The sequence below is a fragment of the Roseomonas sp. 18066 genome (assembly GCF_902706185.1).
Lineage (GTDB): Bacteria > Pseudomonadota > Alphaproteobacteria > Acetobacterales > Acetobacteraceae > Pseudoroseomonas.
The window spans coordinates 1-55,565 of sequence record NZ_CACSJM010000019.1; the positions used below are offsets into that span (position 1 = coordinate 1).

Sequence of the window (55,565 nt, forward strand, 5' to 3'; positions counted from 1 at the left end):
CCCTATGCCCAGCGCGGCGAGGGCTGCTGGCTGACCGACCTGGACGGCCGCCGGCAGCCCGCCGCCGATGATCTTTCCCAGCGCCACCAGATCCGGTGCGACGCCGAACAGCGTATGCGCCCCGGCATAGTGCAGGCGGAAGCTGATCACCTCGTCGAAAACCAACAGGAAACCGTCGCGGGCGCGGGCTTCCTGCAGCACCTCGAGCAGCGCTGACGTCGCCGGCACCATGCCGATGCGCGACGGCAGCGGGTCGATCACCACCGCCGCCAGCCGGCTGCCCTGGCGGCGCAGGATCTCGCGGCAGCGCTTCGGATCGCCGAAGGGCAGCACGACGGTCTCGGCCAGCAGCGTCTCCGGCGTGCCGCGGCAATAGGCCACCGAGGCCGGGTTGCCGTCCGGCCCGTCCCAGTTCTGCGGGTTGCAATCGTAGGAGACCTCGAGCGCGTCATAGGTGCCGTGATAGGCGCCCTCGAACTTGGCGATGGCGCTGCGCCCGGTCAGCGCCCGCGCCGCCTTGACCGCGAACATCACCGCCTCGGTGCCGGAATTGCAGAAGCGGACCTGCTCCAGCAGCGGCGCGCGATGGGTGATGATCTCGGCGAGCTCGGTCTCATAGGGCGTCGGCAGGCCGAAGGCGGTGCCTTGCGCCGCGGTTTCCCGAATGGCCTCGATCGCCGGCGGGAAGGCATGCCCGTGGATGAGGGAAAAAAAGTTGTTGGAGGCGTCGAGCAGCCGGCGGCCGTCCAGGTCGGTCAGCCAGCAGCCCTCGCCGCGCTGGGCATAGGGCGGGTGCGGCGCGAACCAGGAGGAGGGGCGCATGCTGCCGCCCGGGATCACCGCGCGGGCGTCGCGATAGGCGGCTGCCGAGCGCGACAGCGGCGGCGTCAGGCCGTCCTGGTTCGGCAGCTTCGCGGGGTGCCGGTGGATCATGCGCGCCTCGGGTCCAAAAGGGCTCAATTCCTTGCGAGGTCGATCAGAACATATGCTTCTCATGACTGCAACATGGATCATTTGGATTGAACATTGCCTTTTCCGCATAAAGCGTCAGCATGACAATATGACCCCGGCAGAACCCGTCTCCGACGCGCTGGCCGCGCTGCTGCCCGCGCTGTCCGGCCCGATCGCCGCGGCGGCGCGGCATATCCTGGCCCATCCCGAGGATGTCGCCGTCTTCTCGATGCGCGAGCTGGCGCGGCGCATGGAGGTGCCGCCGGCGACGCTGGTGCGGCTGGCCCAGCGGCTGGGCTTCGCCCGCTACGACGCGCTGCGCCAGGGCTATGTCGAGGGCGTGCGCCAGGGCCATGCCGGCGGCGTCGCCACCCGCAACCGCAGCAGCGCCCGGGCCCTGGCCGCCGCCGACCCGCGGGATTTCGCCGAGGCCTTCCTGGCCGCCGAGCAGGAGGTGCTGCGCCAGGCGCTGCGCGGCCTGGCGGCGCCGGCGGTGGAGGAGGCGGTGGCGCTGCTGGCCGGCGCCCGCCGTGTCCATGTCGCCGGCCGCCGCACCGCTTTCTCCACCGCCTATGCCCTGGCCTACACGCTGCACAAGGCGCGGCCCGACGTGGTGCTGGTCGGCGACATGGCCGGCGTGTCGGAGGCGGCGCTGCAGGACGTGGTGCCCGGCGACGTGCTGGTGGTCATCACCGCGGCGCCTTTCTCGCGGCCGGTCATCGGCATGGCCGAGCGCGCGGCGGCGGCCGGCGCCCGCATCATCGCCATCGTCGAGGCCGCCATCCCGCCGCTGAAGAACCTGGCGGGAGCGCTGATCTTCATCGCGCCGGCCCAGGGCGCGGCCTTCCCCGAATCGACCAATGGCGCGCTCGCCATCGCCAACCTGCTGGTCGCGCGGGTGGTGGCCCGCCTCGGCGCCGCCGCCGAGCGCCGCATCGCCGCCGATGAGCGCCGCATCCTGGCCAGCGGCGAGTTCCTCCTCGCCGGACCGCGTTCCGACAAGTGGGGCCGCGCAAAGCCTGGCGGCAGCGCCTGAGATTTCGCCGGCGGCGGGCTTGCCAGCGCCCCCGCCCGCGCCGATGCTGCGCCGCCCTTGCCCAGGCGCCGCGACAGACGGAGGCCGGGACGGGGGTCAGGGACCCAGCAGGCGCGGCGACACCGGATAGTCGGAGGCGCCCGATGCAGCGCAGAGATTTTTTCACGAGCATGGCCGCGGCGGGCGCCGCGCTGGCCGCCGGCGGTGTCGCGGCGCCGGCCCTGGCCCAGGGCGCCAATGCCCGCACGCTGCGCTTCGTGCCGCAGGCGGATCTGGCGAATTTCGACCCGATCTGGGGCAGCCAGTATGTGGTCCGCAATGCCGGGCTGCTGGTCTGGGACACGCTCTACGGCGTCGATGCCACGATGACCCCGCGCCGCCAGATGGTCGAGGGCGAGACGGTCTCGGCCGATGGCCTGACCTGGACCTTCACCCTGCGGCCGGGCCTGAAGTTCCATGACGGCACGCCGGTGCTGGCGAAGGACGCGGTGGCCAGCCTGGTGCGCTGGTCCGCCCGCGACCCGATGGGCCAGATGATCCGCGCATCCCAGCAGGAGCTGGTCGCCCTCGACGACCGCAGCTTCCGCTGGGTGTTGAAGAAGCCGTTTCCAAAGATGCTGCTGGCGCTGGGCAAGAACAACGCACCTTGCACCTTCGTCATGCCGGAGCGGATCGCGAAGACCGATCCCTTCACCCAGATCACCGAATATATCGGCTCCGGCCCGATGCGCTTCGTCCGCGACGAATGGATCCCCGGCGCCCGCGCCGTCTTCCAGAAATTCGATGGCTACGTGCCGCGCGAAGAACCCGCCAGCTGGCTGGCCGGCGGCAAGCGCATCCTGGTCGACCGGGTCGAATGGGCCATCATCCCCGACGCCGCGACGGCCGCCGGCGCGCTGCAGAGCGGCGAGGTCGACTGGCTGGAAACCCCGCTGCCCGACCTGATCCCGGTGATGAAGCGCAACCGCGCCATCGCCGTCGACATCGCCGACCCGCTCGGCAATATCTGCGCCTTCCGCATGAACCACCTGCATCCGCCCTTCAACGACGTTCGCGCCCGCCGCGCCGTCATGATGGCGCTGCGCCAGGAAGACTACATGCGCGCCATCGTCGGCAGCGACGACGCGCTGTGGAAGCCGCTGCCCTCCTTCTTCACCCCCGGCACGCCGCTCTACACCGAGGCCGGCGGCGATATCCTGAAGGGGCCGCGCAACCTGGACGCGGCGAAGAAGCTGCTGGCGGAAAGCGGCTATGCCAACCAGCCGGTGACCTGCATGGTCTCGCAGGACCTGGCGCCGCACAAGGCGATGGGCGACGTCACCGCCGACCTGCTGCAGCGGCTGGGCATGAATGTCGACTTCGTCGCCACCGACTGGGGCACCGTCGTCGGCCGCCGCGCGCAGAAGACGCCGCCGGGGCAGGGCGGCTGGTCGATGTTCCACACCTGGCACTCCGGCGCCGACTGCGCGACGCCGGCCGGCTACGCGGCGCTGCGCGGCAATGGCGAGCAGGCCTGGTTCGGCTGGCCCACCAGCCCGGGCACCGAGGCCGGCATCGCCGACTGGTACGCGGCCACCAGCCTCGACGAGGAGAAGGCGGCCATCGCCCGCACCAACACGGCGGCGATGAACGACGTGGTCTACGCGCCGGTCGGGCTGTTCATGGCCTACCAGGCCTGGCGCACCAATGTCTCGGGCATCGTCAAAGGGCCGGCGCCGTTTTTCTGGAACGTCGCGAAGTCATAAGAAAAAAAGGCCGGGGGAAGGAATTCCCCCGGACCCCCATCTTCTTTCTGATCTTCAAGCAGCAGCGAGAAACTGCACGGGAGGAATGAACGGCAGGGTCGCCGCGGCGCGAGCAAGCAGCGCCACGCGACGCTCGGCCGACACGAAAGGACAGGCCTCCAGCAAGGCCCGCACATCGATGATCGGGATCGCCTGGCGCTTCTCGCCCATCAGCGACAGCGCATTGGTCTCGGCCCCGACAGGGATCGCCCGCGCCTCGGGCCAGCCGACCGAAGCCCAGTAGTCGCGGAACTTGAAGCCGTCGCCCAGCGGCCGGTCGCTGAAGCTGATCCAGCTCGCCGGCACGCCATAGGCATGCGCCGCGATCAGCCCATGCAGCGAGCTCGACACGATCTCCCGGCAGGACAGGATCGCGTCCAGCACCTCGGTGATGCCGCCGGTGATGTCGATGATCCTGACCTTCAGCCCGGCCGGGATGCGCGGTAGCGGATCGACCCCCGCCTCGCGGAAATGCTGGATGATGCCCAGGTCGTGTTCCACCGCCACCGCCGGCCGGTAGAACATCGGCATCAGCAGCGCCGGGTCGCCATAGACCGCCGGGCAGTCGCGCCCGGCGGCGATCAGCTTGGCGCGCGTCAGCGGGCCGCGCACGGCATGGATGGCGCGCAGCGCGGGGACCTTGTCCTTGCTGGCGATGAAGCCCGAGCCCCAGATGACATAGCTGTCCAGGCTGCTGCGGATGCCGCTGCCGATGACGCGGACGACGTCGCGCTGCGGCTCGCTCTGACCATGGTCGACATGCAGCACCGGCGCTTCGCTCAGCAGCCGGATCAGCGGCGGATTGAGCTTGTCGCCCCAGTTCTGCCCGACCGTCCCCTGCCGCGGCCAGTCGGCGATCACCGGCGGCAGGGCGCCGCTGTCCTCGACGGGCGCGACCCGCCGCAGCCCGGGCGGCAGCGCGCCGGCGGGCGGGCCGGGCGGCAGCGCCGCGAGGCGGTCATAGACGGCGCGGAGCTCCGCGGCGATGGCCGCGGGACGCAGCCCCCGGGCCACCTGCAGCCCCAGCCGCCGGCAGTCCTGGCGCTCCTCGTCGCTCAGCGCCAGCACCTGGCTGACGATCATCTGCAGGTCGACGGCATCGCCATCCTGGTACAGGAAGCGCTGCAGCGCCGGCGGCAGCAGCTCCCGCATCTGCGGCACGTCGGGCGCCACCAGGATGCCACCGCAGCTCAGCGCCAGCAGGGCCACGCCCGAGGTCAGGAACCGCGCATAGGCCAGCACGACGCAGGCGGAATCGCGGATCAGCCCCGGCACTTCCTCGTCGGGCACATGGCGGAAATCCCACAGCACGTCGCCGCGCGCGGCCAGGCTGCGCCGCAGCGCCCGGGCGCCGCGCCCGCCATGGCCGCTGATGCGCAGGCTCGCCTGCTCGGCGGCCAGGAACTCGGCCGGCAGCATCGCCACCAGCCGGTCGAAGCCCTTCTGCTGCTGCACCCGGCCGAAGCCCAGCACCTGCCGCGACGGCGGCGTGCCCAGCGCGGCCTCCGCCGCCGCCTCCGGCTCGTAATGGCCGAGATAGGAGGGGTGCGGCAGCACCCGGATGCGGGCGCGATCCACCGTCACCTGCGCCGCGAGGAAGGCGGCCGCATGCGCGCTATGCACCAGGATCGCCTCGGCATGGGTGGCCAGCCAGCGGCGCAGCGCCATGAAGGCGTCGACATGCGGGACCCGGTGCGGGATGCCGTTATGCACCGTCCAGACCAGCCGGCCGCCCCGCTGGCGCAGCGCTTCCAGCTGCTGCAGCACCAGCCGGGCCAGCGCCCCGGCTTCCGCGGCGGTGGTGGCCGGGCGCAGGAAGAATTCCTCCCACTGCACATGCAGCAGCACCGGCAGCCCGGCCTCGCGATGCGCGATCGCCTGCAGCAGCTGCGGATGCGGCGTCACCGGATCGTCGGCTTCGGCCGGCGCCGCCTGCTCGACGAAGAGCGGCGTGTAGTCCGGGGCCAGCGGGGTCATGAGGAGCTTCGCGTAGATGCTGTTGCTCGAGACCGGGCAGTGGAAGACGAACAAGGCGCATCCTCGCGATCAGGCCTGTTCCCGGATAGAGATCCCCGCCCGGCCCCACAACCCCCGCGGGATGTTGTTACGCGACCGTGTACCATCGCGGGTGGATCAGCGCCGCTGCCTGTGCTTTGGGCGCGCGCGCCGGGGCTCTGCCCGGTTTCGTGCCATCGCCGCGCCGGGCCGGCTCGATGCCCTGCCTTGCCGGCTCCCGCCCGGCGCGGTTTTGCGGGAAGCTGCGCGGATGTCCGATACGCCTCCCGCTCCGCCAGGACAGATCCGCCCGCCGCTCTGGCTCCTGGTGATGATCACCACCTCCGGCACGGTGGGCATCCATATCTTCGTCCCCGCCCTGCCGCAGGCCGCGGCCGAGTTCGGCGTCTCCACCGGCGCCATGCAGCTGACCATCAGCCTCTATGTGCTGGGCCTCGCCCTCGGGCAGCTCGGCTATGGGCCGATCTCCGATGCGCTGGGGCGCAAGCCGGTGCTGCTGGCCGGGCTCGCGCTCTACGCCGCGGCCGGGCTGGCGGCGGCGCTGGCCCCGGATGTGCGCTTCCTGATCGGCGCGCGGCTGCTGCAGGCGCTGGGCGGTTGCGCCGGCCTGGCGCTGGGGCGTGCCATGGTGCGCGACACTTCCGGCCCCAAGGAGGCCGCCTCCCGCCTGGCCATGCTCAACCTGGCCGTCTCCATCGGCCCCGGCATCGCGCCGTTCCTCGGCTCGCTGCTGGCCGAGACGCTGGGCTGGCGGGCGGTCTTCGCCACCCTCGCCGCCGTCGGCGCCCTGACCACTGGCCTGGCGCTGTGGCGCCTGCCGGAGACCGGCCGCCGCGCCGAGGGCCGCGGCCTGGCGGCGCTGGCCCGCGACTACCGGCAGCTGGTCACCATGCCGGCCTTCCTCGGCTATGCCATCGGCGGCGGCTGCGCCACCACCAGCTGGTATGCCTATCTGGCGGCGCTGCCCTTCATCATGGTGCAGCAGCTCGGCCGGCCGGTGCATGAGATCAGCCTGGTCTATGTGCTGCTGGTCGCCGGCACCGCGCTGGGCAACATCCTGGCCAACCGGCTGGTGGCGCGGATCGGCATCGCCCGGCTGCTGCGGCTGGGCAGCGGCGGCGGCTGCCTGGGCGCGCTGCTGTTCTTCGGCGCGGTGCTGGCCGGGCAGCTCAACCTGGTCACCGCCGTGCTCGGGCCGCTGATCTTCGCCATCGGCGTCGGCCTGGCCAGCCCGCTGGCGCTGACCCGGGCGGTCGGGCTCAATCCGCGGGTGATCGGCTCGGCGGCGGGGCTCTATGGCTTCAGCCAGATGGCGGTCGGCGCGCTCTGCACGGCGCTGGCCGGGCTCGGCAGCAACCCGGCGGTGGCCGCCGCCGTGGTGCTGGCGGGGGCGGCGCTGCTCGGCCAGGTCGCCTTCGCCGTGGCCCTTGCCAGCGAGCGCCGCTGATCCCCCCTTGCGCGGCCCGGCGATCCGCGCCCTGCTGGCCCTCCAAGGGAAGCAGGAACGGACAGGACCATGGACCTGGGATTGAACGGCAAGCGGGCGCTGGTCACCGGCGCCTCCCGCGGCATCGGCCGCGCCACCGCGGGCGTGCTGGCCGCCGAGGGCTGCGACCTGCTGCTGGTCGCGCGTGACGCGGCGAAGCTGCAGGCGGCCGCCGAGGAGCTCCGCGCCCGCCACCAGGTGTCGGTGGATGTGCTGGCCGTCGACCTGTCGCAGCAGGCGGAAGTCGAGCGGCTGGCGCAGGCGGCCGGCCGGGTGGATATCCTGGTCAACAATGCCGGCGCCATTCCGCCCGGCGACCTGCTGGCGGTGGACGACGCCACCTGGCGCGCCGCCTGGGACCTGAAGGTCTTCGGCTTCATCAGCCTGACCCGCGCGCTCTATCCGGCGATGAAGGCGCAGGGCGGCGGCGTCATCGTCAATGTCATCGGCGCGGCGGGCGAGAAATTCCCGCCCGGCTATATCGCCGGCGCCACCGGCAATGCCGCGCTGATGGCCTTCACCAAGGCCCTGGGCAAGGCGGCGCCGAAGGACGGGCTGCGCGTCGTCGCCATCAGCCCGGGCCCGGTCGCCACCGAGCGGCATGAGATGCTGGCCCGCCATGCCGCCGCCCAGAAGGGCGATGAAAGCCGCTGGCGCGACCAGTATGCGGCCATGCCGTTCCAGCGCGCCGCCAAGCCGGAAGAGATCGGCCAGGCCGTCGCCTTCCTGGCCAGCCCCTGCTCCGGCTACACCTCGGCCAGCATCCTGACCATCGATGGCGGCGCCGGCTAGGGCATGTCGCCGCCCGCGTCGATCGCCTCGCCGATCGCGTAGAAATGGCCGCCGGCGACGTAGTGCAGGCTGCGCAGCGCCGGGTCGGCGGCCTCGAAGCGCCAATGGCCCTCGGCGAAGACGCGGGCATCGGCCCAGGCGCCGGTGACCTCGCCGATGAACAGGTCGTAGGCGTCCTGGATATGCGGCTCCGGCAGCAGGCGGCAGGCGAGCCAGGCCGAGCAGCCCTCGACCAGCGGTACCGGGTGGCCCTCGGCCTCGAACAGGGTGACGCCGGCCTGCGCCAGCTTGTCGGGCAGGGTCGCCAGGCTGGTGGTGCCCACTGCCCGGGTCAGCCGGGTCTGCGCCACCACCGGCACCTGGATGGCGAAGACGCCGCTGGCCTCGACCAGCCCGCGCGTCGCCGTCATCCGGTCCAGCACCACGGTCAGCTTCGGCGGCGAGAAGTCCAGCGCGCAGCACCAGGCCGCCGCCATGACATCGGTCACGCCCGCATGCCGGGCCGAGACCAGCACGGTCGGGCCATGGTTCAGCAGGCGATAGGCCTTCTCCAGCGGCACGGGACGGATCGGCTCGTTCATCGCAGCTCCTGACGCGGCGGTGGCCGCAGGACTCCGGGGGGATAGGCGGGGCAGCAGATTCGGCGCAATCTGCGAGGCCTTTTCCGCCTGCCAGGAGCCTGCCGCCTATGCCCGATTTCGACCTCGTCATCCGCAACGGCCGGGTGGCGACCGCCAGCGAGACCTTTCTGTCCGACATCGGCATCCGGGATGGCATGGTCGTGGCCCTGGCGCGCAACCTGCCCGCCGGCGCGCGCGAGATCGACGCCACCGGCAAGCTGGTGCTGCCCGGCGGCGTCGACACGCATTGCCATGTCGACGAGCCGCGCGCGCCGCCGACGGCCAGCGCCGACAGCTTCGCCAGCGGCAGCGCCTCGGCGGCGGCGGGCGGCACCACCAGCCTGATCTGCTTCGCCAAGCAGGGGCCCAGCATCTCGGCGACCGACGCGGTGGCGGCGCATCACGAGCGCGCCCGCCGCGCCCGCATCGACTATTCGTTCCATATCACCCTGACGGACCCGACGCCCGAGGTGTTGGAGCAGCAGCTGCCGGCGCTCGTCGAGGCTGGACACCGCAGCTTCAAGATTTTTCTGACCTATTCGGGCTCGCGCATCACCGACGGGCAGGCGCTCAAGGTCCTGGCGGCGGGGCGCAAGCTGGGCGCGCTCGTGTGCATCCACGCCGAGCATCATGAACTCATCGAGTTCTACACCGAGGCGCTGGTCGCGGCCGGGCTGACGGCGCCGAAGTACCACGCCTGGGCCAAGCCGATGATCGTCGAGCGCGAATGCGTCCACCGCGTCTGCGCCCTGGCCGAGGCGCTGGACACGCCGATTCAGGTCTTCCACGTCTCCGGCGCCGCGGCGGCCGAGGAGATCGCCCGCGCCCAGGGCCGCGGCCTCAAGGTCTGGGCCGAGACCTGCCCGCAATACCTGGTGCTGACCGAGCAGGACCTGGACCGCCCCGGCTTCGAGGGCGCCAAGTTCATCTTCAGCCCGGCCGGCCGCACCACCGCCGACCAGGAGGCGCTGTGGGAGGCGATCCGCCGCGGCACCATCTTCAACGTCACCTCCGACCATGCGCCGACCCGCTATGCCGGGCCGGACGGCAAGCTGGCCTTCGGCGCCGACGCCCCCTTCACCAAGGTGCCGAACGGCGTGCCGGGCCTGGCCGCCCGCCTGCCGATCCTGTTCAGCGAGGGCGTGGCCAAGGGCCGCATCGACCTGCAGACCTTCGTCGCCATCACCGCCACCAACCCGGCCAAGCTCTTCGGCCTGGCGCCGCGCAAGGGCACCATCGCCATCGGCGCGGATGCCGACATCGCCATCTGGGACCCGGAGCGGCAGGTGACGCTCACCAACGACCTGATGCTGCACGACAACGACCACACCCCCTATGAGGGCATGCAGGTGACCGGCTGGCCGGAGATCACCCTGGTCCGCGGCGTCCCCGTGGTCGAGCATGGCAAGGTGGTGGCCGCCGAGGGCCATGGCCAGTTCCTGGCGCGCGGGCCTTACGACTTCATCGCCCCGCGCGGCGTCTTCCCGACCCCCTTCAACCCGGTCGACCGCGTGGTCGTGGGCTGAGATCCGGCCGGGCCGCGTCTCGACAGCGCGGCCTGGCCGCCCAATATCTGGCGCCGAACCAGCACAGGAGGCCTCCCTCATGGACACCGCGACCTATCCGGTGACGCGCTCCGACGCGGAATGGCGCCAGCGCCTGACGCCCGAGCAGTATCGCATCATGCGCGCCCATGGCACCGAGCGCCCGGGCAGCTGCGCCCTGCTGCAGGAGAAGCGCTCCGGCACCTTCTCCTGCGTCGGCTGCGACACCCCGCTCTTCGCCAGCAACGGCAAGTTCGAGAGCGGCACCGGCTGGCCCAGCTTCGGCGCGCCGATCGAGGGCTCGGTCGAGACCACCACCGACCGCAGCCATGGCATGCTCCGCACCGAGGTGCATTGCGCCACCTGCGGCAGCCATATGGGCCATGTCTTCCCGGACGGCCCGCCGCCGACGTTCCAGCGCTACTGCATCAACGGCGTCGCCCTGAACTTCCAGCCCGACGCCTGATGCCCCGCGCGGCGCCCCGTGACGCCTTCCGCCGCCTGCTGGCGGCGGAGGGCTGCGTCCACCCGGCCTCGGTCTGCGACCCGCTGGCCGCCCGCATCGCCGACGCGCTCGGCTTCGAATGCGGCATCCTGGCGGGGTCCACCGCGGCGCTCGCGGTGCTGGGCTCGCCCGACCTGGTGCTGCTGACCCTGACCGAATTCGCGGAACAGGCCCGCCGCGTCACCCGCGCCGCGGACCTGCCGCTGCTGGTCGATGCCGATCACGGCTATGGCAACGCCCTGTCGGCGCAGCGGACGGTGCAGGAGCTGGAAGCCGCCGGCATCGCCGCCATGACGCTGGAGGACACGGCGCTGCCCGCGCCCTATGGCAGCACCGCGCCCCAGCTCACCTCGGTCGAGGAAGGCGCCGGCAAGCTGCGCGCGGCGCTGGCCGCCCGGCGCGACCCCGGGCTGGTGATCCTGGGCCGCACCGGGGCGCTGGCCATTTCCGGGCTGGACGACACCCTGGCCCGGGTCCGCGCCTATGCCGCCACCGGGGTCGATGGCCTGTTCTTCTCCAGCGTTTCTTCCCGTGAGGAGATCGCCGCCATCCGCGCGGTGACCGAGCTGCCGCTGGTCGTGGCGTTCAACGGCGCCGCCGTCGCCGACCGGGACTGGCTGGCGGGGCAGGGGGTGCGCATCGCCCTCCAAGGCCATCAGCCGATCATGGCCGCGACCCAGGCGGTCGAGGCCACGCTGCGGGCGCTGCGCGAGGGCACGGCGCCGGGCGACCTGCCCGGCCTGGCCCCCGCCGCCACCATGGCGCGGCTGACCCAGGCCGAGGAATACCGCCAGAAGGCCCGCGACTACCTGGGCGGCTGACTCCCCTGGCGTCTGCCCGGCCCGGACGGCACACTGCCGCCCGAAGCAGGGAGGACCGCCAGAATGGCGTTGGATGTCAGGAATTTCGGGCCCGAGGGCTGGCCTGTCGCGCGCTTCGGCATGGGCTGCGGCGGCGTCGGCGGGCTGATGGTCCGCGGCGCCCCGGCCGACCAGGACCGCGTCATCGGCCGCGCGCTGGAGGCCGGCATCACCTATTTCGACACCGCCGTGCAGTATGGCAACGGCGCCTCGGAGGAAAACCTCGGCCGGGTGCTGCGCGCGCTGAAGCCGCGCCAGGCGCTGGTCGGCACCAAGGTGCGCATCCCCTCGGCCGAGTTCGGCGACATCGCCGGCTGGATCACCCGCTCGCTGGAGGGCAGCCTGGCCCGCCTGCAGCGCGACCAGGTCGATATCTTCTATCTGCACAACGAGATCGGCCTGGCCGGGGGCGGCGAGACGCTGTCCGTCCGGCAGGTGCTGGAAGAAGTGGTTCCCGCCTTCCAGGCGCTGCAGGCCGCCGGGAAGTTCAGGCTGCCGGCGATCACCGCGCTGGGCGAGACGGCAGCGCTGCAGCAGGTGCTGGACACCGGCTTCTTCGGCGCGGCGCAGGTGGTCTACAACCTGTTGAACCCCTCGGCCGGGGCCGATGTGCCGGCCGGCTTCCCGGCGCAGAACTACGAGAAGCTGCTGCTGCGCTGCCAGGCGGCGCGGATCGGCACGGTGGGCATCCGCGTGCTGGCCGGCGGCGCGCTCAGCGGCACCACCACGCGGCATCCGGTGGCCAGCGCCGCGCCGCCGCCGCTCGGCTCCGGCCGCAGTTTTGCGGAAGACATCGCCCGCGCCGCCGATCTGGCGCCGCTGGTGACCGAGGGCTTCGCGGCCTCCCTGCCGGAGGCGGCGATCCGCTTCGCCCTGACGCCGCCCGGGCCGGACGTGCTGCTGGTCGGCACCGCCAGTCCGGAAGAATTCGACGGTGCGCTGGCCGCCATCGCCCGCGGCCCGCTGCCGCCCGAGGCGCTGGCGCTGGTGCAGAAGATCGAGGCGGCCTTCTAGCCTTCGCCCAAGGGGCGGCGCGCGGCCTGGCCGGGGTCATAGGTCACCGAGACCAGCCGCGCCTTGCCGCGCCCGTGCCGCACGAAGCCATGCGGCACGCGGCTGTCGATATAGAGGCTGTCGCCGCGCCCCAGCAGCAGCGGCGGCTGGCCCTGCAGATGCACCTCGACGCTGCCCTCGAGGACGAACAGAAATTCCTCGCCGGCATGGCTGCTCCATTCGCCGGCGGCGGGCGGGGCGGCGCTGTCGATGGTCATGACGATGGGCAGCATCGCCTTGGCCTCCAGCTGCGCGGCATGCATGGCATAGGCATAGCGCGCATGGCGGAAATCGGCGGTGTCGCCGGCGCGGGTCAGCACCTGCGCCGGGCGCGGCGCCTCGGCGGGCTGGTCGGCGATCAGCTGCTCGAAGGGGATGCCGAGGCCGACAGCGATCTTGCGCAGCGTGCCATAGACCGGCGAGACCTGCCCGTTCTCGATTTTCGACAGCGTGGAAATGGCGACGCCGCTGCGCCCGCCCAGCGCCACCAGCGTCATCCCCTGCAGGCCGCGCAGCCGCTTCAGCCGCGCGCCAAGTTCTTCACCCTTCATGCCGCCAGGCTAGCACGCGCGCCGATTTTCTTTTAGGAAAATTCTGCATTGACCGGTGCCGGGCCGCGGCCCATGCTCGGCCCGACGACGCTGCCGGCGGGGAGGCCGTGCCCGATGACCACCCGCTACGCCCCCGGCAGCATGACCGCCCAGGCCGCCCCCGTGGCGCCGGCGGAGGCCGAGGCGATCTTCGCCCGCGAATTCGGCGCCCCGGGCCAGGCGAAGCGCCTGATCGGCGAGCGCGACCAGAATTTCGCCCTGACGACCGAAGACGGCCGCGCGGTGATGCTGAAGCTGATCCACCCGGCGGAAGACCCGGCGGTCACCGATTTCCAGACCCAGGTGCTGCTGCAGGTCGAGCGCGCCGATCCCACCATCCCGGTGCAGCGGGTGATCCGCGCGACCGACGGCGCCGCCGACAAGCCGGTGGTGCTCGCCGATGGCAGCACCCGCCGCCTGCGCATGGTTTCTTTTCTTCCCGGCCGCATCCAGCGCGGCCTGCCGCCGAGCGCCCCGCGAGGGCGGGAACTGGGAGAAATCCTGGCGCGCATCCAGCTGGCCCTGGCCGATTTCGCGCATCCCGCCGACAGCCACGAGATCGCCTGGGACATCGCCTACACCGACCGCCAGCGCGTCGTGGTGCCCGAGATCGAAGATCCGCATCGCCGGGCGCTGCTGGTGGAGGGCCTCGACCGCTTCGACGCGATCCGTCCGGCGATGGCAGCGCTGCGGCGCCAGGTCGTGCACAACGACCTCAGCTACGACAATGTCGTGGTGGACGAGCAGAATCCCGACCGCGTCGCCGGCGTGCTGGATTTCGGCGATGCGACGCGCACCGCGGTGGTCAACGACCTGGCCGTCGCCTGCGCCTACAACCTGGCCGAGGCGGGCGACCCGCTGGACGGCGTGCTGCCGCTGGTCGCCGGCTTCCACGCCACCCGGCCGCTGCTGCCCGAGGAGGTGGCGCTGCTGGCCGAGCTGACCATCGCGCGCATGGTGGTGCGGGTCGGCATCACCGAATGGCGGGCGGTCCGCTTCCCCGAGAACCGCGACTATATCCTGCGCACCACGCCGATGACCTGGCGGCTGCTCGAGGTCCTGCTGCGTCAAGATCCGCAGCAGCAATGGCAAAAAATGCTGCGCGCCTGCGCGATGGAGGAGATCCGATGACCCTGATCAGTGGCGGCATGGTCAATGCCTTCGATCCCGCCGGCGCCGCCGGGCTGGATGACGACCGGCGCAGCATGGTCGAGCGCCGCGCCAGGCTGCTCGGCCCCGGCTACAAGCTGTTCTACGACGAGCCGGTGCATTTCGTGCGGGCCCAGGGCGTCTATCTCTATGACGCCCAGGGGGAAGAATATCTCGACGTCTACAACAACGTCCCCTCCGTCGGGCATTGCCATCCGCGGGTGGTGGAGGCGGTGTCGCGGCAGCTCGGCATCCTGAACACCCACACCCGCTACCTGCATGATTCCATCCTGGATTATGCCGAGCAGCTGCTGGCGACATTCCCGGCCGAGATCGGCCATGTGATGTTCACCTGCACCGGCAGCGAGGCCTCGGACCTCGCCATGCGCATCGCCCGCCACGTCACCGGCGGCAGCGGCTTCATCGTCACCGCCAATGCCTATCATGGCCACACCATCGCCGTGTCGCAGGTCTCGCCCTCGATGGGCGAGCATGTGCCGCTCGGCGTGCATACCCGCGTCGTGCCGGCGCCCGACGCCTATCGCAGCGAGGGCGATCTGGGCGCGGTCTTCGCGGCTCAGGTCGAGGCGGCGATCGCCGACATGCGCCGCCACGGCATCCGCTTCGCCGGTTTCCTGGCTGATTCGCTGTTCTCCAGCGACGGCATCCTCCCCGGGCCGGCCGGCTTCCTGAAGCCGGTGGCCGAGGTGGTGAGAAAACATGGCGGGCTCTATATCGCGGACGAGGTGCAGCCCGGCTTCGCCCGCACCGGCGACGCCATGTGGGGGTTCCAGCGGCACGGCATCACGCCCGACCTGGTGACCATGGGCAAGCCGATGGGCAATGGCATCCCCATCGGCGGCGTCGCGGCGCGGCCCGAGCTGCTCGAGGATTTCGGCCGCAACACCCGCTACTTCAACACCTTCGGCGGCAGCCCGATCTGCATTGCCGCGGCCCAGGCGGTGCTCGACGTCATCCGCGACGAGAAGCTGCAGGAAAACTCCCGCATCGTCGGCCGCGCCATGCTGGACGGCATCCAGGCGCTGGCCGAGAAGCATTCTTCCATTGGCGATGTCCGTGGCGCCGGGCTGTTCGTCGGCGTCGATTTCGTCCGCGACCGCGCGACGCGCGAGCCCGATGCCGCGCTGGGCCTCAAGGTGGTCAACCGGCTGCGCCAGAAGCGGGTGCTGATCAGCGCCTCCGGGCGCGAGGGCAACGTGCTGAAGATCCGCCCGCCGCTGCCCTTCTCGCTGGCCGACAACGACCGCTTCCTCGGCCTGCTGGCGGAGACGCTGGCCGAGCTCGCCTGAACCTCAGGAGCCTCAGCCTCAGGGGCCTCAGGGGCCTCAGCCTCAGGGCCCTCAGCCTCAGGCGCCGGCCGCCGACTGGTTCTCGAAGCTGGCCGGCACGGCGCTGAGCGGAAAGCGCAGCACGCAGCGCAGCCCGTCCGGCAGGAAGTCCAGCCGGGCGACCATGCCCGACTGGCCGGTCAGGCCGCGCTGCAGCAGCCGCATGCCGAAGCCGCGCCGGCCCGGCTCGCTGGCCACCGGCGGGCCGCCCTGCTCGACCCATCGGACCAGCTGCGCGGCGCGGCCGGGCTCGACCTGGCAGGTCACCGTGATATGGCCGCCGGGGCGTGACAGGGCGCCGTGCTTCACCGCATTGGTGGTGAGCTCGTGCAGCGCCATGGCCAGCGACAGCGCCTGGGCGGGGTTCAGGATCTCGCCGTCGCCGCAATCATGCAGGTCGAGATGGATGCCGGTGGCGGTGGCCAGCGCCGTCTGCACCACCTCGCCCAGCCGCGCGCCGTGCCAGTCGGTCTGTGTCAGCAGGTCATGCGCGCGGGCCAGCGCGATCAGCCGCGCCTGGAAGGTGGGGCCGAAGGTCGCGAGGTCCGTGGCGCTGCGCACCGTCTGCAGCGCCATGGCCTGCACCATGGCCAGGGTGTTCTTCACCCGGTGGTTCAGCTCCCGCGTCATCAGCATCTGGCGGATCTCGGCCGCGGCGCGCTCCATCGCGCCCCAGGCACGCTCGGCGGCGCCCCGGGCGAAGCCGACCTCATCGGCGCTCCATTCGCGCGGCGTCGGGTCGTGCAGGAACAGGAAGGCGACGGCGTGGCCCTCGGCGGTGACCGGCACCAGCATGAAGGCGCCCACATGGATGGCGGCATAGGCCCCGGCCTCGGCGGCGGTGCGCGGGTCGTCGGCGACGTCGTTGACGCAGATCACCGGCGCCGCCGCATCGGCCGCGCCCTCGGCCCGGTGCCAGAGATCGGCGAAGCGCCAGGCGGAGCCGTATTGCCCGGCGATATGGCCGACGCTGCCATCGGTCCAGTCGCGCTCCACCCGGCTGCCGCCATCCTGGCCGATGATGGCATAGCCGGCGCGGCTGGCGCCCAGCGCGCGGCCGATCACCTCGGCGGCGGCGACGGCGATCTGCGAGGGGTCGTGCAGCCCGCGCAGCCGGTCGCCCAGCTGCAGCAGCGCCAGCAGCCGTTCCTCGTTGCGCTGCAGCTCGCGCAGGTCGCGGGTGGCGGTGCCGTAGCCGCAGATTTGGCCGGTCGCGTCGCGCATCAGCAGCATGTTGTACCAGACCGGCAGCAGCTCGCCGGTGGCGAAGCTGCGGAACTGCATCTCGCCCTGCCAGGTGCCGTGCTCATGCACCGCCGGGATGACGACACGGCGCAGGAAGTCGTGCTGATCGGCGGGGAAGTAGTCCAGCACCGAGGTTTGCAGCGCCGCCGCCAGGTCGGGCAGCCCGACCAGCCGCAGCCCCGAGGGATTGACATAGACCGCCGAGAAATCGAGCCGGGCGATGCCGAGGAAGTCGGTGGACTGCTCGACCAGGTCGGCCAGCTGGCGGCAGGCATCCTCGTGCCCGGCGCGGGCGGTGATGTCTTCGACCATCGACAGGGCGCAGACGAAGCGGCCCTCGGCATCGCGCAGCGCCGCCATGCGGATCTCGGCGCGGAACGGGCGGTGGCCGGGGGCGGCATGGTCGCGGCGCTCCAGATAGCCATGCGTCTCGCCCTCCACCAGCGCCTGGAAGCGCGCCTCGGTGGCCGGGCGCTCGGCCGGGTCGGCGATCAGCTCCTGGAAGCGGCGGCCGAGCAGCGACGCCTCGTCGCAGCCGCAGAGCAGCTGGAAGGGCGGGCTGACCGACAGGTAGCGGCCCTCGGCATCGAGCTCCTGGATGCCCAGCGGCAGGCCCTGGCGCATCGCCCGCAGCCGGTGCGCGGCGCGGTCCAGCGCCTGCGGCAGCTGCGGCCCGGCCGCGGCATCGCGCAGCAGCTTCAGATAGCCGCTGACGGCGCCGGCGCCGTCGCGCAGCGGCAGGGTCTCGCCCATCACCTGCAGCACCTGGCCGTCGCGGGTCAGGCAGGGATGCGCGGCGGCGGCATGGCCGTCCTCCCGCGCCTCGGCGAGCTCGCCGGCGGGCTGGCCGGCGGCGCGGGCCTCGGGCGGCCAGAGCATGGCGATGTCCTGGCCCAGCACCTCGGCCGTGCTCCAGCCCAGCATCAGCCGGGCGCCGCTGTTCCAGCCGGTGACGCGGCCGGCGGCATCGGTGGCGATGACCGCCAGCGTGGTGGCGCCGTCGCGCAGCAGCCAGCCCAGCGCCGGGTCGGGACCCGTGCCGGTGCCGGCGCCGTTGCCGGCGGGCGGCGCTGCTGACAGGGCGACCTGGGCAAGTTGTGCCCGCAACTGCTCGAGCTCGGCCAGCAGGCCTCTGCGGGTCGCGGCCGCCCGCGCCTTGGCACCCATGGATCGTCGCCTCGCCCGGTTGGCGCCGGCATTGGCATCCGGCTCATCACCATAAGCGAACGATCGGCCGGGGCGGACGGGCAGAAGCGTTGCCCACACGCAATGGTGCTGACCCGGTTCCTCGCAAGGCCTTCCGGCTGGCCCAGGCGGTCAGTCCAGGGGGGGCTTAGCCCAGCGGATCGGTCCGGTGCAGGGTGACGCGCAGCCCGCCATGCGGCACCGGGGGGCCAGGCGGCAGGAAGGGCAGGCCGGTCGCCTTGGCCAGCTGCGGCTCGCTGGTCAGCAGGCCGACGCGCCAGCCGGCGAAGCGCGTCTTCAGCACCTGGCCGATGGCGCGGTACAGCGGCACCAGCGCCCGCTTGTCGCCGATGCGGCTGCCATAGGGCGGGTTGAGGATGACCAGGCCCGGCCCTTCGCCCTCGGGCGGGGCCACCTCGCTGATGGCGGCCTGGCGGAACGAGCAGAAAGCATCGACGCCGGCGCGGGCGGCATTGGCCTGGCTCATGGCGATGGCGCCGGCATCGCGGTCGCTGCCGTGGAAGCGGGCGGCGGGTTCCCTCTGGCTCTGCACCGCGCGCATCTTCGCCCAGGCCTCGGCGTCGAAATTGGCGAATTGCTCGAAGGCGAAGCTTCTCGCGCGGCCTGGGTTGAGCCGGGCGGCGATCTCGGCGGCCTCGATGACGAAGGTGCCGGAGCCGCACATCGGGTCCAGCACCGGCCCGGCCCCGTCGAAGCCGCATTGCTGCAGGAACAGCGCCGCCATGGTCTCGCGCAGCGGCGCCGCGTTGATCGCCTGCTTGTAGCCGCGCTTGTGCAGCAGCTCGCCGGAGGTGTCGAGGCTGATGGTGCAGAGGTCGTTCTCGATGCGGGCGCGGACCAGCACCGAGGCTTCCGGGGCCGCATCCGGGGCGGGAGTCGCGCCCAGCGTCTCGCGGATGGCGGTCTCGATGCGCTCGGCGGCGGCGCCGGAATGGTAGATGCGCGACGACGCGCAATCCGCCTCGACCCGGAAGGGGACATCCGGGCGCATGACGCTGGCCCAGGGCACGTGGCGGGCGCGGGCGTCGAGCTGGTGCAGCTCCCGCACCTTGAAGGCGTCGAGCCGGGCCAGCACCCGGCTGGCGCCGCGCACCCAGAGATTGGCGCGCCAGACCTCGGGCCAGCCGCCCTCGAGGACGACGCCGCCGGGGACGGCGCGCGGGCGCTTGAAGCCCTTCAGCTTCACCTCGGCGCAGAGCGTCTCCTCCAGCCCGGGCAGGGTCGCCAGAAAGATCTCGAAGGGTTTTTGCGGGGGGGTCATGGCGCCTGCGGGGAAGTCAAGCCGGACTGTCTAGCACCGCCCGGCCCGCGCAAGAAGTCGATGAAGGCGCGCAGCGGCGCCGGCACCAGGCGGCGGCCGGGATAATACAGGAAGGGGCCGGGGAAGCGCTGCCACCAATCCTCCAGCACCGGCAGCAGGGCGCCGCGGTCCAGATGCGGCCGCAGCCAGTCCTCGAACAGGAAAAGTACGCCGTTGCCGGCCAGCGCCGCGTCCACCAGCAGGTCGGTGCCGGCGCCGACGCGCACCACCAGCGGGCCGGCTACATCGACGAAGAGAACCTCGCCGTCGCGCTCGAATTCCCAGGGCGGCATGGCGCCGCTGGTGAAGCGGCCGCGCAGGCAGGCATGCGCCAGCAGGTCGCGCGGATGCTGCGGCACCCCATGGCGGGCGAGATAGGCCGGGGAGGCCACGGTGGCGAAGCGCTGCTGGCGCGGGCCGATGGGCAGCGCGATCATGTCCTGCTCCAGCCGCTCGTCATAGCGGATGCCGGCATCGCAGCGGGCGGCGACCAGGTCGACGAAGCTGTCCTCCACCTCCAGCTCGACGCGGATCTCGGGGAAGGCGGCCAGGAAAGGCGGGATGATCGCCGGCAGCACCAGCCGGGCGGCGCTGACCGGGACATTCAGCCGCAGCGTGCCGGCGGGACGGTCGCGAAAGCCGTTGACCACGTCGAGCGCGGCATCGACCTCGGCCAGCGCCGGGCCCAGGCGTTCCAGCAGGCGCTGTCCGGCCTCGGTCGGGGTGACGCTGCGGGTGGTGCGGTGCAGCAGGCGCAGGCCCATGCCTTCCTCCAGCCGGCGCAGCGCCTCGCTGAGGCCGGAGGCGCTGGCGCCGGTCAGCCGGGCGGCCTCGCGGAAGCCGCGGGCGCGGGCGACCGAGAGGAAAGCGTTCAGGTCGCCGAGGTCAGGCTTCATCGTTCGTTTTTCCGCACGGGCTGTGCGGATTGTCCCCGATTATCGTGCGGCGCGACAGGGGCCAGCTTGGGGCCAGCGACCAGAGGAACAGAACCATGTCGAAGCTCGATGCCGCCGGGATCTTCCGTCTCGGGGACCGTGAGGTCCACCGCCTGGGCTATGGCGCCATGCAGCTGGCGGGGCCGGGGGTGTTCGGCCCGCCGCGCGACCCGGATGCGGCGCGGGCCGTGCTGCGCGCCGCGGTGGAGGCGGGGGTGAACCATATCGACACCAGCGACTTCTACGGCCCCCACGTCACCAACCAGCTGATCGCCGAGGCGCTGCATCCCTATGCCGCCGACCTGGTGATCGTCACCAAGATCAGCGCCAGGCGCGGCGCCGACGGGTCCTGGCTGCCGGCGCTGTCGCCGGCGGAGCTGACCCAGGCGGTGCATGACAATCTGCGCCACCTGAAGCTGGACGTGCTGGAGGTGGTGAATTTCCGCAGCATGCTGGACGTGCATGGCCCGGCCGAAGGCTCGCTGGAGGCGCCGCTGGAGGTGCTGGCCGGGCTGCGGCAGCAGGGGCTGATCCGGCATCTGGGGCTGAGCAACGTCACCGCGCGGCAGGTGGCCGATGCCCAGAGGATGTTCCCGGTGGCCTGCGTGCAGAACCAGTACAACCTGGCGCATCGCGGCGACGACGCGCTGGTCGACAGCCTGGCGGCGCAGGGCATCCCTTACGTGCCCTTCTTCCCGCTGGGCGGCTTCAGCCCGCTGCAATCCGGCGCGCTGGACGCGGTGGCGCGGCAGCTCGGCGCCACGCCGATGCAGGTGGCGCTGGCCTGGCTGCTGCGGCGCTCGCCGAACATCCTCGCCATTCCGGGGACCTCGTCGGTGGCGCATCTGGCGGAGAACCTGGCCGCGGCCGAGCTGGTGCTGCCCGCCGGGGCGCTGGCGGCGCTCGACGGCATCGCCAGCCCCGCGGCTTAGCCCAGCCCGTGGCTTAGCCCAGCCCCGCGGCTTAGCCCAGGTTGATCCCCCGGGTCTGGATCAGCTTGCCATAGAACGAGAAGTCGCGGTGGATGAGGGTGGCGAAGTCCTCCAGGCTGATCGGGTCCAGCGCCATGTCCGGGGTGGCGCGGGACTGGACCAGCGGGCTTCTCACCGCGGCGGACAGGGCGTCGGCCAGCCGCAGCAGGATCGGCGTCGGCGTGCCGGTGGGGGCGCAGATGCCGTGCCAGTCGCGCACCACCAGCTCCGGTCGGCCGAGCTCGGCGAAGGTCGGCACCGCCGGGGCGGCGGGCAGGCGCTGCGGCGATGACAGGGCGAGGACGCGGAAGCGGCCGCTGCCCCGATGCGGCAGCAGCGTGTCGAGCGAGCCGGCATAGAGCGGGATGCGGCCGGTCATCAGGTCGGCGAGCGCCGCCTGCTCGTCGCGATAGCCGGCATTGACCAGGCGGATGCCGGTGATGCCCTGCAGCATCTCCATGACCAGGTGCGGCGTGCTGCCATTGCCGACGCTGCCGAAGGCCAGGCCCGGATTCTGGCGCAGATGCGCCATGGTGCCGGCGAAATCGCCGCCGGGCAGGTCGGCCGCGGCGGCGAAGGCGACGGGGGCGCGATAGACCAGGGTCAGCGGCGCGAAGTCCTGCAGGCGGTAGGGCAGGTTGGGGTGGAAATGCGGGTTGAGCGCCAGGGTGCTGGTGGTGACCCAGCCCAGGGCATGGCCATCGGGCGAGGCGCGGGCGGCGGCTTCGGCGCCGATCATGGTGTTGGCGCCCGGCTTGTTCTCGACGACGATCGGCTGGCCGAGGATGTCGCGCGCGGCCTCGGCCAGGGCGCGTGCCAGCCCGTCGCCGGTGCCGGGGGCGAAGGGGTAGATCAGCCTGATCGGCCGGTTGGGGAAGGCTGGTTGCGCGCGCGCGGCGGGCGCGACGAGGCTGGCGGCCAGCAGGCTGCGCCGATGGATGCGCATGGAATTTTTCCTCGCTTTTTCCGTCCTGCGATCCTGCCGCCGTTGTTTCTGAAAACAGAAAGAAAAAAGAGGGGGTTCCAGGGGAATTCATTTCACTGGCCTGGCTCAGGCTGTGTCCTGGCTTCGCGCGCGCCGTTCCCTGCGCCACCGGCGCCTGCCTCGACGGAGGCTTCTTGACGCGGCGCTGACGCGGCGCGCCCGGCTTCCGCATCGCGCCCTGATGCGGCGCGGCGCCAGGGTGGCGGCCGTGGAGGACCCGATGCCTGATCCCGAGATTTCCCTGCTCGATGCCGTGGACGCCGCCCGCGAGGACCGCGTGCTGGTGCTGGGGCGCCCCAGCCTGGCGCTGGTCTGCGCCAGCGCCCGGCGCGGCTGCCTGGCGGCCATGGGCAGCGCCGTGCCGCCGGCGCATCCCGACCCGGCCGAGGTGGTGCTGGCGCCGCGCGTCGCCGATGCGGCCGAGGCGGAGGGCATCGCCCTCGCCGCCCGGCGGGCGCTGCGCGGCGGCGCGCGGCAGGGCCGGCTGGCGATGCGGCTGATGGGCCGCGGCGCGGTGGCGCGGGCCCGGGCGGTGGCGCTGCGGCTGGCGGCGCTCGGCTTCTGCCAGGTGCGCGTGCGGCGTGCCGGCGGCCAGGTGCTGGTCATCGGCGCCTGCGCCCCCGCGGCGGGGCGGTGAGCCAGATGTTCCGCTATCACCGGCCAAGCTTCGGCGGCGTCATGCCGGCGCTGGTCACCCCCTTCCGCGCGGCGGATGGCGCGCTGGACCTCGCCGCCCTGGCCCTGCTGGCCGAGCGCGCGGCGCTGCGCGGCGCCGGCGGCGTCGTGGTCTGCGGCAGCACCGGCGAGGCCGCGGCGCTGAGCCCCGCCGAGCAGGCCCAGGCCATCGCCGGGGCGGTGGAGGGCGTGGCCGGCCGCGTGCCCGTCATCGCCGGCGTCGGCGCCCCCTGCACCGAGGCCGCCGTGAAGCTGGCGCTGCAGGCCGAGCGCTGCGGCGCCACCGCGCTGCTGGCCGCGCCGCCGCCCTATGTGCGGCCGTCGCAGGCGGGGATCGCGGCGCATCTGCGCGCCATCGCCGCCGCCTCGGGGCTGCCGGTCATTCTCTACGACGTGCCGGGGCGCAGCGCGGTGGCCTGCGAGGATGCCACCGTCGCGCGGCTGTTCGAGGAAGGCGCCATCCAGGCGCTGAAGGATGCGACGGCCGACCTGGCGCGGCCGGCCCGGCTGCGCCGGCTCTGCGGGGCGGAGCTGCTGCAATTCTGCGGCGACGATGCCAGCGTCGCCGCGCATCAGGCGATGGGCGGCGCCGGCTGCATCTCGGTCACCGCCAATCTGCTGCCCGGCCTGTGCCGCGCGTTGTTCGACGCCGGCCGCGAGGGCGAGGCCGGGCGGCTGGCCGAGCTGCGCGACACCCTGGCGCCGCTGTCGGAGGCGTTGTTCCTGGAGAGCAATCCGGTGCCGGTGAAGGCGGCGCTCGGCCTGCTCGGGCTGTGCGACGCGACGCCGCGGCTGCCGCTGCTGCGCGCGACCGCGGCCACGCAGGCGGCGCTGGCGGCGCTGCTGCCCGAGCTCGCCGCGCGCGAGGAAAGCCTGGCGCGCTGGCCGCTGCCGCGGGCCGCGCTGACCCCGGTCGCGCGGCATTGAGCGCTACAGCGCGGCGGCGATGGCCGTTGCCGCGCGCTGCAGGGCAGCGAGCTGCGGCGGCGGCCCGCCCGGCCTGTCCGGCGCGAAGGCGGTGCTCAGGGTGGCGATGCTCAGCGCGCCGAGCAACGCCCCGCCGCGCGCGAGGACCGGCACGCCGAGCCCGCCCAGGCCGATGACGAAATCATCCTGCACCAGCTCATGCCCGCGGGCGCGGATGGCGGCGGCGGCGCGCAGCAGGGCAGGGGGATCGGTCTCGCCGGCGGGGGTGCGGCGGGTCAGCGGCAGGGCCAGCGCCTGGCGCTGCGCCGGCGGATCCAGCCAGGCCAGCAGCACCCGCGGCCCGGCGCCGGCATTCAGCGTGGCATGGGCGCCGACGGCGAACCACAGCGCCTCGACATCCGGCAGCTCGACCAAAGCGCGGTCGAGGCAGAGGGCGCGGCCTTCCTCGGCCACCCACAGGAAGGCGGTGGCGCGGCATTCGGCGGCGAGCGCCCGCAGGTGGCCGGCGGCTGCCGCGCGCAGGCCTCCCCCGGTCTCGACCGCGGCTGCCATGGCCAGGATGCGGGTGGAGAGGCTGTAGCGCCCGTCCTCGACGCGCAGGAAGCCGGCCTGCAGCAGAGTGTGCAGCAGCCGCCGCGCGGTGCCCTTGTCCAGCGCCGCGGCCGCGGCAAGCTCGGTCAGCGTGCGGCGCGGCTGCTCCGGCGTGAAGGTGGCCAGCAGCGCCAGGCCGCGATCCAGCGCGCGCACCAGGGGGACCCCAGGGGGAGCTCCGGGGGGCGCCCCAGGCGGGGAAGCGTCGAGTGTCATCCAGTGACACTAAAACATCGTTCCTTGACACTTCAAGGAGAAGAAAAATAGGCTCGGCCGCATCCCGCAGGAAAGAGAACCGCGCCATGCCCGTTCCCGCCCCGATCGCCGCGCTGAAGGAAGAGATCACCACCTGGCGGCGCGACTTCCACGCCCATCCGGAAATCGGCTTCGAGGAGGTGCGCACCAGCGGCATCGTCGCCGAGAAGCTGGAAGCCTGGGGGCTGGAGGTGCATCGCGGCATCGGCCGCACCGGCGTGGTCGGCGTGCTGCGCGGCAGCCGCCCCGGCAACCGCAGCATCGGCCTGCGCGCCGACATGGACGCGCTGCCGATGCCGGAGCTGAACGACATCCCCCATCGCAGCCAGAACCCCGGCAAGATGCATGCCTGCGGCCATGACGGCCACACCGCGATGCTGCTGGGCACCGCCAAGCATCTGGCCGCCACCCGCGACTTCGCCGGCACCGTGCACTTCATCTTCCAGCCGGCCGAGGAAGGCCTGACGGGGGCGCTGGCCATGGTGGAGGACGGGCTGTTCCAGCGCTTCCCCTGCGACGCCGTCTACGGCATCCACAACCTGCCGACCCTGCCGCTGGGCACGGTGGCCGTGCGCCCCGGCACCGTGCTGGCCGCGGTGGACTATTTCGCCATCCGCCTGAAGGGCAAGAGCAGCCACGGCGCCGAGCCGCATCGCGGCCTGGACCCGCTGCCGGCGGCGACTCAGCTCTACGCCGCGCTGCAATCCCTGGTCAGCCGCCGCGTCGACCCGCATGGCACCGCGGTGATCAGCGTCGGCCAGTTCCATGCCGGCACCTCCGACATCGTCATCCCCGAGGTGGTGGAAATGCGCGGCACCATCCGCACCCTGCTGCCCGAGATGCGCGCCGAGATGGACCGGCTGTTCCACCAGGTCGTGGCCGGCACCGCCGCCGCCCATGGCGTCGAGGTGGAGCTGGACTACCGCCGCTCCTACCCGCCGACCATCAACACCCCCGACCAGGCGGCGCTGGCGGCGACCGCCGCCGCGACGGTGGTGGGCGAGGCCGCCATCAAGGGCGACTTCCCCTCGCTCACCGCCGGCGAGGATTTTTCCTACATGCTGCAGAACGCCCCCGGCGCCTTCCTGCTGATCGGCCAGGCCGCCGAGAGCGAAACCAGCCGCACCAACGTCCATAACGGGCGCTACGACTTCAATGACGACCTCTCGCCGATCGGCGTGGCGTGCTTCGAGGCGATCGTGAAGGCGGAACTGAAGTAAAGGGGTAGGTCGGGGGAATGAATTCCCCCGAACCCCCTTCTTTTTTCTGATCACCGGCCGTTCGGTGACCATCGCATCACCGGAAATGTGGCCAGGGCATCAAGGCGGGACGCCATCATACAAAAACAGCGCGACCTCGAAGGTCGCGCTGTTGATTGGCCGTGGCGAGTACTGTCTCCACGTGGACATGGCAATCTGACAGAAAAAAGAAGGGGTCCAGGGGAATTCATTCCCCTGGCCTTTAACCTGTCTTCTCTTCAGGCCACCGCTGGAATCGACGCGATCTGCAGCTCCGCCCAAACCGCGTCGAGCGCCCGGCCGAAGCGCGCGCACAGCTCGCGGGTTTCGCTTTCGCTGATGATCAGCGGCGGCGAGAAGGCGATGCGGTCGCCGATGGCGCGGATGATCAGGCCTTCCGCTTCTGCCTTCTGCTGCACCATCAGCCCGACCTTGCGCGCCGCCGGGAAGGCCTCGCGGCGCAGTTTGTCCGCCATCAGCTCGACGCCGGCGATCAGGCCGACGCCGCGCACCTCGCCCACCAGGGGATGGTCGGCGAAGGCTTTCAGCCCTTCCAGGAAGACCGGCGAGACCTGGCGGATATGGGTGACGATGTCGCGCTCCTCGTAGATCTTCAGCGTCTCGAGGGCGACGGCGCAAGCCACCGGATGGCCGCCATAGGTGTAGCCATGGCCGAGCGTGCCGTGCTTGCGGCTGCCGGCGACCAGGGCCTCGTGGATGCGGTCCGAGATCAGCAGCGCCGAGATCGGCTGGTAGCTGGCCGACAGCTGCTTGGCGCAGGACAGCATGTCGGGCTGCAGGTCGAAGGTCTCGGAGCCCCACATGCTGCCGGTTCGGCCGAAGCCGCAGATCACCTCGTCGGCGACCAGCAGGATGTCGTGCTTCTTCAGGATCGGCTGGATCGCCTCGAAATAGCCGCGCGGCGGCACCAGCGCGCCGCCGCCGCCCTGCACCGGCTCGGCGAACATCGCCGCGATGGTGTCGGCGCCCTCGCGCTCGATCAGCGCTTCCAGCTCGGCGGCCATGCGGCCAGAGAATTGTTCTTCCGTCTCGCCGGCGGTGTGGGCGCGGTAGTAGTTGGGGTTGCTGATGTGCAGGAAGCGGTCGCCATAGGGCAGGTCGAAGTCGGCCTGCATATGCGGCTGGCCGGAGAGCGAGGCGGTGGCCACCGTGTTGCCGTGATAGCCGCGGATGCGGCCGATCAGCTTCTTCTTCTGCGGGCGGCCGGTCAGGTTGTTGAAATACCAGATCAGCTTGATGGCGGCGTCGTTGCACTCGGAGCCCGAGCACTGGAACAGCACGTGGTTCAGCCCGTCGGGGGCCATGCCCACCAGCTTCTCGGCGAGCTCGGCGGAGGGCTCGTGCCCGCGGCCGTAGAAGGTGTGGTAATAGGGCAGCTTCAGCATCTGCTGGTAGGCGGCCTCGGCCAGGCGCTTCTCGCTGAAGCCGAGGCTGGAGCACCACAGGCCGGCCATGCCCTCGATATAGCGCTTGCCCTCGGTGTCGACCACATGGACGCCGTCGCCGCGCTCCATCAGCAGGGGGCCATCCTTGGCGAAGGCCTCCAGGTCGGTCTGCTGGTGGATGAAATGCGCCTGGTCGGCGGCGTGGAGGTGGTTGGCGCGCATCGCGACGGATCCCTTCCGGTTCGGCCCGTCGAGCTTGGACTCCTGCCAGGCGATGACAAGCGATTTTTGCGATGCCATGGTCGCGCCGACGCTCTGGAAGCCCTCACCATGCCGTGCCCGATGCTGCCCCGCCGTGCGCTTGGCCTGCCCGCCGCCGGGCCGCCGCTGCGCTGGCTGGTGGCCTGTCCCCCCGGCGGCGGCATCGATCTGGTGGCGCGGCACGGCGGGGCTGGCGGTGACCGACTATGCCACCGCCGGCGCCGTGCTGCGCGACGGCCTGGTGGTGCCGCTGGCGGTGTTCTCGGGCGCCCGGCTGGCAGGGTGCCGGCGGTGCCGACGCTGATCGAGGCGCTGGGCCTGCGTCTCGACGGCTGAGAAGGCGGGCCCTCGCCAGCCGCGGCGCCGGTTGCTATCCGTGGCGCGCCGCCCGAGGGGATCCCGCATGCTCGACCAGCCCACCGATGCCGCCCGCTACGCGCTGGACGGCGTCAATTTCGCCGTCCCCGGCCGCATGCTGCTGCATCCGCTGAGCCTGACCCTGGAGCCCGGGCGGGTGATCGGGCTGATCGGCCATAACGGCTCCGGCAAGTCGACCCTGCTGAAGCTGCTGGCCCGGCAGCAGCCGCCCAGCGGCGGCGCCATCGCCTTCGGCGGCCAGGCCCTGCCGCGCTGGAAGGAGCGCGCCTTCGCCCGCCAGGTGGCCTATCTGCCGCAGCAGACCGCCGCCGCCGAGGCCATGCTGGTGCGCGAGCTGGTGGCGCTCGGCCGCTATCCCTGGCATGGCGCGCTGGGCCGCTTCGGCGCCGACGACCGGCAGAAGGTCGAGGAGGCCATGGCGCTGACCGGCGTCGCGGCCCTGGCCGACCGCCAGGTGGAGACGCTGTCGGGCGGCGAGCGGCAGCGCGTCTGGCTGGCCATGCTGGTCGCCCAGGATGCCGGCTGGCTGCTGCTGGACGAGCCGATCAGCGCCCTCGACATCGCCCACCAGGTGGAGGTGCTGGCCCTGGTCCAGCGCCTCAGCCGCGAGCGCGGCGTCGGCATCGTCGTGGTGCTGCACGACGTCAACATGGCCGCCCGCTATTGCGACGAGCTGATCGCGCTGCATTCCGGCCGCCTGGTCGCCCGCGGCACGCCCGAGGAGATCATGACGCCGGCGCGGCTGCAGGAAATCTACGGCCTGCCGCTCGGGGTGATGCGCCACCCGGAGAGCGGCGCGCCCATGAGCTACGTCCAGTAGCTCGAGAACAAAAGCCGCTACGTGCAGTAGGGCGCGTCAGCCGGCGGGATCGTCGATCACGCTGACATGCGCCGCGACCACCCGCCAGCCCTGCGGCAGGCGGACCCAGCTCTGCTGCTGCCGGCCGATCTTGCCCGGCGCGGTGTCGCGGGTGAACAGCGTCGAGGCGACGGCGAAATCCTGCCCATAGGTGGTGATCAGCGTCCGCTGCAGGGTGCGCACCAGCCCGGCCGAGGGGCGCGCCGCGCGGAAGGCGGCGATTTCCGCCGCGCCATAGAGGTTCTCCGCCGCGCCGTAGCGCAGCGTCTGCGGCGTGGTGTCGAAGGCGGCGTCCAGCGCGGCCACGTCATTGGTGGTCAGCGCCCGTTCATAGGCGGCGAAGGCCGCCTCGACCTCGGCCTTCACGCTGGGGATGTCGCGTTCCATCGGGCTCACTCCACCGGCCGCGGCGCCCGCGCCACGCCATGCTGTTCCAGGTGCCGCGCGATGCGCAGGCAGATATCCTCGCGCCAGGGGGCGGCGATGACCTGCACGCCGATCGGCAGCCGCGCCGCGCCCATCTCCGGCACCGGCACCGCCACCACCGGCAGGCCGATGAAGGAGATCGGCTGGGTGAACATCCCCAGATTGGCGCGGACCGGCAGGGTTTCGCCGCCGATGGAAAACAGCTTCTGGCCGAGCAAGGGCGCCGTGGTCGGCGTCGCCGGCGCGATGATGGCATCCACCTTGTCGAACAGCCGCAGCACCTGCTGCTGGTACCAGCGCCGGAATTTCTGCGCCTTGATCAGCAGCGGGGCAGGGGTCATGCAGCCGGCGATCAGCCGGTCGCGGGTGTCGGGGTCGAACTCTTCGGCGCGGGTCCGCAGCCGGTCCAGATGCAGCGCGCCGCCCTCGGCGGTGGTGATCAGATAGGCGGCGGCGCGGGCGCGCGCGGCCTCGGGGATCTCGATCTCGGCGGTGACGCCCAGCGCATGCGCAACGGCGTCGGTGGCCAGCGCGGCCTCGGGCGACAGGCCCTGGCGGAAATAGCCGCAGGCGCGGGCGATGCGCAGCCCGCCGATGCCGCCCTCCAGCCCGGGCAGGCTCGGCTCCACCGGGCGGCGCGCGCAGGACGGGTCGGCCGGGTCCGGGCCCTGCATGGCGTCATAGCTTAGCGCCAGGTCGCGCACGGTCCGCGCCAAGGGGCCAAGATGGTCGAAGCTGTCGACGAACGGAAAGCTGCCGGCGCGCGACAACCGCCCATAGGTCGGCTTCAGCCCGAAGATGCCGCAGAGCGAGGCCGGCACCCGGATCGAGCCATTGGTGTCCGAGCCCAGCGCGATCGGCACCAGCCCGCCGGCCACCGCCGAGCCCGACCCGCCGGACGACCCGCCGCTCATCCGCCCCAGGTCATGCGGATTGCGCGACGGCCCGTCATGCGCATTCTCGCCGGTGAAGTCATAGGCGTATTCGCCCATGTTCAGCGCGCCCACCAGGATGGCGCCCTGCGCCTCCAGCCGGGCGACCAGCGTCGCATCCCGCGTCGCCGAGGCCCGGCCGCGGTTGATCGCGCTGCCCGCCAGCGTCGGCAGCCCGGCCACGTCGAACAGGTTCTTCACCGCGAAAGGCACGCCGGCCAGCGGGCCCAGCGCCTCGCCCGCGGCGCGTGCGGCGTCCAGCGCCTCGGCCCGCGCCATCGCCCGCGCCGAGACCAGCGCGGTGAAGGCGCCCAGCGCCGGGTCGCGCCGCGCGATGCGATCGAGGGTGGCCGTCAGCACCGACACCGCGGTGATCTCGCCGGACCGCACGGCGGCGGCGAGCGAGGCCGCATCCTGCCAGGGGGTCACGCGGCGAAGACCGGGGCGGGCTCGGCCTCGTCAGGCAATTCGAAGGTGTCGACCATGGCGCCGAAGCGCAGCGTCACCCGCAAGTTCGCGCGGATCGCTTCCCGCCAGTCCGGGCGTATCGAAAAGCCCAGCAAGGCTGCCTGGGCGTCGATCAAGCGGTCGAGCTCGTCGTCGGTCATCGGGAATCCCGGGAAAGCGGAAGGTCAGCAGACTGACAAGAAAAAAGGCCGGGGGAAAGAATTCCCCCGGACCCCCCTCTTTTTTCTGCCTGTTCTCAGCGCTTCAGGCGGATGTCGAGGCCCTTGTACAGCGCCACGCCGTAGATGCCGTGGGCGCGGACGCCCTCGACGCGGGGGGCGGCCACCACCCACAAAGGCTGGCGCAGCAGGGGCACCCAGACATTCGCTTCCGCGATGCGCCGCTGCAGCCCGCCGATGATGCGGGCCCGCTCGGCCGGGTCGGTCGCCTGCCGCGCGGCGGCCAGCGCCTGGTCGGTCTCCGGATCGTTCCAGTTCATCCGGTTCGGCGTCGGACGGTTCGCGCTGGGGAAGTACAGCGAGAAGGCGTCGGTCGCCGACATATACGGGTAGGCCATGACGAAGGTGTCGAACTCCTGCGTCGCCAGCTTGCCCCAGCCGACGGTCGCATCCCACAGCTGCACCCGCAGCTCGATGCCGACGCGCCGCAGATCGGCCTGCACCGCCTGCAGGATGGTGTTGTTGATGCCGCTCTGCAGCGCATAGACCAGCAGGCTGGCGCGCTGGCCGTCCTTGACACGGACGCCGTCGGCGCCGGCCGCCCAGCCGGCCTCGTCCAGCAGCTTGCGCGCCGCGGCCGGGTCGAAGCGCGGCACCAGCTTCGCCGCTTCCGCGTCGTAATCCTGGCTGCCCGGGTTGATGTAGCTGTCCGCCGGCTGCCCGGCGCCGAAGAAGGCGACCTTGGCGATCGCCTGCTTGTCGATCGCCATGTTCACCGCGCGGCGGATCACCGCGTCGCTGGCCACCGGGTGATCGACCTTGAAGCCGAGGAAGATGTCGTAGAAGTGGACCGGCTGCTGCTGCACCGTCAGGCCGGGCACCTTGCGCAGCCCTTCCAGCGCGAAATACGGGATCCACTGCGTCACGTCGCCCTGGCCCGACTGCACCGCGGCCAGCCGGGTGTTGGATTCAGGGATGACCCGCAGCATGATCCGCTCGACCTGCGGCGAGGGGTTCTGGTAGATCGGCGGACCCCAGTTGTAGCGCGGGTGGCGCGTCAGCACCATTTCCTGCCGCGGCGTCCAGGACTGCCAGCAATAGGGGCCGGTGCCGTTGAAGCCCTGCACGCCGAAATTGTCGCCCAGCTTCTCGACCGTCGCCTGGTCGACGATGCTGGCGAAATAGTTGGTCAGCTGCAGCAGCAGCTCGCTGAACGGCTCCTTCAGCCGGTAGACGACGGTGAAGTCGTCGGGCGCGGTGATGTCTTCCACCGGGCCCGCGCGCCAGCGCACCGGGCTGCGCGTCGCCGGGTCGATCCAGCGCTTGATGCTGTAGACCACGTCGCGCGCGGTGAAGGCCTTGCCGTCGCAGAAGCTGACGCCCTGGCGCAGCTTGAAGGTATAGGTGCGGCCATCCTCGCTGACCGTCCAGCTTTCGGCGAGCCCGGGGCGCACCGTCTTCTGGTCCCAGTCCAGCGTGACCAGCGTGTCGGCCAGCAGGAACAGCGCCTCGCCCGCCGCCGTCGCCGAGGTGCGCGCCGGATCGTAGCGATCCGCATCGATCTCGCGCAGCACCACCAGCGTGTCGCGCGGCGCCGCCTGCGCCATCGCCTGCGCCGCCGGCAGCACGCCGCCGATCAGCGCCGCCGCACCCGCCAGCCAGCCCACCGCGCGTCGCCGGACTGTCGTCCCTGCCGCCATCGCACCCATCATGCCCCAGCCCCCTTTGTTTCATGGCGGGGGGGCTTGCAAATCTTCAAGCCGGGCAGCGGCCTTCCGCGAAGCGGAAGATCACCGCGCCGATGCCGCCCGCGCTGACTGAAATGTCAGCAGAAGGATCAAGGGCCGTCAATGCATCCTGGCATGGTATGGCGTGGCGCGGTGACTTAGCGCGCGGCGCGGCGGCGGCCGGCCAGCGCGGTCAGCCCGGCCGGCGCCGCATCGCCCTCGAAGCGCATCTCGGCCAGCAGGAATCCGGTCGCGGCGTTGATCTCGCCTTCCAGCTCCCGCGCCGCCGCCTCGCCATCGCCGCGCCGCAGCGCCGCCAGGATCGGGCCGTGCCGATGCGCGGCCTCGGCCGGGCGGCCCATCAGCACCCAGCGCGCCTCCCAGAACAGCGGGCCGCGCCGCAGCCACAGCGCCTCGATCATGCTCAGCAGCGTCGGCGCCTCGGCAGCCCGGTACAGCGCGAAAAGGAAGTCGCGGTCGACGCGCAGGAAGAATTCCGGCTGGCCGCTGGCGCGCGCCGCCGCATGCTCGTCCAGCAGCCCCTGCAGCCGGTCGAGCTCCGCTTCACGCAGGCGGGGCGCCGCCAGCCGGATCGCCAGCGGCTCCAGCGCGGCGCGGATCGCCGCCATTTCCCGAAAAGCCTCGCGCGTCAGCCGCGGCACGATGGCGGTGCCCGACGGCATGACGTCCACCGCCTGCTCGGCGGCCAGCCGCCGCAGCGCGGTGCGCGCCGGCATCGGGCTGGTGCCCAGCGCCTCGGCGATGCGGCGGATCGACAGCTTGTCGCCGGGGGCGAAAACGCCCTCCACCAGGGCCTGGCGCAGCCGGCGATAGGTTTGCTCATCCAGCGGCAGGCTGGCGGTGTCGGGGGTGTCGGGAATCGATGAGATAAGCATTGCCGTCATTTTGTGATCACGATACCGTCCAATTCAAGATGGCAGAACGATCGCTGCCGCCCTTCGCCCCTTCACGATCCTGGACCCGAGCGCGCGCCGATGACAGACAAATCCGTCTCCCGCCTCTCCACCCCCGGTTGCGGAGGCCGCGCATGAGCGCCGTGCTTCGTCGCAACAGCGACCTGGCCAGCGCCGTCGAGGAGGCCCGCGGCCTCTACGTCGCCGCCCGCCCGAACAGCGCCAACCTGCACCAGCAGGCGCTGGCCGTCATGCCCGGCGGCAACACCCGCTCGGTCCTGGCCTATGGGCCGTTCCCGACGGCGATGACCCGCGGCGAGGATTGCCGCCTCTGGGATCTCGACGGGCGCGAATACCTCGACCTCTGCGGCGAATACACCGCCGGCCTCTTCGGCCATTCCGAGCCGCGCATCCATGACGCGCTGCATGCGGTGCTGAAGCGCGGCACCAACCTGGCCGCGGTGGGCGAGGGGGAGGTCAAGCTGGCGCAGCTGCTTTGCGGCCGCTTCCCCTCGCTGCAGAAGGTGCGCTTCACCAACAGCGGCACCGAGGCCAATCTGATGGCCCAGACCGCTGCCCGCGCCTTCACCAACCGCCGCACCTGCATGGTCTTCCGCGGCGGCTACCATGGCGGCGTGCTGACCTTCCCGCTTTCGGGGCCGAGCGCCGCCACCCTGCCGCTGCCCTTCGTCATGGCGAATTACAACGATGCCGCGGACGCCACCAAGGTCGCCCGCGACAACGCTGCCGACCTCGCCGCCATCATCATCGAGCCGATGCTGGGCGGCGGCGGCTGCATCCCGGCGCGGCCCGACTTCCTGCAGACGCTGCGCGACCTGGCGGACGAGACCGGCGCCCTGCTGGTCTTCGACGAGGTCATGACCTCGCGCATGTCCGGCGGCGGCGTGCAGCAGCGCCTGGGCATCACGCCCGACCTGACCGCATTGGGAAAATACATCGCCGGCGGCATGAGCTTCGGCGCCTTCGGCGGCCGCGACGACGTCATGGCGCTGTTCGACGCCAAGCTGCCGCATGCCGGCACCTTCAACAACAATGTCCTGTCGATGGCCGCCGGCAAGGTCGCCATGGGCGAGATCTTCACGCCCGAGGCCGCCGAGAAGCTGTTCGACCGCGGCGAAAGCCTGCGCGCCCGGCTGAACGCGCTGGGCGAAGGCCTGCCCTTCGGCTTCACCGGCATGGGCTCGATGATGACGGTCCATTTCCGCGACCCTCTGCCCGAGGCGCCCTACGCCGCCTCTGGCGAGGAAGAGGCACTGAGAGAACTGTTCTTCCTCGACATGATGGCCGGCGGCATCTACCTCGCCCGCCGCGGCATGGTCGCCCTCAGCCTGCCGGTCGCGGACAGCGACTTTGATCGCTTCGTCGCCGCAGTCGGCGAGTTCGTCGAGGCGCGGCGCGAGCTGCTTCAGCAAAAATAATAAGAAAGACGGGGGGAAGTATCCCCCCGAATCCCCCCTCTATTTCTGCGCACACGGCTTCTCTTCCTGGAGACTGCTGATGCTTCGACGCACCTTGCTCACCGGCATCGCCGCCGCCAGCCTGGCACGGCCTTCCTTCGCCCGCAGCGGCGACCCCCGCCTGCTGCGCTTCATCCCCCAGGCCAACCTGACCTCGCTGGACCCGATCTGGACCACCGCCGCGGTCACCCTGAACCACGCCTACTATATCTTCGACACCCTCTACGGCCAGGACGACGCGCTGCAGGTCCGCCCGCAGATGGCCGAAGGCCACACCGTCTCCGATGACGGGCTGACCTGGCAGATCCGCCTGCGCGACGGCCTGCGCTGGCACGACGGCGAGCCGGTCCTGGCCCGCGACTGCGCCGCCAGCCTCGACCGCTGGTCGAAGCGCGACACCTTCGGCCAGTCCCTCGCCCGCATCGTCGTCGAATGGGGCACCGCCGACGACCGCACCATCCGCATCAAGCTCAGCAAGCCCTTCCCGCTGATGCTGGAGGCGCTGGGCAAGTCCTCGGCCATCCCGCCCTTCATGATGCCCGAGCGGCTGGCCAAGACCGACGCCTTCCGCCAGGTGACGGAAATGGTCGGCAGCGGCCCCTACCGCTTCCTGGCCAATGAATACGTCTCCGGCAGCCGCGTCGCCTACCAGAAGTTCGACGGCTATGTCCCGCGCCAGGAACCGGCGCAGCGCACCGCCGGCGGCAAGGTGGCCCACTTCCAGCGCGTCGAATGGCACATCATCCCCGATGCCGCGACCGCCGCCAGCGCGCTGCAGACCGGCGAGGCCGACTGGTGGGACCAGGTGCATCCCGACCTGGTGCCGCTGCTGGCCCGCAACCGCGACGTCAAGGTCGAGGTCAACGACCCCGCCGGCTATATCGGCACGCTGCGCTTCAACTGCCTGCACGCGCCCTTCGACAAGCCGGCGGTGCGCCGCGCCATCCTCTCGGCCGCCAGCCAGGAAGACTGGATGCGCGCCGTCACCGGCAACGACCCCAAGCTGTTCCGCAACTGCAACTCGATGTTCCCCTGCGGCACCCCCTATGGCACCGAGGCCGGGGCGGAAGCGCTGAAGGCCCCGCGCGACCTGGCCCGCACGAAGAAGCTGCTGGCGGACGGTGGCTACAATGGCGAGAAGGTGGTGATCCTCAGCCCCACCGACCTGCCCAGCATGGCGCCCTGGGGCCCGGTGACCGCCGATCTCTTCACCCGGTTGGGGATGAATGTCGAGCTGGTGGAGACCGACTGGGGCTCCGTCGTGCAGCGCCGCGCCAGCCGCGCCACGGTCGCCCAGGGCGGCTGGAGCGTCTTCCACACCTGGTGGCCCTCGCTCTCGGTCTATACCCCGGCGATCAACCCGACGCTCCGCGGCCTGGGCGACAAGGGCTGGTTCGGCTGGTACCGCAACGACCGTGTCGAGGCCCTGGCCGAGGACTGGCTCGCCGCCCCCGACGAGGCCGGCCGCGCCAGCATCGCCGAAGCCATCCAGCGCGAATCCTTCGAGCAGGCCCCCGTCATCCCGATGGGCCAGTTCTTCATGCGCACCGCCTATCGCACCGATCTCAGCGGCTTCCTGCAAGGATCGGCGCCGTATCCCTGGAACGTGCGGCGCGGCTGACGCGCCCGACAACCGGAGCAAACACCACGATGCCGAGACTGTCCCGCGACCAGATGCGCGGCAAGGCGCAGACCGTGCTGGGCCTGATCGAGCCCGCCGAGCTGGGCTCGACCCTGATGCACGAGCATCTGATCTGGAACATCACGCCCCCCAGCCTGCGCAGCGACCCGCCGCCGACCGAGGACCTGGACCTGTACCGCTGGTGGGACCTGCAGACCTCGACGCTGAAGGAGTTCCGCAACACCACGCAGCTCGATGTCGGCGTCGCCACCCGCGCCGCGGCGGAGGTGGTGCAGCATGGCGGCCGCACCATCGTCGAGCTGACCATCGGCGGGCTGATGCCCGACCCCGCGGGCCTGGCGAAGGCGTCCCGCGACAGCGGCGCCCAGATCGTCATGGGCTGCGGCCACTACGTGCACGACTACCAGGACCCCGCCAACGAGCATCGCAGCGTCGAGGTGCTGGCGCAGGAAATGGTGGACCAGGTGCAGCTCGGCGCCTGGGGCACCGATGTGCGCGCAGGCCTGCTCGGCGAGATCGGCTGCCAATGGCCCTGGACCGACCTCGAGAAGAAGATGCTGCACGCCGCCTGCCTGGCGCAGCAGGAGACCGGCGCGGCGCTGACCATCCACCCCGCCCGGCACGAGGACCACCCCTGGATGCTGGTGGAGTTCCTGCGCGAGCATGGCGCGGACCTGTCGCGCACCATCATCGACCACATCGACCGCACCATCTTCGACGATGATCGGCTGTTCCGCCTGGCGGATGCCGGCGTCATCCTGGAATGGGACCTGTTCGGCCAGGAGAGCTGCTACTACGCGCCCAACATCGACATCGACATGCCCAATGACGGCGGCCGCCTGCGCGACATCCGCAAGGTGATCGACCGCGGCCATGGCGACCAGGTGGTGATCAGCCACGACATCTGCCACGTGGTGCAGATGAGCGAGTGGGGCGGACACGGCTATGCCCATATCTACAAGAAGGTCATCCCCCTGATGCGCCGCCGCGGCTACACCGAGGCGGAGATCGAGGCGATCATGGTGGGCACTCCGCGCCGGTTGCTGACGTTCATCTGAGGGAGAAGACAGAGGAAAGGCCAGGGGAATGAATTCCCCTGGACCCCTTCTTTTTTCTTTCGGACTGCCGTCTCCACGTGGAGACGGTACGTGAAACGGCCAGTTGGCAGCGCGACCTTTGAAGTCGCGCTGTTTTCATATCATGGCGTCCCGCCGTCATGCCCGGGTGGCGGTGCAGGTGAGGCGTAGGTCCTCGAACGGCCGGTGATCAGAAAAAAGATGGGGGTCTGGGGGAATTCATTCCCCCAGCCTTCTCGATGCTTTTCTTCCCAATTCTTCTGTAATCCACGCCAGGAACGCCAGGCCCGCCGCTGACTCCGCGCGATCCGACAGCGGAACCGCTGCCAGCCCGTCCGGAAACGCCGCAAATCCACAGGGCGCGATCAGCCGGCCTTGGGCGATCTCCTCCGACACCAGGCGTTGCTCCATCAGCGCCACGCCCAGCCCGGCCAGCGCCGCTTCCAGGCACAGGTGGCTGTGCGGGAAGCGCAGCTCCTGGCCGGCCTCCACGGCGATGCCGCTGGCTTCCTGCCAGGCGTCCCAGGCGCGGCTGGTGAATTCATGGGCGATGCGCGTCGCCACCCGCAAGGGCGGGCCGGGATCCACGGCGTGGCCCGGCAGGCAGACCGGGCCGAAGGCGGCAGGTCCCAGCGGGATGGCGCGCGCCTGGTCGGCTGGCGGGTAGGAGCTGCGGTCCCAGGCGATCACCAGGTCGGCGCCTTCGTGGCGCAGCTCGCGCGCCGAGGTCATCGACAGGCGCAGCCGCAGCCCGGGATGGGCGCGGTAGAAGCCGGGCAGGTGGGGCACCAGCCAGCGCATGGCGAAGGTGGCGCTGCAGGCGACATGGATCGCGGGGCCGCGGGCCTCGTCCAGCAGCTGCTGCCAGCCCTGCTCCAGCGTGTCGAGCCCGGCGGCCACCTGGCGGCGCAGCGCCTCGCCGCGCGGGTTGAGGCGCAGGCCGGTGCCGGCCTTGTCGAAGAGGGCGACGCCGGCCTCCTCCTGCAGCAGGCGCAGCTGGCGGCTGACGGCGCCATGGGTGCGGCCGAGCTCGGCGGCGGCGCGGGTGACCGATTGCAGCCGGGCGGCGGCCTCGAAGGCGCGCAGCGCGCTGAGCGGGGGCAGGCGGCGCGGCATCCGTGAGTTTTCCTGACGAAGCGAGGCGCCGAAGTCATTAGGCGAGGCCGCCGCCCCGGTCTAGAGAGGCCGCGCCAGGGTCAGGGAAACAGGAAGATGATCATTCGCGACATCGCCGGGTTGGAGGCGATCTATGGGTCGTTGGACAAGATCGGCGAGGCCTCGACCGCCAAGGTGGCCGACCATGTGACGCCGGAATACCGCCGCTTCCTCGAGGCCGCGCCCTTCCTGGCGCTGGCGACGGTGGGGCCGGAGGGGATGGACTGCTCGCCGCGCGGCGATCGCGGCCAGGCCGTCTGGGTCGTTGATCCGAAGACGCTGATGCTGCCCGACCGCCGCGGCAACAACCGCATCGACAGCCTGCGCAACGTGGTGCGCGACCCGCGGGTGGCGCTGATGTTCCTGGTGCCGGGCAGCGGCAACGCCATGCGGGTCAATGGCCGGGCGCATCTGGATGCTGACCCGGCGCTGTTGGCGCGCTTCGCCATGGAAGGCAAGCAGCCCCGCTGCGTCATGGTGGTTCATGTGGAAGAGATCTACTTCCAATGCGCCCGCGCCATCATCCGCGCCGGGCTGTGGCAGGCCGAGAGCCAGGTCGACCCGAAGACCCTGCCCACGCCGGGCCAGATCCTGGCGCGGATGAGCGAGGGCCGGGTCGGCGGCGACAGCTATGACCGCGAATGGCCGGAGCGGGCGCGCACCAGCATGTGGTAGGTCACGCGAAGCCGTAGGGGCCGGGGAAGACGCCCAGCGGCACGTGGTGGGTCAGCATCGTCGCGCCGTCCCAATGGTGCAGCAGGAAGCCGGGCGGCTCCAGGAAGGAGGCGGCCTCGGCCTCCGGATAGGGGCGCAGCGCGATGGTGGTGGCCAGGCTCGGCGCGGTGCAGAGCAGGGTGCCGGCGAAGCGCTGCAGGATGGTGCGGTGGACATGGCCGCACAGGATTCTTTCGACGGCCGGGAAGTCCTGGATCACCGCGGCCAAGGCATCGGCGTCGCGGCAGTTGTAGGCGTCGAGGTAAGGGATCCCGGTGTCGATCGGCGGCTGGTGCAGCATGACGACCGTCGGCCGGCCGGGCTCCGCCGCCAGGGTCGCGCGCAGCCAGGCGAGGGACGCGGCATCGACCTCGCCATGGTGCTTGTCGGGCACGGTGACGTCGAGCGCGATCACCCGCACCGCGCCATGCTGCCCGGCGACATAATGCAGCGGGCCCTCGGCCGGCATCCCGGCGAAGGCCTGCCGGAACGGCTCGCGCAGGTCGTGGTTGCCGGGGATCGCCCGGCAGGGCATCGCCAGCCGGCCCAGCAGCCGGCGCGCCAGGGCATATTCCGCGTCGCTGCCGGTCTCGGCCACATCGCCGGTCAGCAGCACCAGGTCAGGCCGGGGCCGCAGCCGGTTGATCTGCTCCACCGCCATGTTCAGCGCCGCCGCAGGGTCCAGCACGCCCTTGTAGAAGACGCCTTCGGGGCGGAGATGCGGGTCGGAGATCTGGGCAATCCACATGCGGGCTTCCTCGGCCGAAAGCGCGGGCCGATCCGGCGCCTGCCGCGTTACCCTGGCCTGTGCTGAGCAAAAGGCAAGCGGCGTCGCATGGCCCTCTTCGAGAACATCCTGCTGCTGATGCTGGTGGCGATCCTGGCGCTGCAATTCTCCCGCGGCCTGGCCATCCCCTATCCGGCGGTGCTGGCGGCGGCGGGCGTGGCTGTCGCGGCACTCCCCTCGGTGCCGCTGGTGGCGATCGACCCGGCGCTGGCGCTGGCGCTGTTCATCGCCCCGGCGCTGCTCGATTCCGCCTATGACCTGCCGCCGCGCGAGCTGCGCCGGCACTGGGCGCCGCTGCTGGCGCTGGCGGTGGCGGCGGTGCTGCTCAGCGCCGGCGCGGTCGCCTGGCTGGGCATGGCCTGGGGCGGGCTGCCGGCGGTGGCCGCCCTGGCGCTGGGCGCCGTGGTCGCGCCGCCGGATGCGGCCGCCGCCAGCGCCATGCTGGGCCGGCTGGCGCTGCCCCGCAGCACGGTCACCGTGCTGAAGGGCGAGAGCCTGTTCAACGACGCCGCCGCCCTGCTGCTGCTGGCAGCGGCCCTGGAGCTGGCGGCGGTGCCGGGGGAGGGGACGGCCACGCTGCTGCTGCACCTGGCGCCGGCGGTGCCGGGCGGGCTGGTCTTCGGCTGGGGCGCGGCGCGGCTCTACCTGCTGCTGGCGCACCGGCTGAAGGGCACGCTGGGCGGCATATTGTTCCAGTTCGTCGGCACCTTCGGCACCTGGATCATCGCCGAGCGGCTGCATCTGTCGGCCATCCTGGCGGTGGTGGCCTATGGCATGACCATCGCCCATACCGCCCCCTACCGCACCGGCGCGCGCGAGCGGGTGCATGCCTATTCGGTCTGGGAATCGGCGGTCTTCCTGCTGAACGTGCTGGCCTTCTTCCTGCTGGGGCTGCAGGCGCGCGACATCCTGCAGCGGCTGGACCCGGCGCCGCTGCGCGAGGCGCTGGTGCTGGCCGGCCTGGTGCTGCTGGTGGTCATCCTGGTGCGGCTGGCCTGGGTGCTGGCGTACGGCGTGCTGGCGCGGTGGCTGGCGGCGCGCGGCTGGCTGGCCGAGGCGCCGGGCTGGCGGCAGTCGCTGGTCGCCGGCTGGTGCGGCATGCGCGGGCTGGTGACGCTGGCCGCGGCGCTGGCGCTGCCCGCCGATTTCCCCGGCCGCGACCCGATCGTCATCAGCGCCCTGGCCGTGGTGCTGGGCACGCTGGTGCTGCAGGGGCTGACCCTGGTGCCGCTGGTGCGGGCGCTGGGCTTCGACGGCGATGACGGGGTGGCAGCCGAGCTGGCCCTGGCGCGCACCGCGCTGCTCGACGCCGCGCTGCGCGCCCTGCCGGCCGAGGGCGAGGCGGCCGACAGCCTGCGCGCCGAATACCGCGCGGCGCGGGCGGTGGCGGCCTCGGGCCGGAACCCGCGGGCGGTGCGCGACGTCGATGCGCTGAAGCGCGCCGGCATCGCCGCCAAGCGCGACGCCCTGGCCGGGCTGCGCCGCTCGGGCGCCATCAGCGACGATGTCTTCCACGCGCTGGAGCAGGAGCTGGACTGGGCCGAGCTGGCCGCGACGCCGGCCGACCGCCAGGCGATCCTGGAGGGCTGAGCCGGCTCAGCGCAGCCGGGCGGGGTTGCCCACGGCGGTGGCGCCGGCCGGCACGTCGCGGGTGACCACGGCGCCGGCGCCGATCAGCGCGTCGTCGCCGATCGTCACCCCCGGCAGGATCAGCGCGCCGCTGCCGATCCAGACATTGCGGCCGATGCTGACAGGGCGGCCGAGCTCCAGCATCTGCGCCCGCAGCTTCGGGTCGCGCGGATGGTCGGCGGTCAGGATCTGCACCCCCGCGCCGATCTGCGTGCCATCGCCGATGCTGACCTGCACCACGTCGAGGATGACGCAGTTGAAGTTCAGGAAGACGCCGGCGCCGAGGCGGATGTTGTAGCCATAGTCGACGAAGAAGGGCGGGCGGATGTTCACGCCCTCGCCCACCGCGCCCATGATCTCGCGCAGCAGCGCCAGGCGGTCATCGGCGCTGGCGCAGCGGGCGGCGTTGTAGCGCTCCATCCAGGCCGAGGCGCGGGCATTGTCGGCCGCGATCTCCGCCCCTTCGGCGATATAGAGCTCGCCCGCCAGCATCTTTTCCTTCTGGCTGCGGTGGTCGGTCATGGCGTCATTCCCCGGCTGCTTCGGCCTGGAGTGCTGCCAGGGCCGCGGCCGCGCCGCAAGCGCCCCGGGAATCGCATTGCCGTCAGCGTTATAACAAATATCATGCAGCCGCCTGAGCCAGGAGAGGCCGCATGATCATCGTCACCGGGGCGACCCAGGGCATCGGCCGCGCCTGCGTCGAGCAGCTTTCCGCCGCCGGCCGCCAGGTGCTGGCCACGGGCCGCGACACCGCCGCCGGCGCCGAGCTGGCGCGGCTGCCCGGCGTGCGCTTCGTCGCCGGCGATGTCGGCGATCCGGCCGATATCGAGCGCGTCGTCGCCGCGGCGATGGAGGCGGGCGAGGGCCGCCTGACCGGGCTGGTCAACAATGCCGGCATGGGCCGCCGGCAGAATTTCCTGGACGCCAGCCTGGCCGACTGGGACCAGGTCATGGCGATCAACGCCCGCAGCGTCTTCCTGTTCATCCGCCTGGCGCTGCCGGGGCTGATCGTGGGGAAGGGTTCGGTCGTCACCGTCTCCTCGGTCGCCGGGCGGCAGGGCGAAGAAGGGCTGGCGGTCTATTGCGCCTCCAAGGCGGCGCTGCTCGGCCTGACCCAGGCGCTGGCGCTGGAGCATGGCGCCGATGTCCGCTTCAACGCCGTCTGCCCGGGCCAGATCGCGACGCAGATGATGGGCCGCGTGCTGGCCGACCCGGCCCGCCGCGCGGCGCTGGAATCCCGCATCCCGGCGGCGCGGCTGGGCGAGGCCGGCGATGTCGCCGAGCTGATCTGCTGGCTGCTGTCCGATGCCTCGCGCTACGTCAATGGCGCGGTGATCACGGTGGATGGCGGCGAGACCGCGGGGCTGCGCACCCCGCGCTAGCTTTTCCGAGTGGGCCGCGCGGCGCCCGATCTGCTAGGCTGCGGCGATGCTGCCGACGTCCTTGCCCCGCCTGCCGGCCCTGCCCAAGCCGGTCTTGCCCGAGCCGGTCTCGTCTGAACCGGTCTCGTCTGAGCCGGTCTTGTCCGGGCCGGTCCCGTCCGGGCCGGCGCTGGCCGCGCCGCATCTGGCCGGCGGCGCCGTCGTGGCGCAGCGCGCGCCGCTGCGCATCGGCTATACCCCGCTCGGCCTGCACCGCCACCTGCCCTGCCTGCTGCGCCGGCTGCGCCAGGTCGAGCCCGGGCTGCGGCCGCGCCTGGTGGAGCTGACCCCGGCGGAGACGCTGGAGGCGCTGGAGCAGGGCCGCCTCGACCTCGGCGTGGTGCCGCAGCCGGCCTGCGCCAGCCCGGCGCTGCGCCTGCTGCCGCTGCCGGCCGAGCCGCTGCTGGCCGCCCTGCCGGCCGCCGAACCGGGCCCCGTGACCCTGGCCGGGCTGGCGCGGCAGGGGCTGGTGCTGTTCCCGCCGACCCAGGCGCCGATGCTGCATGCCCGCATCCTGCAGGCCTTCGCCGCCGCGGGGGTCGCGCTGCCGCCGCCGCGCGAGGCCAAGCGCGCTTCGGCCGTGCTGGCGCTGGTGGCGGCGGGGCAGGGCGCCGCGCTGCTGCCGGCCACGGCGGCGCAGCAGCGCTGCCCGGGGGTGCGGCTGGCCCGCATCGCCGATGGCGCCGGCCTGCCGCGGATGAGCATGGCGCTGGCCCTGCCGCGCCGCCGCCTGGATGCGCCGATGCAACGGCTGCTGGCGCTGCTGCCCACGCTCTGATCCCGGCCCGGCGCGGTCGCCGGGGGTAACCTATGTTGTCCCGTGCCGGTGCGCCGCGGGCCTAGGATGGCGCCTCGGCCGTGGGCTTGCGGGCCGTGACAAGGGGCGAGGGTGGCGAAATTCGAGCTAGGCACGGCCGGGGGCGCGACGCGGGAGGTCTGGGTCTCCCAGGCGCAGTCGCTGGCCCCCGGGCTGTGGTTCGCCCAGGCGCGCATCTATGACGTGGCCACGGCGCGCACCCTGCAGGTGCTGCGCGGCGAGGCCACCTCGGCCGAGGCCGCCCGCAAGGAGGCGCTGGCTTTGGCCTGGCGCGCCGCCGGCCGCGACGGGTAGCCGGCGGGGCCGCAGCAGGCCCTGCCACGCCGGCCGCCCAAATCAGCAGAATCTGCCCGGCCTTGGCGCTGGATCGGCAGCCGCGCCAGTCCATACTGCCCGCAAGATGATCGGGAACGGGGACAACCCGTCGATCAGGGAGTGCATTGCCAGCCGCCTCGGTTGCGGAGCGCTGTGGCCAGACCTGGCCACGGCGCCAGATCGGCTTGAGCGCAGCTGGCTTGAGCGCAAGGGGGACCCGAGCATGAGCGACCATTCCAAGGACAGGCTATTGGCCGCGCCGGCGCTGCGCCGCCGCGCGCTGCTGGCGCTCGGCGCCGGGGCGGGGCTGGCCGCCGCGCCCGCCCGCGCCCAGCAGGCCGCGCCGCCGGCGCAGGGCACGCGCAAGGGTCAGGTGGTCGTCGGCCTCAGCCAGGAGCCCACGGTCTTCAATCCCCTGATGCCGGGCATCGAGGTCGACGAGACGATCTGGATGAACGTCTTCGACACGCTGTGGTACCCGATGCCGGATGGCAGCCTGGTGCCGAGCCTGGCCACCGAGGTGCCCAGCACCACCAATGGCGGCATCTCGGCCGACGGGCTGCGCTGGCGGGTGAAGCTGCGGGAGGGCGTCACCTGGCATGACGGCACCGCCTTCACCGCCGAGGACGTCAAATACACCCTCGAGCTGATCGTGGCGCCGGGCTTCAAGTCGCGCACGCGCCTCGGCCATGCGCTGGTGCGCGACATCGAGGTGGTCGGGCCGCATGAGATCGCCTGGCGCATGGAGAGCGCCTTCGCGCCCTACATGGCCTTCCTGTCCAACACCTATGTCGTGCCGAAGCACCTTCTGGCCGCGGCCGCCGACCCCAACACCGCGCCCTTCAACGGCGCCCCCGTCGGCACCGGCCCGTTCCGCTGGGACCGCCGCGTGCCCGGCGACCATATCCAGCTCGCCGCCAACGAGAAGTATTTCGGCAAGGGCCCGTTCCTCGAGCGCGCCATCCTGAAATACGTGCCCGACATGACCGCGCTCTACGCGCAGTTCCGCACCGGCCAGGTCGACGCCATCATCGGCACCGGCATCCCGGCCAATTTCGTGCCCGAGGCGGAGAAGCTGCCGGGCCGGCGCATCACCCGCACCTCCAGCGGCTCGCTCGAGGTGCTGATGCCCAATCTCGGCCAGCCGGCCCTGGCCGACAAGGCGGTGCGCCAGGCGCTCTATGCCGGCATCAACAAGAAGGGCATCATCGACGTCATCTTCTACGGGCTGCACAAGCCGACCGAGAGCTTCGCGCCGCAGGAGAGCTGGGTCTACAACGCCGACCTGCCGGCGCATCGCTTCGACCTGGCCGCCGCCAACGCCATCCTCGACAAGGCCGGCTGGGCGCGCGGGGCGAACGGGATGCGGGCCAAGGACGGCGTGCCGCTGGCCTTCGACATCTCGACCACCACCGGCAACGCGCTGCGCGAGCAGAGCCAGCAGCTGCTGCTGCAGGACTGGTCGAAGATGGGCGTCGCCGCCAAGGTCAACAACATGCCGGCGGCGGTGATCTGGGGCGAGTTCTATGTCCGCTCCAAGTTCCAGACCCTGCTGGTCGGCACCGGCTTCCGCAGCGGCATCGACCCCGATCCCTCGAACCGCTTCGCCAGCAACGCCATCCCGGTGAAGGGCGGCTCGGGCGGCAACTACATGCAGTGGGAGAATGCCGAGGCCGACCGCATCATGGTCGAGGCCCAGGCGACCTTCGACACCGCGCGGCGCAAGGCGCTGTATCTGCGCCTGCAGGAGATCGTGCGCGAGGAGCTGCCGATCCTGCCGGTCTATCAATACGTCACCGCCGAGGGCACCAAGTCCAACCTGATGGGCTACGCCCCCAACATCAACGCCCGGCAGAACACCTGGAACATGCGCGAGTGGTACTGGGCGTGACCCTTCTGTCCGTTGCCCGCCTCCGGAAGGGGGCGGGCGCATGAGCGGCTACGTGGTGCGGCGCCTGGGGCAATCCCTGGTGCTGCTGCTGATGGTCTCGATGATCGGCTTCGCCATCCTGCACCTGGCGCCGGGCGGCCCGCTGTCGCAATTCGCCGCCGGCGGCGACATGACCCAGGAAGACCTGGACCGCATCGCCGTGCAGCTCGGCCTCGACCGGCCGCTGCCGCTGCAATATGTCGAATGGCTGTGGCGCATGCTGCAGGGCGACTGGGGCCGCTCCTATCGCGACCAGCAGCCGGTGCTGCATATCATCGGCTCGCATATCGGCGCGACGCTGGAGCTGATGCTGACCTCCACCCTGGTCGCCATGATGATCGGCGCCTGGGTCGGCATCCTGGGCGCCATCCGCCGCTACTCGATCTTCGATTCCCTGGCGACGATCGGCGCCATGGTGGCGCTGTCGATCCCGACCTTCTGGTTCGGCCTGGTGGTCATCTATGTCTTCTCGGTCGGGCTGGAATGGCTGCCGGCGGGCAACCGCTACACCATCGGCGATGAATCGCTGCTCGACCGGCTGCACCACCTGATCGGCCCCTGCATGGTGCTGGCGCTCGTCAGCACCGCGGTCTGGAGCCGCTACATGCGCTCCTCCATGCTCGACGTCATCAACCAGGACTATATCCGAACCGCGCGCTCCAAAGGCCTGCCGGAGCGGCGCATCCTGCTGAACCACGCGGTGCGCAACGCGCTGCTGCCGATGATCACCATCACCGGCCTGCACCTGCCGGCGCTGCTGTCGGGCGCGCTGGTCACCGAGACGGTCTTCACCTGGCCGGGCATGGGCCGCCTGTTCCTCGACAGCATCAGCTACCGCGACTATCCGGTGGTGATGGGCATCCTGGTCTTCACCTCGGTGATGGTGCTGGCCGGCAGCCTGATCGCCGATCTCCTCTACAGTATCGCCGATCCGCGCATGGGGGCGCCGGGCTGATGAGCACCACCGCCTCCACCCCGCCTGCCGGGGCCGCCGCCCAGGTGATCCGGCCGCGCGGCCCGGGCGCCTTCCGCCGCTTCAGCCGCCACCGTCTGGCCGCCCTCAGCCTGGTGCTGATCCTGTCGCTGACGCTGGCCTGCATCATCGTCCCCCCGCTGCTGCCCTTCTCGGACACCGAGATCGACATCATGCAGCGCTTCGCCAGCCCCTTCACCGGGCCGCATCTGCTGGGCACCGATCCGCTCGGCCGCGACACCCTGGCGCGGCTGCTGATGGCCGGCCGCATCTCTCTCTCGGTCGGCTTTTCCGCCATGGCCATCAGCATGGTGATCGGCATCGCCGTCGGCCTCTATGCCGGCTTCTATGGCGGGCGGATCGGCGCCATCCTGATGCGCTTCGTCGACGCCATGCTCTGCTTCCCCTCGATCTTCCTGCTGCTGGCCATCTCGGCCTTCCTGCAGCCCTCGGTCGGGTCGATCATCATGCTGATCGCCGCGACCTCCTGGATGGAGGTGGCCCGCCTGGTCGAGGCGCAGATCCGCGCGCTGCGCGCCCGCGACTTCGCCGTCGCCGCGCGGGCCATCGGCGCCAGCGACCGAAGGGTGATGTTCCGCGAGCTGCTGCCCAATGCCGTGGCGCCGATCGTCGTCGCCGCCACGCTGAACGTGGCGCATGCCATCCTGGCGGAAAGCTACATCAGCTTCCTGGGCTATGGCATCCAGCCGCCGACGCCGAGCTGGGGCAACATGCTGGAGAATGCGCAGAGCTACCTGACCAGCGCGCCCTGGCTGGCGATCATCCCGGGCGCGGCCATCACCCTCGCGGTCACCGGCTTCAACTTCATCGGCGACGGGCTGCGCGACGCGCTGGACCCGCGGCAGGAGGCGCGGTGATGGAGGCCGACACCGTCCTCGAGGTGCGCAATTTTTCTGTCAGTTTCGGGATTCTTCCCGCCGTGCGCGACGTCTCCTTCAGCCTGAAGCCGGGCGAGACCCTGGCCCTGGTCGGCGAGAGCGGCTCCGGCAAGAGCGTCACCAGCCTCGGCATCCTGAAGCTGACGCCGCCCGCCCCCTTCTGCCGCATCGAGGGCCAGGCGCTGCTGCGCACCCGGAAGGGCGATGTGGTCGATCTGGTGACGGCCTCGGCCGACGCGATGCGCGGGCTTCGCGGCCGCGAGGCTGCGATGATCTTCCAGGAGCCGATGACCTCGCTGAACCCGGTGCATCCGGTCGGCGCCCAGGTCGGCGAGGCGCTGCGCTTCCACCAGGGCCTGTCGAAACGCGCGGCGCTGGCCCAGGCGGCGGAGCTGCTCGACCTGGTCGGCATCCCGGACGCCCGGCGGCGCCTCGGCGCCTTCCCGCATGAGCTCTCGGGCGGCATGCGGCAGCGGGTGATGATCGCGCTGGCCCTTGCCTGCGAGCCGGTGCTGCTGATCGCCGACGAGCCGACCACGGCGCTCGACGTCACCATCCAGGCGCAGATCCTGGAGCTGCTGCAGCGGTTGCAGCAGCGGACGAAGATGGGCGTGCTGTTCATCACCCACAATCTCGGCGTCGTCGCCGAGATCGCCGACCGGGTGATGGTCATGTATGCTGGCCGCGTCGTCGAGCAGGCGCCGGTCCGCCGCCTGTTCCACGCGCCGCTGATGCCCTACACCCGCGGCCTGCTGCGCTCCGTCCCCCGCCCGGATTTCTCCGGCGCCGAGCAGCCGCCGCTGGAGGCCATCCCCGGCAGCGTGCCCGACCCGCTGGCGCCGCCCCCCGGCTGCAGTTTTTCTCCGAGATGCGGGCATTTCGCCCCGGGGCTCTGCGACAGCGTCTCGCCGCCGCTGTCCGTCGCCGAGCCCGACCACCTGGTCCGCTGCGCCCGCTGGGCCGATGTCGCGGGAGCCGCCTGATGTCCGATTTTCTGCTCTCGGTTCGTGACCTGAAGAAATACTTCCCGGGCCCCCGGCAGGGGATCTTCGGCAAGCACGCCACGCTGAAGGCGGTGGACGGCGTCTCCTTCGACCTGGCCCGCGGCGAGGTGCTGAGCCTGGTCGGCGAAAGCGGCTCCGGCAAGAGCACCGTCGGCCGCACCGTGTTGCGGCTCGACAAGCCCACCGGCGGCAGCATCCGCTTCGACGGGCAGGAGCTGGCGGGGCTCGACGATCGCGGGTTGCGCCCCTTCCGCCGCCGCATGCAGCTGGTCTTCCAGGACCCCTATTCCTCGCTGAACCCGAAGATGCGGGTCGAGGACATCGTCGGCGCGCCGCTGGAAATCCACGAGCCGTCCTTGTCGCGCGACGCTCGTCGCCAAAAGGTGGAAGAAATCCTGGGCCTGGTCGGGCTGCTGCCCAGCCATGCCGAGCGCTATCCGCACCAGTTCAGCGGCGGCCAGCGGCAGCGCCTGGGCATCGCCCGCGCGCTGATCACCCATCCGGAGCTGGTGGTGGCGGACGAGCCGGTCTCGGCGCTGGACGTCTCGGTGCAGGCGCAGGTGGTCACCCTGATGCTGGCGCTCCGCCGCCAACTCGGCCTGACCATCCTGTTCATCAGCCACGACCTGGCGGTGGTGGGCTATCTGTCGGACCGGGTGGCGGTGATGTATCTCGGCCGGCTGGTCGAGCTGGCGCCGACCCGCGCCCTCTTCACGTCGCCGCGCCACCCCTATACCGAGGCGCTGCTCTCGGCCATGCCGGTGCCCGACCCCGACGCGCCGCGCCGCCGCATCACGCTGGCGGGCGACATGCCCAGCCCGCTCGACCCGCCCTCGGGCTGCGCCTTCCGCAGCCGCTGCGGCTATGCCCAGCCGGCCTGCGCCGTGACCCGCCCCGAACTGCGCGAGATGGCGCCGGGCCATTTCAAGGCCTGCCTGCGCGACGATCTTGCGCTGGTCGCGCCCTCGATGGGGGCGGCGGCATGATCGGGCGGTTGACAGAAATCTGGCGTTATCCGGTGAGCTCGCTGGGCGGCGAGCGGCTGGCGCAGGCGGCGCTGCTGGAAGGCGGCCTGGCGCATGACCGCAGCCACGGGCTGTTCGACGCGCGCAGCGACGAGATCTCCTATCCCAGCAAGGGCCGCCGCTGGCGGACGGTGCCGATGGCGGCCTCGCGCTGGTCCGAGACGGCCGGGCTCGAGGTTTCCGCCGATGGCGTCACCTTCGGCCCGCCGGAGACACAGTCGAGGGCCCTGGAAGACATGCTCGGCTTCCCGCCCGCCATCCGGGAATATGCCGCCGCCGGGCCACAGCCGCGCTATCGCCGGGCGCCGATCCACCTGCTGACCAATGCCGACATGGCGCGGCTGCGGGCGCTGCTGCCGGATGCCGTGCTCGACCTGCGCCGCTTCCGCCCGAACCTGATGGTCATGCTCGACGACGTCTCGGCCGCCATGCCGCAGGATGAATGGCTCGGCCGCGAGATCCGCCTGGGCGAGGCGGTGCTGCGCGCCACCATTCCCTGCGTCCGCTGCGGCTTCACCAGCATGGAGCAGCCCGGCCTGCCGATGGATCCGCGCGTGCTGCAGCACCTGGTGCAGGATTTCGGCCGCAACTTCGGCATCTATTGCGAGGTGCTGGTGCCGGGGCAGCTGCGCGAGGGCGATGCGCTGGCGCTCGGCCCGGCGGTCGCCGAGGCCAGCGCCTAAAGCGTGATGGCCTGAGGTGGAATCACCGAAAAGCCTGAATCACGCGATCAAACGAAGAGCTCGGGTGAGGTGGCGTCGTTCTTCCGAAACCGGCTCACCCTAGCCCGGCCCCGCCATCTTCTGCACGACGAGCTGCAGCGCCGCCTTGGCCGCGGGGTCGAGGCGGCGATAGGCGCGCAGCAGCGCTTCCTCGTCGCCGGCCAGCAGGCCGAGAGTCGCCTGGTCGTCCTGCAGCAGCTCGGCCGGCGGCTCGGCATCCGGGTCCAGCCCGACCAGGTAGGCGACCGAGGTGCCGAGCGCCTCGGCCAGCCGCGCCAGCTTCGGCCCGCGCGGCATCGGCGCCTTGCCCGCCCGCATCTTCTCCAGCAGGTCCGGCGCCAGCCCGGCGTGGCGGAAGGCTTCCTCCGCGGTCAGGTCGAGCCGGTCCAGCCGGCTGTCGATGCGCGCGACCAGGGGGGAGAGGGGGATGTCCATCGCCCTGGCATAGCGCCTGGCGGCCCGCCCGTCATGGCGCCGCGTCCAGGGCGGGGCTGGCATCCTCGGCCGCCGGCGCGGCCAGGAGCCGCAGCATCTCCGGCACCGAGGCGGCGGGCTGCGGCCGGCTGAACAGGAAGCCCTGCGCCTCGTGGCAGCCCTGCTGGAACAAGGTCAGCAGCTGGTTCTCGGTCTCCACCCCTTCGGCGGTGGTGACCATGTCGAGCCCGGCGCAGAGGTCGGTCACCGCCTGGACGATGGCGTCGCTCTGCCGCGACTGGCCGAGCTCGCAGGTGAAGGAGCGGTCGATCTTCACCTTGTCGAAGGGGAAGCGCTGCAGGTAGCTCAGCGAGGAATAGCCGGTGCCGAAATCGTCCATGGCGATGCGCAGCCCCAGCGCCTTCAGCCGGTGCAGCGTCTCCAGCGTCTGCTGGCTGTCCTGCAGCATCACCGTCTCGGTGATCTCGAGCTCCAGCCGTGCCGGCGCCAGGCCGGACTGGCGCAGCGCCGCTTCCACCGCCTCGACCAGGCCGCGGCTGGCGAATTGCGCCGGCGACAGGTTCACCGCCACCCGCGGCGAGCCCGGCCAGCCGGCGGCTTCGGCGCAGGCGCGGGCCAGCACCCATTCGCCGATCGGCACGATCAGCCCGATCTCCTCGGCCAGCGGGATGAAGGCGTCGGGCGGCACCAGCCCGCGCTCCGGGTGGCGCCAGCGCAGCAGCGCCTCCAGCCCGGTGACCTGGCGCGAGGCGACATCGACGATCGGCTGGTAGAACAGCTCGAACTCGCCCAGCAGCAGGGCGCGGCGCAGCTCGATCTCCAGCGCCCGGCGCTGCTGCATGGCGGCGTCCATCGCCGGCTCGAAGAAGCGCCAGCGGCCGCGCCCGTCGGACTTTGCGCGGTACAGCGCCATGTCGGCGGCCTTCAGCAGCATGTCGGGCTCCATCCCGTCCTGCGGCGCCATGGCGACGCCGATGCTGGTGCCGACCACCACCTGGTGGCCCTGCAGCTCGAAGGGGCGGCAGATGGCCTCGACCAGCCGGCTGGCCAGGGTGATGGCATCCTGCGGCTGCTCGATGCTGCCCTGGATGACGGCGAATTCGTCGCCGCCCAGCCGCGCCAGCGTGTCGGTCTCGCGCAGCTCCTCGCGCAGCCGGGCGGCGGCGGCGCAGAGCAGCGCGTCGCCGATCGGATGGCCCAGCGTGTCGTTGACCTCCTTGAAGCGGTCGAGGTCGAGGCAGAGCACGGCGAAGCCCTGGCCGCGCCGGGCATGCGCCATGGCCTGCTCCAGCCGGTCGCGGAACAGCAGCCGGTTGGGCAGGCCGGTCAGCGCGTCGTGCTGGGCGATATGGGCGATGCGCGCCGCCGCCTCGTGCCGGGCGGTGACGTCGATCAGCACGCCCAGGCAATGCCGCGGCCGGCCGTCGCGGTGGTATTCCAGCCGGGCGCGGGCCTCTACATGGCGCAGCCCGCCATCCTCGCCACGCACCCGCCAGGCGGCGCCCGCGCCGGCGGCGCCGGCGGCCAGCGCCTCGGCCAGCCGCGCCTGCCAGGCGAGGCGGTCCTCCGGCAGCAGGGCGTCGAGCCAGGTCTCGGCCGGCACCGCGGCGAGGCCGGCGGGCAGGCCCTGCAGCCGCCGCGCCGCCTCGCCGGCCTGCACCAGGCCGCTGGCGAAGTCATGGCGGAAATGGCCGATCTCGGCCGCCTCCAGGCACAGCCGCAGCAGGGCCGCGGCCTCCCGCCCGGCGGTGATATCCTCCAGCGTGCCGACCCATTCCTGCAGCGCGCCACCGGCGTCGCGCAGCGGCACCAGCCGGATGCGCAGCCAGCGGCCCTCGGCGCCGTCGCGCCCGTCCAGCCAGGCCTCGGCGTCGAGCGGCGCCACGGCGTGGCGGGCGGCGTCCCAGGCGGCCTGCAGCGCCGCCGGGTCGGCCGGGGCCAGCGCCGCGATCCAGGGCTGCCCGGCCAGGGGTTTTGCAGGGGGCGAGCCGGCCCAGCCATGCCCCTCCAGCACCAGGCCCGCGGCGTCGGTGCGCCAGATGGCGCTGCCGGCGGCCTCGACCACGGCGCGGTGGCGGCGCTCGCTGGCCTGCAGCCCGGCATTGGCCAGCCGCATCTGCCGCGGCGAGGGCAGGGTCAGGATGCGCGGCAGCAGCCGCCACAGCGCGATGGTGGTGGCGACCGAGACCGCCGCCGTCGCCGCCTTGACCACCGCCTGCAGCCCATAGGCCGGCAGCCAGAGGGTGGCGAGCTCGATCCAGTGCCCGGCGCCGCAAAGCAGGATGAAGGCGGCGAACATCCAGAGGACCGGGGCATAGACCAGGTCCGGCCGCCGCCGCACCACCTGCAGCAGCACCAGCGGGATGGCGAAGTAGGACAGCCCGACCAGGCTGTCGCCGATGATATGGGTCCAGACCAGCCCGGGCTGCCACAGCAGGCAGAAGCCATGCGGCGTCAGGCCTTCGGGATCGACCAGCCAATCCAGCAATCGGTTCATGGCGGCTTCCCCGGCGCGATGGCGGCGGCGCCCGGTCCTGGGGAATCGCCATCCGGCCAGGGTGGCCGAAAAGGCTTACGGTTCGGTGAAGCCGGCCGTCAGCGCCGGCCCTCGTAGCGCAGCGGCACGCCGGCCCGCGGCGAGATCAGGAAGCCCACCCGCTTCGGCCGCGGGTCGCCCGGGGCCAGCGCGGTGAAGCGGCAGCGCGCCAGCAGCACGCCCAGCAGCAGCTTCAGCTCGAAGATCGAGAATTGCGCGCCCGGGCACATCCGCTCGCCGCCGCCGAAGGGGATGTATTCCCAGGGGGCGAAGCGGTTCTTGAGGAACCGCTCGGGGCGGAAGCGGTCGGGCTCGGGATAGAGCTCGGGATCGTGATGCAGGATGGCGGCGGCGGCGGCCACCGTCATGCCGGCCGGGATCTCGAAGCCGCCCAGCTGCATCGGCTTCGCCAGCACCCGGTTGACGTCGGTGACCGCGGGCCACAGCCGCAGCACCTCGCGCACCACGGCGTCCAGATAGGGCAGGGACGTGACCGCCAGCGGGTCGGGGTCGGGGCCGAGCGGCGCCAGCTCGTCGAGCAGCCGCGCCAGGCAGTCGGGCGTGTCGTGCAGCCAGTGCAGCGCCCAGCAGAGCGAGACCACCGAGGTCTCGTGCCCGGCGATCGCCGTGGTGATCAGGTTGTCGACCAGCGCGGCGTCGCTCATGGCGCTGCCATCCTCGTGGCGGGCGGCGACCAGCCGGCCCAGCACGTCGCCGCGCGCGGGCCCGTCGAGCCGGGCGCGGGCGATGGCCTGGCGCAGCAGCGCCTCCAGCCGGCCCCGCGCCGTCGCGAAGCGGCGGAACGGCGGCAGCCATTCCTGCTCGACATGCAGCGCCGACAACAGAAGAAAGCCCGGGCGGGTGAAGGCATGGTCGAAGTCGCGCAGCGCCGCGCGGAACGTGGCGCGCTGGTCCGGGGTGTCGGCGCCGAAGACGGTGCGCAGGATGATGTCCAGCGCGATGGCCAGCGCCGCCTCGCGCATCAGCACGGTCTGGCCGGGGGTCCAGCTCTCGGCCACCTCCAGCGCCGCGTCGCGCATCATGCCGGCCAGGCTGGTCAGGGCGGCCCCCTGGAAATTCGGCAGCAGCAGCCGGCGGTCGCGGCGCAGCGCCCGCCCCGACAGCTGCGCCATGCCATTGGCGCCCAGCACCCGGCGCGGCCCGGCCTCGGCATTGACCGCATACTGGTCGACGGGGGCTGAGAAGATCTGCCGCACCAGCGCGGGCTTGCCGGTCATCACGCAGCGCCGCGCGGTGCGGATGGTGAAGACATCGCCATGCCGGGCCGCCGCGGCGCGCAGCATCGGATGCGGCGCCGCCACATAGCGCGCCGCCTGCAGCCAGCCGAGCCGGGGTCCGGGCGGCAGGTCGACGGGCGGCAGGTCGACGGGCGGCAGGTCGACGGGGGGCAGGTC

51 protein-coding genes are annotated in these 55,565 nt (G+C 71.9%); 30 read left to right on the forward strand and 21 right to left on the reverse strand.

The window, feature by feature from the left end:
• Positions 1-933: aminotransferase class III-fold pyridoxal phosphate-dependent enzyme (locus GVN67_RS06015; protein WP_159993817.1), on the reverse strand; the 933-nt coding region annotated here is incomplete at its 3' end.
• 127 nt (positions 934-1,060) lie between these two features.
• Between GVN67_RS06015 and GVN67_RS06020 the strand changes: the two genes are divergently transcribed.
• Together GVN67_RS06020 and GVN67_RS06025 are read left to right on the forward strand one after the other, a co-directional pair.
• Positions 1,061-1,987: a MurR/RpiR family transcriptional regulator gene (locus tag GVN67_RS06020; RefSeq protein WP_159993819.1), complete on the forward strand. Its 927-nt coding sequence runs from the start codon at positions 1,061-1,063 to the stop codon at positions 1,985-1,987.
• Positions 1,988-2,130: 143 nt separating this feature from the next.
• A complete protein-coding gene (locus GVN67_RS06025) occupies positions 2,131-3,732 on the forward strand; it encodes an ABC transporter substrate-binding protein (RefSeq protein ID WP_200845143.1) in 1,602 nt (533 codons plus the stop codon).
• Positions 3,733-3,786: 54 nt separating this feature from the next.
• Here the strand turns inward: GVN67_RS06025 and GVN67_RS06030 are convergent, their stop codons facing one another.
• Positions 3,787-5,748: a polysaccharide pyruvyl transferase family protein gene (locus GVN67_RS06030; RefSeq protein WP_159993821.1), complete on the reverse strand. Its 1,962-nt coding sequence runs from the start codon at positions 5,746-5,748 to the stop codon at positions 3,787-3,789.
• Positions 5,749-6,037: 289 nt separating this feature from the next.
• On the opposite strand from GVN67_RS06030, the gene GVN67_RS06035 reads away from it, so the two are divergent.
• Both GVN67_RS06035 and GVN67_RS06040 read left to right on the forward strand, forming a co-directional pair.
• Complete coding sequence (locus GVN67_RS06035; RefSeq protein ID WP_159993823.1) at positions 6,038-7,234, forward strand: multidrug effflux MFS transporter; 1,197 nt, start codon at positions 6,038-6,040, stop codon at positions 7,232-7,234.
• A gap of 69 nt (positions 7,235-7,303) precedes the next feature.
• Complete coding sequence (locus GVN67_RS06040; RefSeq protein WP_159993825.1) at positions 7,304-8,065, forward strand: short-chain dehydrogenase/reductase; 762 nt, start codon at positions 7,304-7,306, stop codon at positions 8,063-8,065.
• Here the strand turns inward: GVN67_RS06040 and GVN67_RS06045 are convergent.
• Positions 8,062-8,646: a flavin reductase family protein gene (locus tag GVN67_RS06045; protein WP_159993827.1), complete on the reverse strand. Its 585-nt coding sequence runs from the start codon at positions 8,644-8,646 to the stop codon at positions 8,062-8,064. The genes GVN67_RS06040 and GVN67_RS06045 overlap by 4 nt on opposite strands.
• 107 nt (positions 8,647-8,753) lie before the next feature.
• Here GVN67_RS06045 and hydA point away from each other — a divergent pair, with 107 nt between their 5' ends.
• From hydA to GVN67_RS06065, 4 genes are all read left to right on the forward strand, one after another.
• A complete protein-coding gene (gene hydA, locus GVN67_RS06050) occupies positions 8,754-10,211 on the forward strand; it encodes a dihydropyrimidinase (protein WP_159993829.1) in 1,458 nt (485 codons plus the stop codon).
• 79 nt (positions 10,212-10,290) lie between these two features.
• The gene (gene msrB, locus GVN67_RS06055) at positions 10,291-10,695 is read left to right on the forward strand and encodes a peptide-methionine (R)-S-oxide reductase MsrB (RefSeq protein WP_159993830.1); all 405 of its coding nucleotides are present in this window, start codon (positions 10,291-10,293) and stop codon (positions 10,693-10,695) included.
• Complete coding sequence (locus tag GVN67_RS06060) at positions 10,695-11,555, forward strand: oxaloacetate decarboxylase (protein WP_159993831.1); 861 nt, start codon at positions 10,695-10,697, stop codon at positions 11,553-11,555. Before msrB ends, GVN67_RS06060 begins: the two co-directional genes overlap by 1 nt.
• 63 nt (positions 11,556-11,618) lie before the next feature.
• Positions 11,619-12,608, forward strand: a complete 990-nt coding sequence (locus GVN67_RS06065) for an aldo/keto reductase (RefSeq protein WP_159993832.1) — start codon at positions 11,619-11,621, stop codon at positions 12,606-12,608.
• On the opposite strand, the gene GVN67_RS06070 is transcribed toward GVN67_RS06065, so the two are convergent.
• Positions 12,605-13,198, reverse strand: a complete 594-nt coding sequence (locus tag GVN67_RS06070) for a helix-turn-helix domain-containing protein (RefSeq protein ID WP_159993833.1) — start codon at positions 13,196-13,198, stop codon at positions 12,605-12,607. The genes GVN67_RS06065 and GVN67_RS06070 overlap by 4 nt on opposite strands.
• A 114-nt stretch (positions 13,199-13,312) precedes the next feature.
• On the opposite strand from GVN67_RS06070, the gene GVN67_RS06075 reads away from it, so the two are divergent.
• Complete coding sequence (locus tag GVN67_RS06075; RefSeq protein WP_159993834.1) at positions 13,313-14,368, forward strand: phosphotransferase; 1,056 nt, start codon at positions 13,313-13,315, stop codon at positions 14,366-14,368.
• Complete coding sequence (locus GVN67_RS06080; RefSeq protein WP_235034976.1) at positions 14,365-15,696, forward strand: aspartate aminotransferase family protein; 1,332 nt, start codon at positions 14,365-14,367, stop codon at positions 15,694-15,696. The genes GVN67_RS06075 and GVN67_RS06080 overlap by 4 nt, the downstream gene beginning before the upstream one ends.
• A 57-nt stretch (positions 15,697-15,753) precedes the next feature.
• Here GVN67_RS06080 and GVN67_RS06085 read toward each other — a convergent pair whose 3' ends face one another.
• From GVN67_RS06085 to GVN67_RS06095, 3 genes are all read right to left on the reverse strand, one after another.
• Positions 15,754-18,147, reverse strand: a complete 2,394-nt coding sequence (locus GVN67_RS06085; RefSeq protein WP_159993835.1) for a PAS domain S-box protein — start codon at positions 18,145-18,147, stop codon at positions 15,754-15,756.
• Between the two features lie 166 nt (positions 18,148-18,313).
• Positions 18,314-19,447, reverse strand: coding sequence for a class I SAM-dependent RNA methyltransferase (locus tag GVN67_RS06090; protein ID WP_159993836.1), 1,134 nt, complete (start codon positions 19,445-19,447; stop codon positions 18,314-18,316).
• Positions 19,444-20,382, reverse strand: coding sequence for a LysR family transcriptional regulator (locus GVN67_RS06095; RefSeq protein ID WP_159993837.1), 939 nt, complete (start codon positions 20,380-20,382; stop codon positions 19,444-19,446). Before GVN67_RS06095 ends, GVN67_RS06090 begins: the two co-directional genes overlap by 4 nt.
• 95 nt (positions 20,383-20,477) lie before the next feature.
• On the opposite strand from GVN67_RS06095, the gene GVN67_RS06100 reads away from it, so the two are divergent.
• The gene (locus tag GVN67_RS06100) at positions 20,478-21,353 is read left to right on the forward strand and encodes an aldo/keto reductase family oxidoreductase (protein WP_159993838.1); all 876 of its coding nucleotides are present in this window, start codon (positions 20,478-20,480) and stop codon (positions 21,351-21,353) included.
• A gap of 31 nt (positions 21,354-21,384) precedes the next feature.
• On the opposite strand, the gene GVN67_RS06105 is transcribed toward GVN67_RS06100, so the two are convergent.
• On the reverse strand, positions 21,385-22,338 hold the full coding sequence (locus GVN67_RS06105) for a tripartite tricarboxylate transporter substrate binding protein (protein ID WP_159993839.1): 954 nt from the start codon (positions 22,336-22,338) through the stop codon (positions 21,385-21,387).
• Between the two features lie 259 nt (positions 22,339-22,597).
• On the opposite strand from GVN67_RS06105, the gene GVN67_RS06110 reads away from it, so the two are divergent.
• On the forward strand, positions 22,598-23,014 hold the full coding sequence (locus GVN67_RS06110) for a hypothetical protein (RefSeq protein WP_159993840.1): 417 nt from the start codon (positions 22,598-22,600) through the stop codon (positions 23,012-23,014).
• A 5-nt stretch (positions 23,015-23,019) separates the two neighbouring features.
• Positions 23,020-23,979: a 4-hydroxy-tetrahydrodipicolinate synthase gene (gene dapA, locus GVN67_RS06115; RefSeq protein WP_159993903.1), complete on the forward strand. Its 960-nt coding sequence runs from the start codon at positions 23,020-23,022 to the stop codon at positions 23,977-23,979.
• A gap of 3 nt (positions 23,980-23,982) precedes the next feature.
• Here dapA and GVN67_RS06120 read toward each other — a convergent pair whose 3' ends face one another.
• Positions 23,983-24,726, reverse strand: a complete 744-nt coding sequence (locus tag GVN67_RS06120) for an IclR family transcriptional regulator (RefSeq protein WP_159993842.1) — start codon at positions 24,724-24,726, stop codon at positions 23,983-23,985.
• Between the two features lie 146 nt (positions 24,727-24,872).
• Between GVN67_RS06120 and GVN67_RS06125 the strand changes: the two genes are divergently transcribed.
• Positions 24,873-26,045, forward strand: a complete 1,173-nt coding sequence (locus GVN67_RS06125) for a M20 aminoacylase family protein (protein ID WP_159993844.1) — start codon at positions 24,873-24,875, stop codon at positions 26,043-26,045.
• 257 nt (positions 26,046-26,302) lie between these two features.
• Here the strand turns inward: GVN67_RS06125 and GVN67_RS06130 are convergent, their stop codons facing one another.
• On the reverse strand, positions 26,303-27,691 hold the full coding sequence (locus GVN67_RS06130; protein ID WP_159993846.1) for an aminotransferase: 1,389 nt from the start codon (positions 27,689-27,691) through the stop codon (positions 26,303-26,305).
• A 133-nt stretch (positions 27,692-27,824) separates the two neighbouring features.
• Here GVN67_RS06130 and GVN67_RS06135 point away from each other — a divergent pair, with 133 nt between their 5' ends.
• Positions 27,825-28,034, forward strand: coding sequence for a hypothetical protein (locus GVN67_RS06135; RefSeq protein ID WP_159993848.1), 210 nt, complete (start codon positions 27,825-27,827; stop codon positions 28,032-28,034).
• 99 nt (positions 28,035-28,133) lie between these two features.
• Positions 28,134-28,928, forward strand: a complete 795-nt coding sequence (locus tag GVN67_RS06140) for an ATP-binding cassette domain-containing protein (protein WP_159993850.1) — start codon at positions 28,134-28,136, stop codon at positions 28,926-28,928.
• A gap of 36 nt (positions 28,929-28,964) precedes the next feature.
• On the opposite strand, the gene hpxZ is transcribed toward GVN67_RS06140, so the two are convergent.
• The 5 genes from hpxZ to GVN67_RS06165 form a co-directional block, all read right to left on the reverse strand.
• Entirely contained in the window at positions 28,965-29,354 is a 390-nt protein-coding gene (gene hpxZ, locus GVN67_RS06145; RefSeq protein WP_159993852.1) for an oxalurate catabolism protein HpxZ, read from the reverse strand.
• A gap of 5 nt (positions 29,355-29,359) precedes the next feature.
• Positions 29,360-30,754: an AtzE family amidohydrolase gene (locus GVN67_RS06150; protein ID WP_159993854.1), complete on the reverse strand. Its 1,395-nt coding sequence runs from the start codon at positions 30,752-30,754 to the stop codon at positions 29,360-29,362.
• On the reverse strand, positions 30,751-30,933 hold the full coding sequence (locus GVN67_RS06155) for a DUF4089 domain-containing protein (protein WP_159993856.1): 183 nt from the start codon (positions 30,931-30,933) through the stop codon (positions 30,751-30,753). The genes GVN67_RS06150 and GVN67_RS06155 overlap by 4 nt, the downstream gene beginning before the upstream one ends.
• 95 nt (positions 30,934-31,028) lie before the next feature.
• Positions 31,029-32,663, reverse strand: a complete 1,635-nt coding sequence (locus GVN67_RS06160; protein WP_235034977.1) for an ABC transporter substrate-binding protein — start codon at positions 32,661-32,663, stop codon at positions 31,029-31,031.
• A 173-nt stretch (positions 32,664-32,836) separates the two neighbouring features.
• Positions 32,837-33,574: a GntR family transcriptional regulator gene (locus tag GVN67_RS06165; protein ID WP_159993858.1), complete on the reverse strand. Its 738-nt coding sequence runs from the start codon at positions 33,572-33,574 to the stop codon at positions 32,837-32,839.
• 152 nt (positions 33,575-33,726) lie between these two features.
• Here GVN67_RS06165 and GVN67_RS06170 point away from each other — a divergent pair, with 152 nt between their 5' ends.
• The 3 genes from GVN67_RS06170 to GVN67_RS06180 all read left to right on the forward strand — a co-directional run bounded on the left by GVN67_RS06170 (position 33,727) and on the right by GVN67_RS06180 (position 37,770).
• Complete coding sequence (locus GVN67_RS06170) at positions 33,727-35,031, forward strand: aspartate aminotransferase family protein (RefSeq protein WP_159993860.1); 1,305 nt, start codon at positions 33,727-33,729, stop codon at positions 35,029-35,031.
• Positions 35,032-35,110: 79 nt separating this feature from the next.
• Positions 35,111-36,691 (forward strand): ABC transporter substrate-binding protein, encoded by a 1,581-nt coding sequence (locus tag GVN67_RS06175; RefSeq protein WP_159993862.1) that lies wholly within the window; start codon positions 35,111-35,113, stop codon positions 36,689-36,691.
• Between the two features lie 29 nt (positions 36,692-36,720).
• Positions 36,721-37,770, forward strand: coding sequence for a phosphotriesterase (locus GVN67_RS06180; RefSeq protein ID WP_159993864.1), 1,050 nt, complete (start codon positions 36,721-36,723; stop codon positions 37,768-37,770).
• Between the two features lie 237 nt (positions 37,771-38,007).
• Here the strand turns inward: GVN67_RS06180 and GVN67_RS06185 are convergent, their stop codons facing one another.
• Entirely contained in the window at positions 38,008-38,904 is an 897-nt protein-coding gene (locus GVN67_RS06185) for a LysR substrate-binding domain-containing protein (protein ID WP_159993866.1), read from the reverse strand.
• Positions 38,905-39,000: 96 nt separating this feature from the next.
• Here GVN67_RS06185 and GVN67_RS06190 point away from each other — a divergent pair, with 96 nt between their 5' ends.
• On the forward strand, positions 39,001-39,618 hold the full coding sequence (locus GVN67_RS06190; protein ID WP_159993868.1) for a pyridoxamine 5'-phosphate oxidase family protein: 618 nt from the start codon (positions 39,001-39,003) through the stop codon (positions 39,616-39,618).
• Position 39,619: 1 nt separating this feature from the next.
• On the opposite strand, the gene GVN67_RS06195 is transcribed toward GVN67_RS06190, so the two are convergent.
• Positions 39,620-40,405, reverse strand: a complete 786-nt coding sequence (locus GVN67_RS06195; RefSeq protein WP_159993870.1) for a phosphodiesterase — start codon at positions 40,403-40,405, stop codon at positions 39,620-39,622.
• An 87-nt stretch (positions 40,406-40,492) separates the two neighbouring features.
• On the opposite strand from GVN67_RS06195, the gene GVN67_RS06200 reads away from it, so the two are divergent.
• The gene (locus GVN67_RS06200; protein ID WP_159993872.1) at positions 40,493-42,034 is read left to right on the forward strand and encodes a cation:proton antiporter; all 1,542 of its coding nucleotides are present in this window, start codon (positions 40,493-40,495) and stop codon (positions 42,032-42,034) included.
• A gap of 6 nt (positions 42,035-42,040) precedes the next feature.
• Here GVN67_RS06200 and GVN67_RS06205 read toward each other — a convergent pair whose 3' ends face one another.
• The gene (locus GVN67_RS06205) at positions 42,041-42,595 is read right to left on the reverse strand and encodes a sugar O-acetyltransferase (protein ID WP_159993874.1); all 555 of its coding nucleotides are present in this window, start codon (positions 42,593-42,595) and stop codon (positions 42,041-42,043) included.
• A 131-nt stretch (positions 42,596-42,726) separates the two neighbouring features.
• On the opposite strand from GVN67_RS06205, the gene GVN67_RS06210 reads away from it, so the two are divergent.
• The 9 genes from GVN67_RS06210 (at position 42,727) to GVN67_RS06250 (ending at position 51,140) form a co-directional block, all read left to right on the forward strand.
• Positions 42,727-43,455, forward strand: a complete 729-nt coding sequence (locus GVN67_RS06210) for an SDR family NAD(P)-dependent oxidoreductase (protein WP_159993876.1) — start codon at positions 42,727-42,729, stop codon at positions 43,453-43,455.
• A gap of 139 nt (positions 43,456-43,594) precedes the next feature.
• The gene (locus tag GVN67_RS06215; protein ID WP_159993878.1) at positions 43,595-44,272 is read left to right on the forward strand and encodes a LysR family substrate-binding domain-containing protein; all 678 of its coding nucleotides are present in this window, start codon (positions 43,595-43,597) and stop codon (positions 44,270-44,272) included.
• 111 nt (positions 44,273-44,383) lie between these two features.
• Positions 44,384-44,605 carry a hypothetical protein gene (locus GVN67_RS06220; protein ID WP_159993880.1) on the forward strand — a complete coding sequence of 74 codons (222 nt, stop codon included), beginning with the start codon at positions 44,384-44,386 and terminating at the stop codon, positions 44,603-44,605.
• 244 nt (positions 44,606-44,849) lie between these two features.
• Positions 44,850-46,517 (forward strand): peptide ABC transporter substrate-binding protein, encoded by a 1,668-nt coding sequence (locus GVN67_RS06225; protein WP_159993882.1) that lies wholly within the window; start codon positions 44,850-44,852, stop codon positions 46,515-46,517.
• Positions 46,518-46,557: 40 nt separating this feature from the next.
• Positions 46,558-47,511, forward strand: coding sequence for an ABC transporter permease (locus GVN67_RS06230; protein WP_159993884.1), 954 nt, complete (start codon positions 46,558-46,560; stop codon positions 47,509-47,511).
• The gene (locus tag GVN67_RS06235) at positions 47,511-48,407 is read left to right on the forward strand and encodes an ABC transporter permease (protein ID WP_159993886.1); all 897 of its coding nucleotides are present in this window, start codon (positions 47,511-47,513) and stop codon (positions 48,405-48,407) included. The genes GVN67_RS06230 and GVN67_RS06235 overlap by 1 nt, the downstream gene beginning before the upstream one ends.
• Positions 48,407-49,411 (forward strand): ABC transporter ATP-binding protein, encoded by a 1,005-nt coding sequence (locus tag GVN67_RS06240; RefSeq protein WP_159993888.1) that lies wholly within the window; start codon positions 48,407-48,409, stop codon positions 49,409-49,411. Before GVN67_RS06235 ends, GVN67_RS06240 begins: the two co-directional genes overlap by 1 nt.
• Complete coding sequence (locus GVN67_RS06245) at positions 49,411-50,418, forward strand: ABC transporter ATP-binding protein (protein WP_159993891.1); 1,008 nt, start codon at positions 49,411-49,413, stop codon at positions 50,416-50,418. Before GVN67_RS06240 ends, GVN67_RS06245 begins: the two co-directional genes overlap by 1 nt.
• 32 nt (positions 50,419-50,450) lie before the next feature.
• A complete protein-coding gene (locus GVN67_RS06250; protein WP_159993893.1) occupies positions 50,451-51,140 on the forward strand; it encodes an MOSC domain-containing protein in 690 nt (229 codons plus the stop codon).
• Positions 51,141-51,239: 99 nt separating this feature from the next.
• Here GVN67_RS06250 and GVN67_RS06255 read toward each other — a convergent pair whose 3' ends face one another.
• From GVN67_RS06255 to GVN67_RS06265, 3 genes are all read right to left on the reverse strand, one after another.
• On the reverse strand, positions 51,240-51,614 hold the full coding sequence (locus GVN67_RS06255; RefSeq protein ID WP_159993895.1) for a helix-turn-helix transcriptional regulator: 375 nt from the start codon (positions 51,612-51,614) through the stop codon (positions 51,240-51,242).
• 31 nt (positions 51,615-51,645) lie between these two features.
• Complete coding sequence (locus GVN67_RS06260) at positions 51,646-54,111, reverse strand: bifunctional diguanylate cyclase/phosphodiesterase (RefSeq protein WP_200845144.1); 2,466 nt, start codon at positions 54,109-54,111, stop codon at positions 51,646-51,648.
• 98 nt (positions 54,112-54,209) lie between these two features.
• Positions 54,210-55,565: cytochrome P450 (locus GVN67_RS06265; RefSeq protein WP_159993897.1), on the reverse strand; the 1,356-nt coding region annotated here is incomplete at its 5' end.

Bases quoted from the DNA above. Each gene is read 5' to 3' on its own strand.
- GVN67_RS06075 (WP_159993834.1), top strand. From the start codon at position 13,313: ATGACCACCCGCTACGCCCCCGGCAGCATGACCGCCCAGGCCGCCCCC.
- GVN67_RS06070 (WP_159993833.1), bottom strand. From the start codon at position 13,198: ATGAAGGGTGAAGAACTTGGCGCGCGGCTGAAGCGGCTGCGCGGCCTG.
- GVN67_RS06230 (WP_159993884.1), top strand. From the start codon at position 46,558: ATGAGCGGCTACGTGGTGCGGCGCCTGGGGCAATCCCTGGTGCTGCTG.
- GVN67_RS06175 (WP_159993862.1), top strand. From the start codon at position 35,111: ATGCTTCGACGCACCTTGCTCACCGGCATCGCCGCCGCCAGCCTGGCA.
- GVN67_RS06045 (WP_159993827.1), bottom strand. From the start codon at position 8,646: ATGAACGAGCCGATCCGTCCCGTGCCGCTGGAGAAGGCCTATCGCCTG.
- dapA (WP_159993903.1), top strand. From the start codon at position 23,020: ATGTTCCGCTATCACCGGCCAAGCTTCGGCGGCGTCATGCCGGCGCTG.
- GVN67_RS06255 (WP_159993895.1), bottom strand. From the start codon at position 51,614: ATGGACATCCCCCTCTCCCCCCTGGTCGCGCGCATCGACAGCCGGCTG.
- hpxZ (WP_159993852.1), bottom strand. From the start codon at position 29,354: ATGGAACGCGACATCCCCAGCGTGAAGGCCGAGGTCGAGGCGGCCTTC.
- GVN67_RS06085 (WP_159993835.1), bottom strand. From the start codon at position 18,147: ATGGGTGCCAAGGCGCGGGCGGCCGCGACCCGCAGAGGCCTGCTGGCC.
- GVN67_RS06205 (WP_159993874.1), bottom strand. From the start codon at position 42,595: ATGACCGACCACCGCAGCCAGAAGGAAAAGATGCTGGCGGGCGAGCTC.
- GVN67_RS06210 (WP_159993876.1), top strand. From the start codon at position 42,727: ATGATCATCGTCACCGGGGCGACCCAGGGCATCGGCCGCGCCTGCGTC.
- GVN67_RS06140 (WP_159993850.1), top strand. From the start codon at position 28,134: ATGCTCGACCAGCCCACCGATGCCGCCCGCTACGCGCTGGACGGCGTC.
- GVN67_RS06200 (WP_159993872.1), top strand. From the start codon at position 40,493: ATGGCCCTCTTCGAGAACATCCTGCTGCTGATGCTGGTGGCGATCCTG.
- GVN67_RS06060 (WP_159993831.1), top strand. From the start codon at position 10,695: ATGCCCCGCGCGGCGCCCCGTGACGCCTTCCGCCGCCTGCTGGCGGCG.
- GVN67_RS06125 (WP_159993844.1), top strand. From the start codon at position 24,873: ATGCCCGTTCCCGCCCCGATCGCCGCGCTGAAGGAAGAGATCACCACC.
- GVN67_RS06020 (WP_159993819.1), top strand. From the start codon at position 1,061: ATGACCCCGGCAGAACCCGTCTCCGACGCGCTGGCCGCGCTGCTGCCC.
- GVN67_RS06030 (WP_159993821.1), bottom strand. From the start codon at position 5,748: ATGACCCCGCTGGCCCCGGACTACACGCCGCTCTTCGTCGAGCAGGCG.
- GVN67_RS06170 (WP_159993860.1), top strand. From the start codon at position 33,727: ATGAGCGCCGTGCTTCGTCGCAACAGCGACCTGGCCAGCGCCGTCGAG.
- GVN67_RS06190 (WP_159993868.1), top strand. From the start codon at position 39,001: ATGATCATTCGCGACATCGCCGGGTTGGAGGCGATCTATGGGTCGTTG.
- GVN67_RS06100 (WP_159993838.1), top strand. From the start codon at position 20,478: ATGTCGAAGCTCGATGCCGCCGGGATCTTCCGTCTCGGGGACCGTGAG.
- GVN67_RS06195 (WP_159993870.1), bottom strand. From the start codon at position 40,405: ATGTGGATTGCCCAGATCTCCGACCCGCATCTCCGCCCCGAAGGCGTC.
- GVN67_RS06035 (WP_159993823.1), top strand. From the start codon at position 6,038: ATGTCCGATACGCCTCCCGCTCCGCCAGGACAGATCCGCCCGCCGCTC.
- GVN67_RS06160 (WP_235034977.1), bottom strand. From the start codon at position 32,663: ATGATGGGTGCGATGGCGGCAGGGACGACAGTCCGGCGACGCGCGGTG.
- GVN67_RS06080 (WP_235034976.1), top strand. From the start codon at position 14,365: ATGACCCTGATCAGTGGCGGCATGGTCAATGCCTTCGATCCCGCCGGC.
- GVN67_RS06165 (WP_159993858.1), bottom strand. From the start codon at position 33,574: ATGCTTATCTCATCGATTCCCGACACCCCCGACACCGCCAGCCTGCCG.
- GVN67_RS06240 (WP_159993888.1), top strand. From the start codon at position 48,407: ATGGAGGCCGACACCGTCCTCGAGGTGCGCAATTTTTCTGTCAGTTTC.
- GVN67_RS06185 (WP_159993866.1), bottom strand. From the start codon at position 38,904: ATGCCGCGCCGCCTGCCCCCGCTCAGCGCGCTGCGCGCCTTCGAGGCC.
- GVN67_RS06110 (WP_159993840.1), top strand. From the start codon at position 22,598: ATGCCTGATCCCGAGATTTCCCTGCTCGATGCCGTGGACGCCGCCCGC.
- GVN67_RS06040 (WP_159993825.1), top strand. From the start codon at position 7,304: ATGGACCTGGGATTGAACGGCAAGCGGGCGCTGGTCACCGGCGCCTCC.
- GVN67_RS06235 (WP_159993886.1), top strand. From the start codon at position 47,511: ATGAGCACCACCGCCTCCACCCCGCCTGCCGGGGCCGCCGCCCAGGTG.
- GVN67_RS06025 (WP_200845143.1), top strand. From the start codon at position 2,131: ATGCAGCGCAGAGATTTTTTCACGAGCATGGCCGCGGCGGGCGCCGCG.
- GVN67_RS06225 (WP_159993882.1), top strand. From the start codon at position 44,850: ATGAGCGACCATTCCAAGGACAGGCTATTGGCCGCGCCGGCGCTGCGC.
- GVN67_RS06180 (WP_159993864.1), top strand. From the start codon at position 36,721: ATGCCGAGACTGTCCCGCGACCAGATGCGCGGCAAGGCGCAGACCGTG.
- GVN67_RS06260 (WP_200845144.1), bottom strand. From the start codon at position 54,111: ATGAACCGATTGCTGGATTGGCTGGTCGATCCCGAAGGCCTGACGCCG.
- GVN67_RS06130 (WP_159993846.1), bottom strand. From the start codon at position 27,691: ATGCGCGCCAACCACCTCCACGCCGCCGACCAGGCGCATTTCATCCAC.
- GVN67_RS06065 (WP_159993832.1), top strand. From the start codon at position 11,619: ATGGCGTTGGATGTCAGGAATTTCGGGCCCGAGGGCTGGCCTGTCGCG.
- GVN67_RS06095 (WP_159993837.1), bottom strand. From the start codon at position 20,382: ATGAAGCCTGACCTCGGCGACCTGAACGCTTTCCTCTCGGTCGCCCGC.
- GVN67_RS06105 (WP_159993839.1), bottom strand. From the start codon at position 22,338: ATGCGCATCCATCGGCGCAGCCTGCTGGCCGCCAGCCTCGTCGCGCCC.
- hydA (WP_159993829.1), top strand. From the start codon at position 8,754: ATGCCCGATTTCGACCTCGTCATCCGCAACGGCCGGGTGGCGACCGCC.
- msrB (WP_159993830.1), top strand. From the start codon at position 10,291: ATGGACACCGCGACCTATCCGGTGACGCGCTCCGACGCGGAATGGCGC.
- GVN67_RS06090 (WP_159993836.1), bottom strand. From the start codon at position 19,447: ATGACCCCCCCGCAAAAACCCTTCGAGATCTTTCTGGCGACCCTGCCC.
- GVN67_RS06155 (WP_159993856.1), bottom strand. From the start codon at position 30,933: ATGACCGACGACGAGCTCGACCGCTTGATCGACGCCCAGGCAGCCTTG.
- GVN67_RS06245 (WP_159993891.1), top strand. From the start codon at position 49,411: ATGTCCGATTTTCTGCTCTCGGTTCGTGACCTGAAGAAATACTTCCCG.